Raw genomic sequence first — 56,551 nt, 5'->3', positions numbered from 1 at the left:
GGACTCGTCGTGATCGCCCTCGCCGGCCTCCTGGCCCGGCGGCGCGCGCGTGCTTAGGATCGACGCATGAGCAGCATCCAGGACGACCCCGAGAAGAAGTACTGGTACAACCTCCGGACGGGGCAGGTGGAGTTCGGCCTCGTCTCGCCCGCCGTCGACCGCGCCGGCCCCTTCGACACCGAGGCCGAGGCCGCGAAGGCGCCGGAGCTCATGGCCGAGCGCTCGCGCGCATGGGCCGACGACGACGCGAGCGACGACGACTGGTCGCAGACGCGTCAGGGCACCGCCGACCACTAGTCTGAGAGACAGCGCGCAGCCGGATGCGGCGAGGCGTGAGAGAGGATCCGATGGACAAGCAGAGGGACTTCGTGCTCCGCACGATCGAGGAGCGCGGCGTGAAGTTCGTGCGCCTGTGGTTCACCGACGTGCTCGGCACGCTCAAGTCGGTCGCGATCGCCCCGGCGGAGGTGGAGGGCGCGTTCGGCGAGGGCATCGGGTTCGACGGGTCCGCCATCGAGGGGCTCACGCGTTCGTACGAGTCCGACCTGCTCGCGTTCCCCGACCCCTCGACGTTCCAGATCCTGCCGTGGCGCGGTGAGGTCGACCCGACGGCCCGGATGTTCTGCGACATCACGACGCCCGACGGGCAGCCCGCGTCCGCCGAGCCGCGCAACGTCCTCAAGCGCACCCTCGCGAAGGCCGCCGACGCCGGCTTCACGTTCTACACGCACCCCGAGATCGAGTTCTACCTGCTGAAGTCGAGCCGTTTCGGCGCGGAGGGCCCCGAGCCCGTCGACCGTGCCGGCTACTTCGACAACGTCCCCGGGGGCACGGCGCACGACTTCCGGCGCCGCGCCGTGCGCATGCTCGAGGACCTCGGCATCTCCGTGGAGTACAGCCACCACGAGGTCGGCCCCGGTCAGAACGAGATCGACCTGCGCTATGCGGACGCGCTCACGATGGCCGACAACATCATGACCTTCCGCACGGTCGTGAAGGAGGTCGCGATCGAGCAGGGCGTGCACGCGACGTTCATGCCGAAGCCGCTCGCAGGCGAGCCCGGCAGCGGCATGCACACGCACATGTCGCTCTTCGAAGGCGACGTGAACGCGTTCTACGAGGAGGGCGCGCAGTACCAGCTGTCGCGCACGGGCCGCCAGTTCATCGCGGGCCTGCTCAGGCACGCGAACGAGATCGCGCTCGTCACGAACCAGTTCGTGAACTCCTACAAGCGACTGTGGGGCGGCGACGAGGCGCCCAGCTACATCACGTGGGGGCACAACAACCGCTCGGCGCTCATCCGCGTCCCGCTCTACAAGCCCGGCAAGGGCGGCTCGGCGCGGGTGGAGTACCGCGCCATCGACTCGGCCGCGAACCCGTACCTGGCGTATTCGCTCATGCTCGCCGCGGGCCTCAAGGGCATCGAGGAGGAGTACGAGCTCGCGCCGGAGGCCGAGGACAACGTCTGGGCGCTCTCGAGCGCCGAGCGCCGCGCGCTCGGCTACCAGTCGCTGCCGTCGAGCATGTACGACGCCATCAAGCTCATGGAGGACAGCGAGCTCGTGGCGGAGACGCTCGGCGAGCAGATCTTCAGCTACGTGCTGGCGAACAAGCGCCGCGAGTACGATGCGTACCGCTCCCAGGTGACGCAGTACGAGCTGAAGTCGACGCTCGACGTCATCTGATCGCGGCGGCGCGTCGATGGTGAGGGAGCGCCGCGCGTCGGGCCTCACGGTTCTCGCGCGGATCGGGTTCAGCGACCTCGGCGCCGCCGACGCGGCGATCGGAGAGCTCGCCGAGCTGGTCGCGGTCGACCGGGAGCTGCTGCTCGCCGACGCCGTGCGCGCGGCCGACCCCGACGAGGCGCTCGGCGGCCTGCTGCGGATCGCGCGTCGTGCGCCGGAGCACGCAGCCGGAGTGCTGTCGGATGCGCGTGGCAGGCTCGTCGCATGGCGCCTGCTCGGGGCGTCCCGCGGCTTGGGGGACTTCTACCTGCGCCGTCCTGCCTCGTTCGCGGCGGTGCCTGCGCTCGGCGACCGTCTGCCATCGGCCGAGGACCTCCGGCGTGAGCTCCTCGACGCCGTGGGGGCGGACGACGGGTTCGCCTCCGAAGCCGACGAGACGGCGTGGGTCGCGCTGCGCGTCGCCTACCGCGAGCAGCTGGCGCGGATCGCGGCCTACGACCTGCTGTCGCCCGACCCGGTGTCGGCCGTGAAGGATGTCGCGGCCGCGCTCGCGGACGCCGCCGGTGCGGCGCTCGAGGCGTCGCTCGCGGTCGCGAGGGCGCGCGTCGTCCGCGGTGTGCCCGGCGCCGGCCTGTTCCCGCGTGCAGAGGTCGAGCAGACGCTCCTCGCCGTCATCGGGATGGGCAAGGCCGGCGCGAGGGAGCTGAACTACGTCTCCGACGTCGACGTCATCTTCGTCGGCGGAGTCGCCGACGGCGCAGGCGTCGAGGAGTCGCGGGCACTCGAGATCGCGCACCGTCTCGCCGTGCAGACGATGCGCGGCATCTCCGAGACGGAGATCGAGCCGCCGCTGTGGGAGGTCGATCCCAACCTGCGCCCGGAGGGGAAGCAGGGCGCTCTCGTCCGCAGCCTCGCATCGCACCTCGCGTACTACGACCGGTGGGCGCACACCTGGGAGTTCCAGGCGCTGATGAAGGCTCGGCCGCTCGCGGGCGACGCGGCGCTCGGAGAGGCGTACGTGTCCGGCACCCAGCCCAAGGTCTGGGAGAGCGCGGGCCGGGAGAACTTCGTGGACAGCGTGCAGCGCATGCGCGAGCGCGTCACCGACAACATCCCCGCCGCTGACGTGCCGTTCCAGCTGAAGCTGGGGCCGGGTGGCATCCGCGACGTCGAGTTCACGGTGCAGCTGATCCAGCTCGTCCACGGAGTATCCGACGCGTCGATCCGCGTGCGGGGAACGCTCGACGCGATCGACGCGCTCGTCGCCGAGGGGTACATCGGCCGACAGGATGCGGCGGCGTTCGCGCGCGACTACCGGGTGCTGCGCCTGCTCGAGCACCGGCTGCAGCTCGCCGGCCTGTCTCGCACGCACCTGATGCCGCGCGACGAGGACGGGGTCCGCGTGCTGGCCAGGGCGAGCGGGCTCGCCGACACCGCGTCGGGGCTCGTCGAGCAGTGGGAGGCCGTCAAGCGCGAGGTGCGCGACATCCACGTGCGGCTCTTCTACCGTCCACTGCTCTCCGCCGTCGCCGCGCTCCCCGAGGAGCAGCGCAGCCTCACGGCCGACGAGGCGCACGCGCGGCTCGCAGCCACGGGGTTCCGCGACCCCGGCGGCGCGCTCCGGCACATCCGCGCCCTCACGACGGGACTCAGCCGCAAGGCGACCATCCAGCGCCACCTCATGCCCGTCATGCTCCGATGGTTCGCCGACGGCGTCGACCCGGACCAGGGCCTCCTCTCGTATCGGCGCATCAGCGAGCGGCTCGGCGAGTCGCCGTGGTTCCTCCGCATGCTGCGCGACTCGTCGGGCGCCGCGGAGGGGCTCACGAAGCTCCTGTCCGGGTCGCGGTACATCGGCGATCTCATGGAGTGGATCCCGGAGTCGGTCGCGTGGCTCGACTCCGTCGAGCAGCAGCGCCCTCGAACGGGGGCGGTCCTGCAGGCGGAGGCGAGGGCCATCCAGGACCGCCATGGCGATCTCGAGGAGGCGATGGCGGCGGTCCGGGCGCTGCGGCGCCGCGAGATGCTCCGCACCGCGATGGGCGCCGTGCTCGGGGCGATCACGATCGAGGAGCTCGGCTCGGCGCTCACGACGATCACCGAGGTGACCATCCAGGCGACGTTGCGCGCCGTGCGGCGCGAGGTCGTGCCGCCCGAGGACGACTCGCTCGACTTCGCGATCATCGGGATGGGCCGGTTCGGCGGAGCGGAGCTGGGCTTCGGGTCCGACGCGGATGTCCTGTACGTGTACCGCCCCGAGCAGGTCGAGCCGGCCCGCGCGCACGAGCTGGCGAGCCGCATCGTCGCGGAGGTGCGGCGTGTCTCGGAGGACATGCGGCTGCCGCTCGAGCTCGACGCCGAGCTGCGGCCGGAGGGACGCAGCGGTCCGCTCGTGCGCTCCCTCGACGCGTACGCCGAGTACTACCGGCGCTGGTCGCTGTCGTGGGAGGCGCAGGCACTGCTGCGTGCGCGCGGCATCGCGGGCTCGTCGAAGCTCATCGCCGACTTCATGGCGCTCGCCGACGAGATCCGGTACCCCGAGACTCTCGACCTCGCGGCGACCCGCGAGATCAAGCGCATCAAGGCGCGGGTGGAGAACGAGCGGATGCCGCAGCGCATCGACCGCACGCGCCACCTGAAGCTCGGCCCCGGAGGGCTCAGCGACGTCGAGTGGCTCGTGCAGCTGCTGCAGCTCGAGCACGGCCGCGGGGATGCGGCGCTGCGGACGACCTCGACGCTCGACGGGCTGGAGGCCGCGCGTGCCGCGGGCCTCGTGGCAGACGGCGATGCGCAGCTGCTCGCGGAGTCGTGGCGGCTGGCCGCGCGGCTGCGTTCGGCGAACACGCTCGCCTCGGGCAAGACGAGCGACCTCCTGCCGACGGAGCGACGCGCGCTCGACGGCATCGGACGCATCCTCGAGTATCCCGCGCACTCCGCCACGGAGGTCGAGGAAGACTGGCTGCGTGCCGCGCGTCGTGCCCGCCGCGTCTTCGACCGGCTGTTCTACGGCGAGGCGTAGCCGGGGTCGAGGGTCACACCGCAGGAGTTCCGGGCAACCGCGGCCGGTTCTGCCGCGGATCCGCGTCGATCCGAGCTCGTAGCCGCTCGGATCTCCTGCGTTGTGCACGGCCCGATGAGACGTGCACGGTCGGTCAGGGCCGGAACTCCCCGCCACGGCGCCGCGAAGGGGCATGCTGCGCGCGCCCGACGGATCCTGCTCGTCGGCGCTGTCGGCGGCGTCCGAACTCTGAACGTTTTCGGCGCTCGAGTAGTGAACGGTTGCGGGCAGTCTCGCTAGGGGTTTCGTCGGTGGTGGTGCGGATGCTGGGGAGGGTGTCGATGCCCCTGCCGCGGAGCCGATAGCTGGCGCCCTTGAGGGTGAGGACGTCGGCGTGGTGAACGATTCGGTCGATCATCGCGGCGGCGAGGGGCTGGTCCCCGAAGACCCCGCCCCAGCCGGAGAACGGCAGGTTCGAGGTCAGAATCAGCGAGGCGTGCTCGTAGCGGGACGACACGAGCTGGAAGAACAGGTTCGCGGCGTCTTGCTCGAATGGGAGATAGCCGACTTCGTCGACGATGATGAGCCCGTAGCGGCGCAGCCTCGCGAGCTCTTTCGGGAGCAGGCCTTGCCGGTGAGCGTCGGTTAGCCGAGTGACCCAGTCCGTCGCGGTCGCGAACAGCACCCGGTGCCCGTGCCTGGCGGCGACGATCCCCAGCGCGGTCGCGAGATGCGTCTTTCCGGTTCCCGGCGGGCCGAGCAGCACCACGTTCTGCGCTTCGAGCAGGAACCCGCCGGAGGCGAGCGCGGCGACTTGCTGGCGGGCAGTGGGCTGCGCGTCCCAGTCGAAATCCTCCAGCGTCTTCCGCGCCGGGAACCCGGCCGCCTTGATCCGCAGCTCCGCGCCCGACGCGTTGCGGGCGCTCACTTCGCGTCCCAGCACGGCGGCGAGGTAGTCCTCGAACGACCAGCCCGCGTCGCGGGCTTGGTCGGCCATCCGGGCGGCGGCCTCGGTGATCCGTGGTGCTTTGAGCGCACCGGCGAGGTAGGTGATCTGCTTGATCGACTCGGTGCTCTTGGTGGGCATCAGCTGAGACCGCCGTCGATGATCCCGAACGCCCGGTCGTAGTCGGCGAGGTCGCGGGTGAGGTCGTCGCTGGCCGTCGCGGCGGCGCGGGGTTGCTGGAACTGGCGGCGCAGTCCGGCGGCAGCGTCGACATGGGCGGGATCGGTGATGACCCGCCCGCGCGCCCAGAGCCGTGGATGGTCGGCGATGACCCGGCCTTCCAATCGCACCCGGACTCGGGTCAGATCGGCGGTGACGTCCACGACGCGGCCGATCGCGCGCGGATCGACGGAGTAGTCGTTGGTGTCGATGCGGACGTTGTAGTCCCGACCCAACCGGATCCGGTTGCGCCATCCCAGATGCAACGGGATCGGCGGCAACGGCAGCATCGCCGCCAGATCCGCCGCCAGCCGGTCGACCGGCGAGGCGCCGAGAGTGCGCACGATGCGCCGGTTGGCGAGAGCCAGCCAGTCGGTGAACTGCTCGTTGAAGTCCGCCGCCGAGGTGAACGAGCGGCCAGGCATGAACGAAGTCTCGAACCAGCCATTGCGCCGCTCCACCACTCCCTTCGATTCCGGATCCCGAGGCGGCAGCAGCACCAGCTTCGTGGCGAGGGTCCCCATGAACGCGTCGACCCCATCGGCGTGACGCTTGCCGCGACCGATGCCCGGCTCGTTGTCCCAGAGCAGCCGGCGCGGCACTCGCCCGAGCTGCTCGATCAGCTCCCACGTCCCCAGCAGCAGGTCCTCAGTCTTGCGAGTCGGGAGCATTCGCCCGGTCGCGAACCTCGAGTGCGCCGGCGTGATCACCAGCACCGGCAGCAGCTTCGCGGACCCGTCCTCGAGCGGGATCTTCCGCGGCGGGAACCACAGATCGCATTGCGCCGCGTCACCAGCCGCCCACACCGGCCGCCCACACCAGCCGGTCCGCCGGATCGATGCGCTGCTGCTCCGGCCGCAGCCGGCTCACGTTGTCCCGGAACCAGCGGATCGACCCCGGCCACCCCACCCGCTCCGCCAGCACCGTCGCCGGCATATCCGGCCTTTCCGCCAGCAGCGCGCGCACGCGCGGCTCGAACGGGGCGCCCAGCATGTGAGTGTCGATCTGCTGGACCAGGGGGCGGTGCGTGAAGCCTTCGCTGGGCTGAGCGAGGTCACCCACGTCGTCTATGCGGCGTACGCCGACCGGCCGACCATGGCCGAGGCGGTCGCCCCGAACCTCGCGATGCTCACCCAAGTCCTGGGCGGCCTCGAAGCAACAGGACGGGTTCCCCAGCGGGTGGTTCTGATCGGCGGCGGCAAGTCGTATGGCGAACATCTCGGCCCGTACAAGACGCCCGCGAAGGAGAGTGATCCTCACCATCTCGGCCCGATCCTCTACAACGATCTGTGACGGCCGGCCCGTCATCGACACACCAAACGAGGACGTCCTCCGCCGCCATGCGCAGCTTGCCGTTGGAAACGGGATCGTGGGCTGTTCATGACGCCGCACGGTAGCGAACGCTCACACGCATAGTACGGGGGAAGGAATTCCTACTGAAGGAGACGATGATGAGCTCGATTGAAACCCCGTGGATCGAGGGCTCCGGCCTGGCCGCACAACTGCAGATCCTGGTCGGTGGAGTGGGAGAACGCGACGAGTGGGGAGTGCTCGTCGAAGTCCAGGAGGACGCGCAGAGCGCCGTGGTGACGCTCGACGTACCCGCTGGACTGCCGCAGGCAAGCAAGAACCAGCTCGGCCCTTTCCGGACACGGGTGGTGGCCTACACCGAGCAGGACCGGAGGCTCGACGAGTACCGCGCCGAGCCCGCGGATAGTTGGAACGCCGCCAGCGGGTTCGTGAAGACCGTCTCCGAGGTTCGCAGCGCCGCACGCGCTGCAGTGACGAGTGCGTGCTTTGCCCACGCGCGAGGTGAGGCGTGGGCGTGCGACGTGGAGCCTGTGCGGCGGCTGCCACAAACCAATAGCGACGCCTTCGCGTGCAGCGCCCACTCCCGGAACATGCACGACCGGTTCTTCACCCGGGAGAGGCGAAGACCGATGCGAGAGACGCCGCGATCATCGCTGAGACGGCGCGGACGATGCCCCACACGCTCCGCTCCATCCAGGTCGCTGACGAGCAGGTTGCAGAGCTGTCGATGCTCTGCGGGTTCGACGACGACCTCACCGGACAGATCACCCAAGTCTCCAACCGCATCCGCGGTCTGCTGACGCAGATCCCCCCTGCGCTTGAGCGCGTCATCGGACCGCGGCTGGACCATCCCGCGCTCCTCGACCTCTTGCAGCGCTACCCGTCGCCGGCGGCGATGAAGGCTGCGGGCGAGAAGCGGCTCGGGAACCGACTGCTGAAGAACGCGCCGCGGAAGGGTCCTGTCTGGGCGGGCGAGATCGCGAGAGCCCTCGGCGAGCAGACCGTCGTGGTCACCGGCACCGATGCCGCCGCTCTTGTGCTGCCGCGTCTGGCGGAGCAACTCGCCGCGCTGCGCAGGCAGCGGGACGAGATCGCCGTCGAGGTCGAGAAGATCGTCGATCAGTACCCGCTTCAGCCGGTCCTGACGAGCATGCCCGGAGTCGGCGTCAGGACCGCGGCACGGCTCCTCACCGAAGTCACCACGAAGACCTTCCCGACCGCCGGGCACCTCGCCGCCTACGCCGGCCTCGCACCCGTCACCAGGCGTTCCGGAACCTCTATCCGTGGCGAACACCCCTCCCGCCGCGGCAACAAGATTCTGAAACGGACCATGTTCCTCTCTGCCTTCGCCGCGCTCCGCGACCCCGAATCCCGCGCCTACTACGACCGGAAGATCGCTCAAGGCAAGCGCCACAACCAAGCCCTCATCGCCCTCGCCAGACGACGCTCCGACGTCCTGTTCGCCATGCTCCGCGACGGCACCCTCTACCAGCCGCCCACTCAGCAGATCGCGGCTTAGGAGCCCGTCTTCTCAGGTTTCCAGACCAGCCATTTGCGAGCGACTTCCTCTTCCAGGTCGATATCGAACCGGCGCGCGATCAACAACACCTGCGAGAGAACATCGGATAGCTCCGCGCGGAAGTCCTCTTCCAGCTGCACCTCGCTGCGACCCTTATCGCGCGCTTGCCCGGACCTCGCGAGATACGCCTGCGTCAGCTCGCCGACCTCCTCGCCGAGTTTGAGGATGAACCAATCGTCGGTGCGGGTGATGTCGTGATGCTCGGCATAGAACGCCGACACCGCCTCAACCTCATCACCCAGGGCAGCGATATCCATGGATCAGATCCTGACAGCTACCTCAGACTCCACCGGCCCGGACACTTGACAAACGACATAGGGGCACCCCCGCATGCGCGACGTCGGATGCTGACGGGCGCCTTCGGCGTGGTTAACAAAGTCATCTGATTAACCGCTTGACCATGTCTTCGGCGCCGGGCTACGATCTGCGTAACCGATTAACCAAAGACGATTGGACGGGCAGTGAGCCAGCGAGGGTTCTACCAGCCGCGGGACGGATGGGTGGGGGATGTCATCCCCTGGCAGGAGGACGGCGTACTCCAACTGTTCTATCTGCACGAGACGCGACAGGAACCGAAAGAAGGCATGCCGTGGCATCGCGTCTCGACCGAGAACCTCGTCGATTTCACCGAACACGGCGAGGCGATCGCCTCCGGAGGCTCAGACGCCGACGACTTCAACGTCTACACCGGCAGCATCGTCCGCGACGACGAGGGCGTTCACCACGCCTTCTACACCGGGCAGAACCCCGAGCGCCGCGGATCCGACGGGCGCGCCCTGCAGCTGGTTCTTCACGCGACGAGCGACGACGGGATGTCCTCCTGGCAGCGGCATCCGGGGCACACCTTCGGCGCGACCCCCGGGTACGAGACCGGCGACTGGCGCGACCCATTCGTCTTCCGTGACGAGAGCACTGGCCTCTGGCGCATGCTGATCACCGCTCGGCACGACAACGGTCCTGATCGGCGTCGGGGTGTCGTGGCGCAGTGCACGTCGCGCGACCTCATCCACTGGGAACCAGTCGCGCCGTTCTGGGATCCGCGGCGCTGCGTCGCCCACGAGTGCCCCGAGGTTTTCCAATGGGGGGACTGGTGGTATCTGGTCTCCTCCGAGTTCAGCGATGCCTTCACGACGCGCTACCGCATGGCGCGCAGTCTCGACGGTCCGTGGATCGTCCCGGAGCACGACACCCTCGACTCCCGAGCCTTCTACGCGGCGAAGTCCGCAGCGCGTGGCGATCGACGATTCTTCTTCGGATGGATCGCCACACGAGAGGGCGGCACCGATGACGGAGCCTGGCAGTGGGCGGGCACGATGTCGGTCGTCGAAGCCGAGCAGCGCCCCGACGGCACACTCGCATTCCACCCGACGCGCGAACTGCGAGACACGTTCGGCGCTCCGATCGCCGCACTCCCGGCGCGCACCACACTGAGCGCTCCCGACGGCTACGCCCAGCTGCTGAGCGACGGCGAGGCAGGGGAGTCTTTCCGTCTGATCGCGCGGTTCGACGTCGAAGAGCGCACCCGCGAGTGCGGCATTCTCATACGCGTGGGCGCGGACGAAGAGTCTGGCTACAGCTTGCGTCTTGAGCCGCACCGCGGCCGCCTCGTCTTCGACCGCTGGCCCCGACGCTCCACCGGCACGGAACAGTGGCAGATCTCGGGTGACGTCCCCTACCTGATCGAGCTGGAGCGTCCTGTCGACCTCGCTCCCGGCGAGCACGAACTCGAAGTGATCGTCGACGGCGAGCTCTGCGTGGCGACAGTCGATGACACGACCGTGCTGAGCACGCGACTCTACGACCATCCGACCGGCCGCATAGGCGCCTTCGTCGGCGAGGGGGACGCGACTCTCGTCGAGTTCACCCTCCGCACGCGCGACAACGCTTGCTCCGACACTTTCGAGCCCGACCTTCTCGCGGCAGACGCATGACTTTCCACCTCCAACCCGATGGACATCAAAGGAGATCGACCATGAACCGACCCTCACGCAAGCTCGTACCGCTCACCGCAGTAGCGACGGCTGCGATCCTGCTCGCCGGCTGCGGGGGGACATCGACCGCCGCCGATCCCACTGTCGTCGACCCCGCGGGAGAGGTCGTTCCGCGCGAGATCTCGTGGCTCCTCTCGCGGCCCGCCGACGGAGGGGTCATCACGACGATGCAGCAGATCGCCGAGGAGTACGCCGAGGACCACCCCGGCTTCGCGCTCAACCTGATCACCACACCCGACCGTCCGTCCTACATCCAGAAGTACGAGACGCTCGCCGCGGCGAACAAACTCCCCGAGCTCTTCGACACGGACGCGACACCCTTCGCCCAGAAGCTCGCGGAGCAGGGGCGCATGGTCGACGTCGACCTCCTCCTCGAGGACCTCGGTCTCGCGGACGACTACCGCCCGGCTGCGCTGAACTACCAGCGGTTCGACGACGGCTCCCTCTACATGGTGCCGTTCGAGTTCCAGTTGGAGTTCTTCTGGTACAACAAGGCGCTGTTCGAGGAAGCCGGCGCGACCGTCCCGGCGACGCTGGACGACTTCCCGCGGATGTGTGAGGAGCTCCGTGCAGCAGGGATCACCCCCATCGCTCTCGACGGGCAGGATCAGTGGCCGCTCGAGCGGTACATGGCTTACTACCCGTTCCGGATGGTGGGACCGGAGTACGTACAGGACCTCAAGAACGGGGAAGCCTCATTCTCCGATCCGGCCGGTCGCGCGGCGGCAGAGTGGCTGTACTCGCTCGGTGAGGCCGGATGCTTCTCGGACGGCTTCTCCGCGACCGGATACGCCGATGCCCAGGCGCAGTTCACGTCAGGGGCCGCTGCGGTCTACAACATCGGCACCTGGGAGCTGGCGAACCTCGCGACCGAGTCGCTGGATCCCGCGGTCCGAGACTCCGTGGACTACTTCACGCTGCCGACGATCGACGACGCGGTGACGGCCGACAACGAGTACGTCACCCCCTCCGGCATCGGTATGGCGGTGAACACCAAGACCTACGACCCGCTCGTCAGGGACTTTCTCGCGTTCGCGCTGGAGCGCTACCCGGAGCTCTACGCCTCCACCGGTGCGCTGTCCCCGACGTCGTCGGCCGCCACGACTGTCCCAGACGATGCGACTCCGCTCTACGGCCGGGCGGTCGAGCAGACGAACGACGTCGGAGAGGCTATCGCCATGCCGTGGGATACCCAGCTGGATCCGGCTACGAACACCCGACTCCAGCAGGAGCTCACCCTGCTCGTGCAGGGTGAGATCACGCCCGACGAGTTCATCGAGACGATGGACAAGGCGCTCGTGGAGAACAGTGATGGCTGACACCGCTCGCCTCGTAGTGGGCGCGCCGCCGGCGCGCCCACCCCGTCGGCTACGACACCGCGCGATGTCGACGTCGATGCTTCCGCGCCGCTCTGGGCTCTCGGTCCTCGTGTTCCTGGTGCCGCCCCTCCTGCTGTACGGAGTCGCGGTTCTGCTGCCGATCGTGCAGTCACTCGTCCTCAGCTTCTTCCGCTGGGACGGCATCACCGACATGGCGTTCGTCGGCATCGACAACTACGTGAAGATGCTCACGCGCGACGACGTGTTCTGGACGGCCTTCGGAAACGCGGTCGGCTACCTCGCGATCTGCCTCGTCCTGCAGCTCGGTGGTGCCCTCGTTGTCGCCAGCCTGCTGACCGCGCTCCCGAAGGCGCGCGAGCTGGTCAAGACGATCTATTTGCTGCCCGCCGTCATCTCCACCGTCGCGATCGCGATCCTGTTCCAGCGGATCTACTCTCTCGAGCCCGTGGGCCTCATCAATCAGGCGCTGGCCTGGATCGGTCTCGAGGGCCTGCAGACTGCGTGGTTGTCGAACGTGCAGACCGTGCTCGCCGCGGTGTCCATCCCGGAGGGGTGGCGCTTCACCGGCCTCTACATGCTGATCATCTATGCCGCGCTCATCGCGGTCCCCCGCGAGCTGGAGGAAGCGGCTCGGCTCGACGGAGCCTCGTGGTGGCAGGTGTTCTGGCGGATCCGGTTCCCCTACATCCGTCCGGTGTGGATCACGACGACCATCATGGCGACCACCTTCGCTCTGCGGGGATTCGACATCCCCTATCTGCTCACGGGCGGTGGACCCGGGCAGGCGTCCGAGCTGCTGACCACGTACATGTACAAGACGGCCTTCGTGCACACCGACTACGGCTATGCCAGTGCGATCTCGGTGTTCATCGTCATCGAGTGCCTCGTTGCCGTCGGCATCATCCTGCTTCTGCTTCGCCGGAAGGACGAATCATGACTGCTCCCACCGCTCTGGCGCTGGCGCCCGTCGCTCCGGAACCGCTGCGTCCAACCGTGCGTCGACACCGATCAACCAGGCTGCGCGCCCAGCGCACCCTGCTCACGATCACGATCGTCCTGATCGTGATCGTGCAGATCTACCCGCTGGCATGGCTCTTCATGACGAGTTTCCGCACCGCTGCCGACTTCGCCGGAGGCAACCCGTTCGCGCTGCCGTCGGAGTTCACGCTCGAGAACTACGGTCGCGCGTTCGCCACCGGCAACCTCGGCCTGAATATCGTGAACAGCCTCATTGTGACGCTCGGGTCGAGCGCGCTCATCGTCGTCGCCGGCATGATGGCCGCGTTCGCGCTGCAGGTGCTCGGCTTCCGGTTGAGCGCGGCCGTCCGGGCGCTGTTCCTCCTCGGGATCATCGTGCCCGTGCAGATCGCGCTCGTCCCGCTGTTCATCGACTACTCGCAGGTGGGGTTGCTCGACACTCACCTCTCGATGATCATCCCGCTCGCCGCTTTCGCCCTGCCGATGGCCGTGTACCTCTTCTCGTCCTTCTATGAGTACATCCCTCGGGAGACGTATGAGGCCGCATCGCTGGATGGAGCGGGGCCGTACCGGATCTTCCTCACGATCACCTCGCCGCTGTCGCTGAACACGATCATCACGGTCGTGCTCGTGAACAGCATCTTCATCTGGAACGACTTCATCTTCGCGAACACCTTCGTGTTGTCGGACGGTCTGAAGACCATCCCCCTCGGCCTGCAGAACTACATTGGGGCCATGGGCAACACCGACTGGACGGCGACGTTCGCCGCCGTCTGCGTCTCGGTGACGCCGCTGCTGCTCGTCTTCCTCGTCCTCAACAAGGCGATGATCCAGGGACTCGAGAGCGGAGCGACAAAAGGATGAGCACCGCAGGACAGGGCGCGCACGTGCCGAACGTCACGATGCGGGATGTCGCGAAAGCTGCACGCGTCTCGGTCGCCACGGTCTCGCACGTCATCAACGACAAGCCGGGAGCGCGCATCGGAGAAGACGCGCGTCAACGTGTGCACGATGCCGTCGCTGCTCTTGGCTATCGCCCCAACGCCCTCGCGAAGACGCTCTCACAGGGGACATCGCGTTTCATCGGACTCGTCGCCGACCAGATCGCCACCACACCGTTCGCAGGACAGATCATCCACGGCGCCCAGGACGAAGCCTGGAAGCACGGCTTCGTGCTGCTCGTCGCCAACACCGACGGCAACGCCGAGGTCGAGAACGACGCGATCGCGATGATGCTGGAGCACCAGGTTCGCGGCATCCTCTACTCCACCTGGTACCACCGGGAGATCACGGTGCCCGCGGCTCTTCAACAAACGGACTCGGTGCTCGTGGACTGCTTCGCGCCCGGCAGCGGGCTCCCCGCGGTCGTCCCCGACGAAGTACAGGGCGGGCGCACCGCCACGGAAGAGCTGATCGCCGCCGGGCACCGGCGCATCGCCATCGTCAACACCACGACGCCGTCGCCCGCGCAGACCGGACGGCTCGACGGCTATCGTCTTGCGCTCGAGGCTGCCGGGATCCCGTTCGACGAGACTCTCGTGCTCCCGGCCGCTCCGGACCAGGAGGGCGGATATCGCGCCGTCCCGGAGATCATCGCGTCCGGCGCCACCGGGGTGTTCTGTCACAACGATCGAGTCGCGATGGGACTCTATGACGGACTGCGTGAGCACGGGATGCGCATCCCCGAGGACATCGCTGTGATCGGGTTCGACAACCAGGATGTGATCGCGGCGCACCTCCGGCCGACTCTTTCGACCGTCGCCCTGCCGCACTACGAACTCGGCGCGGTGGGGGTGCGCGTGCTGCTCGGGTTGGAGAAGCCCGACGCGGAGCGACCGACTCTCGTCGCCTGCCCGCCGGTCCGCCGTCGATCGGTCCGAGTCGGATGAGCGCAGAAACAGCAGCACGTGAGCTCGTGCAAGCCGTGCCCCGTCCGATGCTCCACTTCACCCCGCGGGACAACTGGATGAACGATCCCAACGGACTCGTGTACGCCGAGGGCCGGTGGCACCTCTACTTCCAGTACAACCCCGAAGGGGCGGATTGGGGGAACATGAGCTGGGGACACGCCACCAGCCGTGACCTGCAGCACTGGACCGAGCACGAGGTCGCGTTGCTCCATCGCCCCGGCGAGCAGATCTTCTCCGGATCGGCCGTCGTCGACCCGGACGGAGGGCTGGTCGCGTATTACACCAGCGCCTACGACGACGGCCGTCAAGCGCAGTCGACCGCGAGAAGCGCAGACGGCCGCCACTGGGTCGTGGACGCCGGGAACCCCGTGCTGGACCGCGGAACGTCGTCGTTCCGAGACCCGAAGATCATCCGCCATGTCGCTGACGACGGAGCGCTCACCTGGGTGATGCTGGCTGTCGAAGCCGACGACCGCCAGGTGCTGTTCCACACGTCGCGAGATCTGCGCACGTGGGAGTACACCGGGTCCTACGGTCCGCTCGGCGCCGAGGGAGTCGTGTGGGAGTGCCCGGACCTCGTCCGCCTTCCCGTGGATGGAGACGAGGGCGATCAGCGCTGGGTGCTGCTGCTGAGCACCAATCCTGTGGGCGCCGACCCCGATCCGGACGGATCGTCGATGAGCTGGGTGATCGGCGGCTTCGACGGCCGGGTCTTCATTTCGGACGCCGCGGAGCTGACGCGAGTCGATCACGGGCGGGATTTCTATGCGGGGGTCACGTTCGACAGCGCTCCAGGCGGTGCCGCGGTGATGCTCGGCTGGATGAGCAACTGGCGCTATGCCGCCGATGTGCCGGCCGCTCCGTGGCGCGGTGCCATGTCGCTGCCGAGACGGCTGTCGCTGCGGACGATCGAGCGAACGCCCGTGCTCGTTCAGCAGCCACCGGAGTTCATCGATTCGCTCCTCGCTGAGGAACCCGAGGTGGACATCACGACACCCTGGTGTGCAGGACATGACGCCCATGCCGTCATCGAGGCGCGCTGGGATCCGCAGCAGACGGGTATGGTGCGCTACGAGGTGCGCGGCGAAGCGGATGCCGTGCTCACCGTCGAACACGTGCCGGACAGCGGCGAAGTCACAATCACCCGGTCCGGGGCGGACGCCGCGGCGCTGCACCCGGACTTCCCGTCATCGACCACGTTCCCGCTCCGCTCCTCCGGCGAGGTGCGGATGCTGGTGGTCGTCGACGGACCGCTGGTGGAGATCTTCTTCCACGGCGGCGAGGCGACCGCATCTCACCTGCTGTTCATGGGCTCCGAGACGGTCACCTCACGGCTGTCGTCGACTCTTGACGGCCCGATCGCCGTCACCATGGCCGGACCTGTCATCGCACAGCGATCGGATCGAGGTTCCTGACCACCGATCGCCGTCCGCTTCCTCCGCTTCTCGTCACACTCTCACCGCTGTTCCGACATCGGGCGCATCGCCGCGCCCGGAACTCTCGAAAGGACATGACATGAACGATTCCTTCTCCCGTCGGGGAGTCCTGAACGCGGCCGGCGTCGGCGCCCTCGCAGTGCTGTTCGGCGGCGCATCGTCAGCGGCAGCGCATGCACAAGCCGGGGTCCGGCCCATGCTCGCCCCGTCCGCTGGGTCGCTGCGCGCGATCTACCACATGACCCCGCCGACCGGCTGGCTCTGCGATCCGCAGCGCCCCGTGACGACGAACGGGGCATATCAGCTGTACTACCTGCACTCGGGGCAGAACAACGGTCCCGGAGGATGGGATCACGCCACAACCGCCGATGGCGTCTCGTTCACCCACCACGGCACGGTGATGCCGCTCCAGCCCGACTTCCCGGTGTGGTCGGGGTCGGCGGTCGTCGACACCGCGAACACCGCGGGATTCGGCGCAGGTGCCGTCGTCGCACTGGCCACACAGCCGACCGACGGCATCCGCAAGTACCAGGAGCAGTATCTCTACTGGTCGACGGATGGCGGGTTCACATTCACCGCTCTGCCAGATCCCGTCATCGTGAACACCGACGGTCGCGCCGCCACGACGCCTGCCGAGATCGAGAACGCCGAGTGGTTCCGCGACCCGAAGATCCACTGGGATGCGCTGCGCGGCGAGTGGGTGTGCGTGATCGGCCGAGCGCGCTACGCGTCGTTCTACACGTCGCCCAACCTGCGTGACTGGGAGTGGACATCCAACTTCGACTACCCGAATCACGCGCTGGGCGGCATCGAGTGCCCGGATCTGTTCGAGATGACGGCGGATGACGGCTCCACGCACTGGATCTTCGCGGCGAGCATGGACGCCTACGGCATCGGCCTCCCCATGACGTACGCATACTGGACGGGAGGCTGGAACGGAACGCATTTCCTCGCGGACAGCCTCACGCCGCAATGGCTGGATTGGGGATGGGACTGGTACGCCGCCGTCACCTGGCCGAAGGCGGAGGCCCCGCAGACCCGCCGACTGGCGATTGCCTGGATGAACAACTGGAAGTACGCGGCGCGCGATGTGCCCACCGACGTAAGCGACGGTTACAACGGACAGAACTCGATTGTGCGCGAGCTCCGCCTGGAACGTCAGGGAGGTGGCTGGTACAGCCTGCTCAGCGCTCCGGTCCCGGCCCTCGCCGGCTACGTCACCTCGACGACGACGCTCCCCACGCAGACGGTGAACGGCAGCTCCGTCCTGCCGTTCACCGGGCGGGCATACGAGATCGAGCTTGACATCAACTGGGATCAGGCAGCGAACGTCGGTCTGTCCGTCGGACGGTCGTCCGATGGCACACGGCACACCAACATCGGCAAGTACGGGGCTGAGGTCTACGTGGACCGTGGCCCTTCGGATCTGGCGGGCTACGCCCTCGCTCCGTATACCCGCGCGGCGGCTCCTATCGACGCGAATGCGCGGTCCGTGCACTTGCGCATCTTCGTCGACACGCAGAGCGTCGAGGTCTTCGTCAACGCCGGGCACACCGTGCTGTCGCAGCAGGTCCATTTCGCTGACGGCGACACCGGGATCTCGCTCTACTCCGACGGTGGCCCCGCGACCTTCTCGGGGATCACAATCCGCGAGTTCGGGACGCCGATCTGATGGCGGCGTTAGAGCGCGCGCCACGCATCCTGGTGGTGGGCGAGGCGCTCGTCGACATCGTACGGCGGGCGGACGGAGCAGTCACGGAGACACCGGGCGGCAGTCCGGCGAATGTGGCGCTCACTCTCGGGCGGCTGGGCCGCACGCCCCAGCTGCTCAGCGCTGTGGGCGCGGACCGGCGTGGGGAGAAGATTCGGAACTGGCTCGCCGCCTCGGGCGTTGACCTCGTCGGCACCCGGCTGGAGCGCACCTCGACGGCGCAAGCGACCCTCGATGCGCGTGGTGCCGCGACATATGAGTTCGCGATCGACTGGCGGGTGGACGTGACGGATGCTGTGCCCGCCGATGTCCTCCACGTGGGATCCATCGGTGCCGCACTCGACCCGGGAGCGCGATCGGTCTCGGAGATCGTCGACCGTCACCGGGGTCTCGCCCTGATCGGGTGCGACCCGAACGTGCGCCCGTCGCTCATCGAGGACAGCGCCGACTCTCGGGAGCGGATGCGGGGGCTGCTGGCGCGTGCCGATGTGGTGAAGGCGAGCGACGAGGACCTCGCCTGGCTGTATCCGAACGTCGACGCGATGACTGCCGCGCGAGGACTGCTGCGAGCCGGCCCGCTCCTCGTGGTGATGACTCAGGGGCCGGACGGAGTCGTCGCACTGCGGGACGACGACGAGGTGCGAGTGCCGGCCGTACCCGTTGACGTGGTCGACACCGTCGGCGCCGGTGACACGTTCATGGGTGCACTGCTGGATGGCCTGCTGTTGCAAGGGGTCTCCGGGCGCGAGAGCCGTGCTCGCCTCGTGGAGCTCACTCCCTCTGCGCTGGCCGAGATCCTTCACCGCAGCGCGCTGGCCGCTTCGATCACGGTCGGACGCTTCGGCGCCGATCCGCCTACGCCCGCCGACCTCGACGCTGTCGCAGCTTCCAGCCGATCGCTCTTGCGCTGAAGCGTGCGGCGACCGAACGCGCGCAGCCGAGCGCGTCGCAGAGCGCGCAGTCCGACGGTCGTCACGCGCCCCATCCCGCCATCCTGCGCGTGAACTGCTGCTCAGTGCGGGGGAATGGGGGTGACTGAGACGACGCGGGTCGGAGCGGCCGCCTACGTCGATTAATCGGACACTTTCTGGACACCCGTGCCCGGATTTTCGGACTTCCCAGATACAGCAAACGGCCCAGCTCCCGTGATCTCTCGCGGGAGCTGGGCCGTTCGAGGGCCTAGCGGCAGGTCAGACGCCGAAGTACAGCTCGTACTCTCGCTAGGTGCGCAGCTACCGCGATTTCATACAGGTCGTGCGCACTCACACGCACTCGAACGCATCCGTACACGCCATTTTATGGACACTAAGTGGACACCTCCAGCGAATAAGTGGACACCTGCGTCAGAGCTTCGCGTCGGCCTCGACGAACACGCTATCGTCCCACAGTCCGACCTGACGACCACCCTCCACGGCTTCGCCCACGTTCGCGTACCTGAGGCTCGCCGACTCGAACTGCCGGAACTGGTAGATCGCCGCGTTCATGCGCTCGGCGTTGAACACGCCGATGTCAGCGAGCAGCTCGAAGTCGGGGATGGTCAGGCCGGTGACCCGTTCGAATAGCGCTGGGTCGAGCGACCTGATGACGTGGACCAGGGCCTCCTCGCGGAAGTCGGTGAGATACATGAACACCGGCACCTTAGCGAGGAACTTCTGCAACTTCTCCCGAATCTCGGCTCGGAGCTTGCGCGTCTTGTCCTGCTCTTTGCGCTCGGCGTCGGTGAGCTTGGGCTTGTCGCGCTTGACAGCCTTGAGCTTCTTCGTCGACGTGACGACCTTCTGAACGTCCTGGGCGAGGCCGCGGAACGCTTCCATCTGCTCGAGAGTCTTCAGCAGGTCCGGCTGGCCGAGTAGCCGGTCGAGGGCCGCGTCGGTGACGTCGACGAGCAAGGGGGAGTTCCATCGCTGAGCGAGAGCAGTCGAGCCGATGCCAGCCGTAGCCCAATCCATCAGTGCATCTGCACTCAGCGCCTCCATGCTCGCTCCGTCGAAGGCGTAGATCGGGAGGTAGTTCAGAAGCTCTCCGAGCACGTCACGGCCGGACTCGTCCGTGTTCGTTGCGAGGCGGGTGCCGTACTGGGCGACCAGCGAGAGAGCACGGTTCGGGTCGAACTCGAAAACGTAGCAAGGCTCCTTCAGCACGACACGAGGCTCACCCGGCTCTTTGCGCGACCACGGTGACTGGACCCGGAAGGCCGCCTGGAAGTAGGACTCCGGTGACTTCAGCGATCGCAGCATGAAGATGGAGGACCACTGCTTGATTGTCACCCCGGTCATGAGCTTGCCGCACGACAGGGTGATCGTTCCGGAGCGCCCAGCGGCGTCAGCTTTGTGGATGAGCTCGTCGACCGGGCCCTTCGCCTTCGCGCCCATCTTCGCTCGCGCGCCTGCGGCCACGTACACGTCGAATCCCGAGAAGTATGGGTGCTCGTCAAGCATGGCCTTCATCGCATAGCAAGACGCCACGTCGCTCATGTACCAGACGGAGTGGCGCACGCCGGCCGCGAAAGCCGCGTCCTCATACGGGAACGGCGGCTTCTTGCCGGTCTCGAGTCCCGCCTTTACCTGAGCCGAGAGCTTCCCCCGAAGCATCTCCAGGAACTCGTGCACCTGCGTCGGTTCAGCGAAGACGTATTCGCTTCCTTCCTTCGACGCCCGGAAATACTCGTTGAGATTGAAGCCGTCGAACTCGCCCTCATCAGCGGTCGCGGCGGCCGACTCTGAGATGCGGTACATGTACATCTCGATGCGCGGGAGATCGATGTACGGATTTTCGCGAGCGTCGTCAGTCGGCCATGCTGCCTTCTCACGCTGCTCATCGATATAGGTCCAGTCGTACTTCGCATCCTCATTGAACTCGCCGTTCGTGATCGCGCGGAAAGGGGTGCCGGACAGCATCAGGTAGTTGTGCGACGTTACGGCGAGATCTTCAACAAGGACTTCCTCGGTCGGCTCCTCGGCGATAGCCAACGAGCGTTCAGACGGGTCGTACATCTCGCGGGCAGAGTCCCGCCATGCTCCGAAGTGATACTCGTCGATGACGATGACATCCCAGTCCAGCAGGTATAGCGGTTCGTTCCGCTCTTTGACCTCGCCATCCTGCTTCCCACTGAGGTCCTGCAGCGACGCGAACCATACGAATGGCTCGGTCCCGTCAGCAATCGCGGCAGCCTTGTCGGGAGGTGTCTCGGCGTCCACGAAGTGCCAGCCTTCGAAGTCCGCGTGGCTCTCGAGGTCTTCGCGCCACGCGGTCTGAACGGCAGGCTTGTAGGTCAGGACGAGGACCTTCGTCCACTCCATCTCGCGGGCCAATTGGTACGTCGTGAATGTCTTGCCGAACCGCATCTTCGCGTTCCAGAGGAACCGTGCAGGCCGTGAGTCAGCCGCGTGCTCGCGGAAGTAGGCGGCAGTCTCCGCGACAGCGTCCTCTTGCTCGGGGCGCATCCCGAAGTCCGCGGTGCGAGTCGAGTCGAACGTGCGTCCTGACCGGACAACACCCACCGCCGCCTTGACTTCATCGAGCGTGGCCTCGAACCACTCGCCGCCAACTCGGCGGACGCCTGCCGCGACGAGCGCTCGGTGCACATCGTGGTCGCGGAAGAACGAGCCGTCCGTTCGCTCCGCCGATTCGTCAAGAAGGATGTCCACACCGACCAGCCCGGGAAAGGCTGTCCCGAGCTGCTGCTTGATGCGCTCCCGCGCGTTCGATCGCGTCGTCTCGCCTACCTTCAGCAGACCGACACCCGAAACGACTTGGTTTCCGGCATCTCGTGTCCAGCTGACATCGTTGCGGCCCGGCATCGTGTAGGTGTAGATGCGGCGCGCGATAGGGGTTGACCCTACGGTCTCCGCCGAGGTCTCCGCAGACCCGTCAATGACTGTCGCGGGCGTTTCCGACGTCACTCCTCGACTCCATCAAGGGTGGCAGGCATCTCGCGAACTTGTGATTCGATGAACTCGATCTCGGCGGGTGCCAGTGCGTACCTCTCGTAGAGGTCCTTGTCTGTCCACTCGCGATCGAGCGGGATGTCCGGAACGAACGCGTACACGTCGCGAGTCGCGTGCTGTGTGGACTTGCGCAGCGACACGAGGAATCTCACGAAGCGGGTGCGGAGGTACGCGGCGTAGCGGGTCGCATCGACGTTGTTGTCGAACCGCCCCGTGACCAGGTAGGTCTCGGTGCATGCAGTATCTGCCCCGGCCACGATAGGGCGGCCCAGGAACTGAGTCTCGACGGCTGCGCTGGTTCCCTGCACCGCTGTGACGAGGACCTTCCATTCTCCAATCCAGGCGGTGTTCTGTGGAACAGTCGCGCGTTCGACGAAGGAGACCCGTTGCGAGCCGTAGAGCGTAACCGGCTCCGAGATGCCGGCCGGGGACTTCGAGCCGTGGAAGTTCGTGGGGTATCCGAACGGCTTACGGCTTGACACGCGCTGGTCCAGCGTCGGTTCGTTCTTCGCACGGACCTTCTCCAGAATCGGAACAGCTTCGTTGCGACGGACCAAGACATCGTAGACGTTCAGCTTGCGTTCAACGGCGGGGCCAACGGGCTTTCCGTCCCAGACGGTCTGAACCTTGCACGGGCCGTCGTGCTCACGGTCCCAGAGGAAGTACGACACGCCACCGCGAATCTTCACGCCGGGGAACGCGTCGTAGAGCTTCGGGTAGTCAACCAGCACCTTGAGGTGACGGTCGTTCAGCATTCGGTCGCGATACTTGTCCAGACCTTTGCCGCCTGCGAACCACCTGGAGGGCGTGATCATCACGACATAGCGAGGGTTCATCTCGATGGCTCGCTGAACGAAGTGATGATAGATCGGTGTCGCACTCGCGCTATGGCCGTTGTCTTCCAGCTGGAACGGCGGATTCGACACGATGACGTCAAACTTCATGTCTTCCATCTCCTTGGGAGGGAACTTGCCGTGATTGAAGGCATACGCATGGGCTTCGCGCTTCTCGCCGCGTTCGAGTTTGGTCGTCGCTCCACACCTGCAGCGGCCCTTACCGTTGAACGAGTGCTGACCCTGGATGAATGGCAGGTTGCCTTCGGGGGTGTCGAACTTCACAACTGACAAGTCGCTTGACGCATCGCGTGTGTAATACAAGCTGCGTCTGCCCACGAGTGCAGTGACCTCGGTGATGGGGAGTCCGAACAGCATGTTCCGGAAGATGTGCTCGCGCCGTTTCTCGAAGTCTGGCTCCCACGCGGCGAGCCCGATGAGGAGTCTCTGCGCAGCTTCCCGCAGAAGGACGCCCGACTTGAGGCCCGGGTCGAGCCAACGCAGCGTCGGGTCAGTCCACACTTCGGCTGGCAGGAGGTCGAGCATCGCTCGCGCGACCTTCGGCCGGACCGGCACTTCGTCATTCGAGAGCTGCGCGAGCGTGTCGAGGATGTCTGGGATGTGACGGCGCCTCTGAAGGAGAGCCATTACGAGCCCCTGGGATGGTGCATCATTGCATGCCTCCAGTCGGTTCGGGGTTCCGAGCGAGCTCCGTGTAATGCACGGGGGTCGTGTCCTGCCACGTGTTGAAAACCGCCAAGAGGCCCTGCTCCTCTGCAGGCTGCATCGGCGACCACTCCCGAACGAAGGTGTGGCCCCTGCTGGGGCGGTAGTCAACGAACATGATGCTGGCCGTATCGGCGAGTGAATCAGCCCGAATGATGTTCGTCTCGAGAACAACATCCACTGCGTCAGCGAAGCCCGACGATGCGGGTTTCGTGTTCATCTCCATGTCGATATGTGAAGCGACCGCGGCGCGTAATCGGTCCCGCGACTCTTCAACGTTCTCTGAGTTGATGTCAATGCCGTAGATGCTGGCCAAAGCGCGGAGGGTGCGGAACTCGAATTGTGCGCCTATCCCGTAACGGGCAGTGGTGACGAACTCGAGTTTCCGAGTCAGAATCTCCTCGAGAAAGTTGCCGCTACCGCACGCTGGTTCGAGGAACTTCTTATCGGTGTCACCCGGGCGCTCCTCAGACGGGAACATGCCCGGGACGAGGTTGAGCATGGCGTCCACTTCACGCTTGTGCGTGTACACCTCCGCGAGGTCGCGCACTCGTTCGCGAGACTTGATCTGTCCGCGAGTCGGGACGTCGCGTGAGGTGGGTATCGCCATGTGGTCCTCGGGGTCGTGCTGCCGCAGAGCAGAAAGGGTGCAGGATAAGTCGCCCCTGGTAGCCACTCTAGGGGCCGCCACCCGCAATCCGGGGCGGGCTCGCTCAACTGAAGAGTTGAATGCTTGAGCGGTCGATATCGTGGAACTGTGAGCGACTGGGTGGCAGACAGCGAGGTGGCGGACCGCTGTCCTGAGTGCTCGACCGTGGCGCGCGTTCGCGACGGCCGCCAAATCTGCGCATGTGGCTGGTCGCAGCCACTGCCGAAGGTTCGCATGCCGATCGATGACCCCACCATCGCCGACTTCGGGCCGCGCCGATGACAGGTGTGCACGGGACGGGGAGAAGCGCCGCGGAACTGGAGAAGCGGTTCCGCGCGAACGTCCTCGCGATCGCAGCCTTCGAGGACGAGAACGGACGCTGGCCGACGAAGGCCTCGAGCGACAAGCTGGAGCGCAGCCTCGGCCACACCCTGCACGAGTTGCGTCAGGCCGCTCGCGGCAACGGCACAATGCGATGGACGCGGGAGCGTGAGCAGTTCCTGGACGAGCACGCACCCGGATGGCGCGGTGCCCGTGAGTCGCCGAATGCACGCTTCGCACGCAGAGTCGACGACGTCGCGCACTTCCACAGCAGGCGAGGTCGGTTCCCATCCACCTCCGCGAGCGACAGTTGGGAGACGATGCTCGGGCGGTGGCTGACGAGCGTGCGCAATGCGCAGAAGGGTCGGGGGAGTTTCGAGTGGACCCCGGAGCGGGCGTCGATGGCCGCGAAGCTCCCGGACGGCTGGGAGGGCGTTGACCATGATGCGCGGTTTGAGGAGCGCGCGATCGCTCTGCGCGACTTCCTTCGATCGGAGGGACGCACGCCGAGAAGCACCGCTGAGGAAGCGGGTGAGAGGCGCCTGGCCGTGTGGCTCGCCAAGGTGCGATTCGCGGCTCGCGGTGGCGAAACCTCGCTGGTGATGAATGATCGGCGCCGGGCAGCCCTCGACGAACATGTGCCTGGCTGGAACGCACCCGACGGGCCACAGTCGACATGACAAGGGCGGGGCTCGTGTGAACCCCGCCCTTGTCGTTGTTCACTGACAGTCAGTCGTACCAGCCAGCGCCCCACACGCAGGTCGCGTGGCCGTCGTCGTCGAGCTGGACGGTCACCCAGAGACTGCGCGCGCGCCCATCCGTGTCGGTGGCATCGAAGTCGAAGATGCGCTCGTCGCCGCCCTCGTTCGTCCGCGTCTCGACGAGCTCGCGCTCGGTCGTCTGAGCCCAGAGCCCGCCCGTGCCCGTCTCGCCGTCGCACTGCGTGTGCGCCTCCTCGCTGGCGTTCGGGTCGAGATAGGCCTCGGCCATCGCCTGCGCGGGGTCGCCTGCCGATGCACACCCCGCGAGCACCATCACCGCAGCCGCCACCCCGACCGCCGCCGCCACCACGCTCTTCCCCATCACATGCCTCTCCGAGCCGGCGCGATCTGCGCGACTCAGAGAGGCTTATGCGCGGCGAAGGGGCTTACCAGATGAACGCCTGCGGCTTCTCGGTTGGCGCCGGGTCGAGGTCGACGTCGGCCCACTCGTCGGGCTCGGCCGACGAGTCCTCCCCGAGGTCGAGGTTCAGGTCGAACTCACCGAGGTCGAGGCTCACATCTTCGATGGCGTCATCCGCCTCAGTACCGGGGATGATCTCTCCGAAGGTCGGCCTGTTCGGTGCCTCAGATGCGAAGTTCCAGCGCGCGCCTTCGGCAACTCGGGCGACGCCCAGACTCGTGAGCAGTTCGGCCACCTGTGCCTGAGGCGCATACGCCACGCGGACCGCTGTCACGCCGCCGTCCTCAGCGGCAATGACGGCCAGGCCGCGGGACTTCCCGTCGTCGAACCGCTGCTGCTCGCTGTACACGTCGGCAGCCATGTCGGCAGGGAAGAGCATCGCGAGAGCTGTCTGCGAAACAGGCTTCCCGGGTGGGACGAGCTGGACGCGGTGCGTGAGGTTGTCGCGCATCTCGCCGCCCGTCGCTCCGAAGATCGTGACGTCGGGCCTCTGCAGTGCGAGCACGAGGTGAATGCCGACGAACCGCAGTTCCCGCGCGATGACTGCGAGTAGCGCCCGCAAGATCTCCTTCTGCGTCGCGAGTTCTGTCGCAGTGACCACAAGCGGGTCATTCTTCGGCAGCCCCTTCGGGATTGCCACCGGGCCAAGGAGGGCCGCGACCTCATCGATCACCACGGTCAGCGGACGCATTCCCTCGCGCTCTCGGACCTCTAGGGGGACGTCCTCAAGCTTGGACATCCCGAGCCGACCGAGGACGGCGGACCTCCGCTCACCTTCGTCATTCACCCGGTTCAGCGCCACGACCGCTTCAGGAACGCGGCGCGCGAATCCGCGGGCGAACGGCTCAAGCAGCTTGTAGTCGACGCCTCGCTTACGTGAGACGTCGATGATGATCAGGTCGTGCCCGCAGGCGAGCCGCCTGGCCGCATCGCTGACGAGGGCGACTGTCTTGCCGCTGTTCGTCGGGCCCACCACGAGCGAGTGAGGGCTCAGCGTTAGGTCCTGGCCGGCGGCGATGCCTTCAGGTGTCAGTCCTAGAGGAATGTCAGCCCAGAGCGAAGGGTCGAGCTCAGAGGGCAGCGTCGAGTTCAGAGGGACGAGGGATGGAAGAACACGTCGCGGGTGGCGGGTGAGCGTAACCTGCCCAGTCGTCGCGTTTTCGTGGATGGCCCAGTCCTCATGACCGCCCGGTGTGCTCATCACCAGCTGCCGCCAAGAAGCCATCCGGCGCGCGGGGTCGATGCTGACGGTCGGCGCAGAGAGAATCTCGACCCGTGCGATGCCTTCGTCGTCCCGGGTTAGGTCGATGCCCACCTCGTGCGGCCGCGCCCCGAGAAGCTGTGCGTACCGCGCGCGAAGGCTGCGCTCGTCGTCGTCCAGCACGGCCGCGATCGCACGATGCTGGACCGGCAGCCACTCGATCATGCTCGCGCTCAGAGCAGCATCACACCACGCTGCCACTGCTTCCGCCTGCGTCGGGCCGACACCGTCCGCGAGCGTCAGCCCGCGCCGGCCGTCCGGCTGGAGCTCTTCGATGGCGACCACGAGACCGCCACTCGAATCGGCAAGCCTGCGACGCTCGATCGTGCTCGCGCTTGCCACCTGCACCACGAGAGCATCCCCTCGGCGCACGACCTCCACGTCACCGAGCTCGCGCGCGACGGCTGTGTCCACCTTCGAGAGGTCACTCTGCAGCGCCTTGTGCGCATCATGGATGACCACGGCTGACCGGCCTTCGGCATCCCGACCGCGCGAGACGCGCAGCCGATCGACGGGTGTCCCGATGGCGGCCGACGCCGCCTCCGCGACACTCATCAGACGACCAGTCGCGCGGCCCACAGCCTTGCGCGCAACCCCGCAGAGCGCAGTGAACACGCCCGCGGCCACGACGAGCACAAGCACCCACGGGACGAAGCCGAACTGATGTGCGATCACAGCAGTTGCAACCACACCGGCGAGGAGCACTCCGGGCACCGTCACGAGCGCACACGGAAGAGCGATGAGCACGCGATCGCCACGCCACACGCGCTCGGGGTGCACGGTGCGCGCCCAGCGACGCGCGAGCACGAAGCCGGCGAGAGCGGCGAGGAGCAGCGAGATCGCGGTGCCCACGACGCCAGGGAGCAGCGAGGCTGGCAGGAGAGCGGCCCAGACAATGAGCACCCCGAGCCAACGACGGCCGGCGTGAGCGCCGCCCTGTCCATCGACGAGCGCAGCACCTGTGGCGCGGCCAGTCGTGCGCAGAGTGCGGCCGGCGAGGCGGAGTGCGGTGCGGGTGACGCGAGGCATCAGCGGTCCTCGCCCTCGTGCGCGGGCGCGGCCTCGATGCTCCACGAGCCGGCGGTCACGATGAGCAGCACCGCAATGACCCCGATTCCGATGAGCAGCCACGTCTTCGCCACGAGAATCGGGACGAGCCAGAGGATGGCGAGCCTGATGCCCACCGTGACGGCAGTGCGTCCGACTGCGGCCACGGTTGCCTGCTCGATGCTGCTCGCGGGAGCGAGGGAGAAGCCCAGGTCGGCGAGGACGGCCTTCGCGGCGTCCCCGGCGAGGTTCCTGCGGGGTCCGGCCAGCAAGTTAAGCACCGTCCAGAGCCCGAGCGTGATGACTGCCAGGCTGACGGATGCGCGCCACGTGGCATCAAGGATGACGCTGCTGAGGAGCAGTGAGAGCCCGGCCTCGAGAACTGCGACGAGCACACCGATGGCCAGCGCAGCCACCAGGCTGCCTGCGCCGCGGGTCACGAGACTGGCCGTGCGCTCGTTTTCGCTGAGCACTCGCGCCAGGTTCGCGAAGCGCGCCGCGCCACGCTGGGCGCGCAGGAGCACGCCGCTCGTCGCGATAGAGATCGTCGTCGCGGCGATCGTCGCGAGGAAGGCGAGGAATCCCGCGTCCAGCTCCCGCGAGATCGCGTAGAGCGCGAAAACCACGCCGCCGGCAAGAAGGATGCGGACGACCACGTCGGAGACGGACGGCTGAGAGAAGCGAATGCGCATCACAGCACCCCCTCATCCTTCGGGGCCCTCCGCAAGCGCAGGGCGAGCAGACCGAGCACGAGCACGCCGAGGCCCACTCCACCGATCGTGAACGCCTGCGCTGCGTTGAACTCGGCGTCAGCCGTGGGGGCCCCGGTTGCTGCAGGGGTTGCGGTCTCGGCAGGCTCCTCGGGCGCCGTCTCGGTCTCGGTCGGCTCGGGGTCGTCGACGCTACGCTCGGCGAGGTCTTCGCTTGGGAGCCATCCCTCGTCACCGGTCTCAACTGCCTGGGCGGGCACCCATGCGGTGCCGTCAAGATCGATCTCGAAATCCTCATGAACGAGGACGTCCGCCCCGGCTTCGAGCGTGCGCACCAGCGCACCGCCCGGGGTTGCCAGAAGGTCCACCGAGGAGCCACCCAGCCACCCGCCGGTGCTGACCTCGCGCTCGAGCGAGTAGTCCATCCGGTCGGGGATGGGGCCGTCCAGGGCACTCGCGTCGGAGGTGCGAAGCCAGAAACCCGCAGGGTCGACGAGCTCATAGGCCTCCTGGCCGGCGTAGAGCGAGCTGTCTACGCCGTCAGGCAAGTGCGCCGGGCCCGTCGCGCAGAGGAGATCTCCGGGACCCACGCTTTCGAGCGCCACGGTGCCGCCGCTGATGGGGTCCGAGGTCGGGGTCGCGGAGCGCGTGACGATGATCGGGAACTCGCACCCTGCGATGGTGTCTGCCGCGGTCGCTGGCGCGATGAGAGTGCTGGCCGCGAGGGCCGCCGCGATGAGTGCGCTCATGCTGACACCTCCACCTTCGGGAGGTCGAGCCGTGCATCGATGAGGTCCGGGCGGTAGCCGCTGGACACCTGGCCCTCAGGCCAGACCACGACCGGGAGCTGCCCGAGGCCTTTCTGGCGCAGCGTCTCGATGGCCTCCTGCGGGAGCTCGGTCGCGTCCCGCACGACGTAGGCGACGCCGCGGGCGTCCAAGTGTCGGTGCGTGGCACGGCACTGCTGGCATCCCGGCCCTGAGAGCACGATCACGGCACTCGGGTCGGGTGTGAGGGCGGGGTCGATGTCGACGGCGAACGTCGATGTGGTGGCGGTCATTGTGTTCCTCCTTCACCTAGGGGTCGCCACGGGGCGGGCCTTCTCGCATCTGTGCGCCAAGAAGGCCCGGTGCGATCGCACCGGGCCTTCTCTCAGGAGCCTCCCGCGCCGTGACCACCACAGAGCGACACGGGAGGAGCTTGGTCAGCCGCGCACTCGGCGGCGGGTCAGGAGGAGCGCCGCCCCGGCGAGCAGGGCGAGGACGCCACCACCCGCCACTGTCGCTGCGACGCTGCCATCGACACCCGTGCGAGCCAGGCTCGGTGCCGAGGTCTCGGGCGACCCGCCGTCAGTCGGGTCGGCCGGCGATGCGGGCACCGAGCTCGTGGTGCTCGGGTCCCGGTCGTCAGCGCCGGGGTCGGTGCCGCCATCCGAGCCATCGCTGCCGTCAGACCCGTCCGTGCCGTCGGCACCATCGGTCCCGTCTGTGCCGTCGCTGCCGTCAGACCCGTCCGTGCCGCCATCCGTGCCGGGGTCGACCGGGTCCGTGCTGTCGTCGGTGCCGTCACTGCCGCTATCCGTGCTGGGGTCGGTGCCGTCCGTGCCATCGGTCCCATCGCTGCCGTCATCGGTGCCGCCATCGGTGCTGCCGTCGTCGGTGCCGCCGTCCGAACCGTCCGTGCCGGGGTCGGTGCTGCCGTCCGTGCCATCCGAACCGTCGCCTGTGCCGGGGTCGACCGGGTCCGAATCACCGTCCGAGCCGCCATTCGTGCCGCCGTCCGAACCGTCGTCGGAACCATCCGAGCCGCCGTCGCTGCCGTTATCCGAGCCCTCCGTGCCGGGGTCAACCGGGTCGGTGCCGCCATCCGAACCGCCATCCGTGCCCGGGTCGACCGGCACCTGTTCATCCGTCGGCACGGCGGTGTCGTCACGGCCCTCGCCGGATTCGCCGCGGCCCACGACCTCGATCTCCGCACCCGGGGTGACTGTGGTCGGGATGATGATCTCAGCCTCGCCAGAGCCCCCCTCGTCGGTCGTCGTCTCGACCGGTTCGAAGCTAGTGACAGGCTCGCCATCCTCTTCGAGGGTCAGCGTGACGATCTCGACCGGGGCCCAGCCTTCGAGCTCGACCGTGACCGTTTCGCCCGGCTGCACCTGCTCCGGGATTCGAACAGTCGGGGTAAGGCCCGCGGGCGTCTCGCTCGCGGTGATCGTCACCGAGTCGCGCGCCTCGGTCTGCGAGATCGCGCCGATCGCGCTGACAGGGACGTCGCCAGGCGAGGCGTCCTCAGGGACGTGCCAGACGAAAGGGATGAGAGCGCCGTCCTCGTCGGCGGTCGTCGTACCGGTGTCGGTGCCGTCGACCGTGACCGTGACCTCCTCGAAGGGAGAGAAACCCTCACCCGTGACTGTCACGACGTCGCCGCGCTCGACAGTGTCGGGGTCGGCGCTGATCGTCGTCGTCCAGCTCTCGTCCGCGGCCACGGAGGCCGAGCCGAGGCCGAGACTGATGCCGGCGACCTCGACGAGTGCGGCCTCGACGGTGAACGAGGAGTCACCTTCGAGGAAGAGCTCCTCTGGCTGGTGATTGAGCGTTACGGCGAGATGCTCGTCGATGCCGTCGAACAGCGCGTCCGTCGCTCCGAGGAGCTGGCTCAGGATGGGGTCGAGCGCCAGGCCGAGCTGGTCGCCCAGAGCCTCCTGCACCGCGCCCGTGGCCGGGGCCACGGTCCATGCGAGCGCGGTCGCCGCCGCAGGCCCGAACACGCCCGTGACTGCCTCCGCGATGCCATCGACGTCGGCGCCGGCCTGGAGCGCGGTGACCTGGACGTCGATGGCAGGGGTCGTGTTGCCCGCGAGCAGGCTGCCCAGAGGCACAACGGCGTCAGCCGACCCCGTGGCCACGTCCGCACCGAGCAGCGCGTCGACAATCGGCGCCTGGACAAGGTCGAGCACCCCAGCGAGATCGCCGACGGTCTCGCCGAGCAGCTCCTCGTGAGGGATGAGCCCACCTAGCGAGAGCGTGTCGAGGTAGCCTTCCACGAGAACGACTACATCGGCGAGGCCGAGGCTCTCCAGCTGCGCGAGAGTCTCTTCGACGGTCTGACCCGCGATGGCGGCGATGATGGCGGTCTCATCGGTCGAGCTCGTCACGGCCAGGTCCGCGCCGATGCGCACTTCGACCGGTGAGATCGCAGCCACGACCTTCTCGGTCAGCCCATCGGTGATGGACGCGAGGACCTGCGTCAGGTCCTCGTTGACGGTGGCGAGGACCTCGCCACTCAGGAGCGCCGTGTTGGCCGGCAGGCCGCTCAGTGAGCCACCATGGGGCTGCGCGAGATCGACAGCGATCGTGCCGTCGGCACGCACGGTGACTGCACCGCGCGTCAGACCCTCTGCGGGGATGAGCGTGTCGACGAGACCCGCGAGGGCCGCGTCGATGCCGCGCGCCTCAGCCACGACATCGGTCGGGACGATCACGTGCGCGGGCAGATCGACAGCGGTGAGGCCGTTAGCGACCTCGTCCTTGACGGCCTGCGAGGTCACGATCTCGGTCAGGGACGTGCCGACCGCGTCGAGCTGGCCATCGATGGCCACGAGCAGATCTCCGATCGCTGCGGAGTGGAGTTCGATGCTGCTCCCAGCGATCGCGTAATCGCCGGGCGAGCCGTCACCCTCGCCATCGATGATCGCGCCGTCCTTCACCGTGGCTGTCGCACCGAGTGCGCCGAGGGCCAGGGTCGCCTCGTCGAGGATGGCATCCGTCAGGCCCTCCGCCCCGATGCTCGCGAAGAAGTGTGTGAGGTCGAGCTCGGCCGCGTCGCCCGTAGTGCCACGCACGGCGTCGAGGTCCGAGCCGGCTGTGACAGCGGTGGCGGTTGCGTCACCGTCCGCGGTCGCAGTGGACGTTGCACTCGCGACGCCGAGATCGCCGAGGCTCACGAGCTCGCCGAGCGGGATGTTGAGACCGCCCAGGTCGAAGCCGAGCAGCCGGTTGAGGGCGGCGACGTCGAGCGCGCCTGCGCTCGTGCCGGGGTTGGCTGTGCCGCGGGTCGCGCCGAGCACGGTCGCGAGGTCAGCGCCTGCGATTGTGCCTCGAAGGACGGAGGCCTGGGCGGCTTCGTCTGTGGGGGCGGCGTGCGCGGGTGCGGCGAGCAGACCGCACGATGCGACGGTCGCCGCCAGGGTGAGGGCGCCGGCTGCGGCGCGGGTTCGAGTGCGTGTGCGTGGGGTCATGGTTCCTCCTGGTGATCGTGCGAGTGTCCTCGCTTCTACCTAGAGGTCGCTCGGACCGTCGTTCTGTCGCATCCTGGCGCGAGCAGGCTTCACCCAGCGCGCGTTAGCGCTCACGAGCGCATAAGAGCAGGGTCAAGGCGCTGCGGGTCGCCGTACCCGCGCTCCCCATCGCGCTCGCCTGCGGCGCTCGCTCCGCGCCCCATCACGCGCTCTTCAGTCCAGTGGCCTCACATGCTCGACCTGCGGCTCGGTGGCGCTCCTGGCTCGACGAGCGCACTCGATGTCCCTCTGAGCCGCAACGGCTTGGAGTGCCTGCGAGGCACTCGGTGCTGCGCCGCCGAGACCCTTGGAGCTGAGCGCATGCAGACGGGCAGCGTGGGTCAGAGCTGCGCGTACGCCTCGCGGAAGGCGCCGGTCACATCCTTACCGTTGCGTGCGGCGCGTGCGGTTGTGAGACGGGGCCCATCTGCATGCGGAGAGAGGAGTGGGTGGAGCTCCTCGACGTTGAACTCTCGCGCGTAGACGAGCTCCCAAGTCGCACGGTCGAACCGAATGGCGATGGCGAGATCGAAATCGAGGCCCTCGGCGAAGGCGAAGTGCCGCTGAACTCCGTGCGGCAGGTGACGCGCCTTCACCTGGATGCGTCGATTGTGTGCGTCGATGAGATCGACGGCGCGGTTGGTCGGCGGAGGGAGTTCACCGCCGTAGACGCGCTGAGCGAGGTGCTCAGCCAGCTCGCCGGCCAGGCTCGTCGAGGTGCGGACCAGGCCCCGGCGTTGCAACTCGGTCGCGATGGCCGCCTGCGTGGAGAGAAGCTCGGCCAGCGTCATGGCGGTGGTGTCGGCGGGCTGCATGGCTCGAATCTAGCGTGAGGCGTGGGTGCGGAGGTGATGACAGCGAGGGAGCAGCGCGGCTGGCGGCTACTGCGTGGAGCGTGGCCGGCGAGGTTGAGGGAGCCTGGCGTGGGGGCCTCTGAAAACAGGGGGCGGCGCCTGGACCGTTTCGGACGCCACATGGGCAGAAATCGGGCCGTTCTTCGCGGTTTTAGCATCGAAGAACGGCCCGATTTCAATCGGCACTCAGGCCGCCTCGGCGGTGGTCAACTCGGCCACCAATGCGGTCATCCGATGGCGGCTGACACCGGCGGCCAGAGCCGCAGCTCGACCGGACATCCGACCCACGACCACTTCACGGGCGGCGGCCTCGATCGTCATCGTCACCTCGGCCGGGGCGGCCGCGACCACTGGTCGGGGTCGTGCGGCCGGTCGGTCGACCGCCTTGGCCGGTGTCACCGGTGCAGGTGTGGCCGACTTCGTGGTCGTGGTGGCTGCGGACACGGTGGCGGCGCGCTTCGAAGCCCTGGTTGGTCGGCGCACGGCCGGGGCGAGGGTGGCGTGGACGACCGCATGGGTGCCTGCGAGGACCGAGAGCGGCATCGCGGCCGCGAGGGCTGCGGCCATGACGGTGTGTGCCAGCGGCTGGCCGGTGTCCGCAACTGCCGTCACATGGAGCACCTGCGCGGCACTGGACAGGATGACCAACGCCGTCAGGGTGAGGCCCTCCCACCTGCTGTTGCGACCCGATGAGCGCGCGACCGCGGTCGCCAGTGCCATGACGACCTGACCGAGATCAACGACCGCCGGCACGGCGAAAGCGAGCACTCCGAGACCCGCCACCTCGCCCAGCCAGATGAGCCCCGGCAGGGCGCACAGGAACGCGGCCGCACTCAGAGCGAGCAGGAGCCCGACCACGAGACGCTGAGCGCGGAGGCTATCGGCGCGGAGATGGACCGCGGGGCGGTCGTCGGGCGTGGTGGTCCGGTCGCTCATGCTGCCTCCTCAGTGGCCTTGTCGTTGTTATGCGCGGTCGGTCCGGAAGCGTTGCCTTTCGGCACGATGCGCTCGGCGATCGCCGCCGCGGTCTCGGCGTTGCGCAGCCCTGTCTCCAGCACCTGGCGGAGAGCGGACCGGAGCGGTGGAGCGGAAGCCTCAGGTACTCCTGCGAACGCGACGGTCGCGGCTATGGCCCAGGTGTTGACCGTTTCCGGCGTTGGTCGACCGCTCGACCTCATGAACGACTTCACGTTCTCCCACACTCGCCCCGCGCGTGCTCGGTGCTCCTCGAGCTGCGCCATCCGCTGGTCGGCGGCCTGCTGACGTGCTGCCTCGGCGGTCTCGAGACGATCGATCGGGGTGAACCCGTCGCCATCGACCTGGGCCGCGAGGGGCGGGAGCGCCGTAAGCAGGTCGTCCTCGGTCGCGATGCCCGCTGCGCGGAGACGCTCACGCGAGGTGCGGGCGACCTCCAGGCCACCAAGAGCGCGCAGGAGCCCGTGAACGTCGCGAGGGCGAACGGCCTCCCCGTAGGCCACGGCCGGGTCGAACATGGCGGAGAGGAGAGTGGGCTCGCCAGCAACGGCACGGTCGATGAGCTCCTGCGCCGCCGGGAGCTGCGCGCGCTCGCGTGCGGCCCGGTCGCGCGCGTGGAGAATGCGCATCACCAACGGGGTTCCCTCGCGCTGTGCGGCCGTGCTGATCACGCCCAGATCGCGCAAAGCGCGCACCGTGGAGCGCACGGTCCGGTCGGTCACTCCGAGGGCGACCGCGAGCGTGGGCTGCGAGGCCATGACCCTGACCCCGGTTGACGCTGCTCGTGCGGCGCCCTGGACCGCGAGGTACGCGACGAGCGGGGCGTGCGTGCTGGCGAGGCCGTCGCGCAAGAGGTGCGTGACGGCACGCCCAACGTGGGCACGAGCGTCAGCATTCAGGGTCGCGAGACGGTCTACGCGACGGGTCACGGCGCGCCACGCGTAAAGGTTCTCCGCGATCTCGCGGACGTGCGGCGGCACGTCGCGGGTGACCGTGAGGAAATGTCGGACCGCGGCGCGCGGGATGTTGTCGGCGTCGCTGCGCAGAAGGACGGCAGCGATCGTGCTGACGGGGTCTGGGGACGCGGCATGCCGGCGGACGAGTGGGAGCAGGCTCGGACGGAGCTCGGTGGGGCGGATGAGGCCGCTGGCGCTCATCGTGTGGTTTCCTTCCGCTCATCCAGCCCCCCGCATCCGCGGAGCGGTGCGGGTGATAGACCTGGCAGCCAGCCCGTAGGGAGAGCCCGAGCCGGTCGACGACGAAACGTCGTCGAAGGAATCTGTGTGGGAAGCAGCCGAACGGTCGTCGGCCGAAGTCGAACTGGTCTCACGGGTCGGTTCGTCATCCGCAGCATCGAAGAGGCCGTCGGAGAAGCCTGGGCGGCTGCGGCGGCTGCGGTCGCCGGGGCGGCGCTGGGCGTGGTTGAGGCGCCGCCGTTCGTGCGCGCGCGAGGCTCGCTTTCGCCGCCGCCGTCTTCGTCGTCGTTCTCGCCGAAGTCGTTCTCTCCGTGCTCCTCTTCCTCACTCGCATCGACCCAGCTCACGTCCGCCACATAGGACCTCATTCCCCACCTCTTCACCCACGCGCGGGCCTTCACTGCGATGCCAGCGACCGCGACCGACAGCAGGTCGTCGCGCAGGTCCACGCCGTGCGCGCGCAGCAGCTCCTCGAGCGTCGTGAGCTCGCCGTCGTCTGCGAGCGCCTGAGCGCGCTGCGAAAGCTGCCATGCTTCGCGCACGGGCACGCCGCACTTCGTCAGGATGACGATCAGCAGTGGGCCGCACAGCAGGGCGACGAGCTCGCTGTCCGGGTGGGCGTGCTGCGCGCGGGTCCATGCGGCGAGGCGCCCGCCCTGGTGTGCTGCGACGGCGGCTGCGATGCGGCGCTCGTGCGCGTGGGCGAGATTTCGGAGCTGTGAAGTCATCGTGCCGCCCCCTCATCCTCGACGTCGACGACCCGCGCGTGCGCGTGTGCCAGCAGGGTCTGGGCGATAGCGAGCAGGGCCTCCGGCCAGCTCTCCCCGGCTACCTCGTACGCCTCCCGCATCTCGTGCGGGTAGCGTGCGAGATCTGCCGCGAGGTGAGCCTCGGCAGGCGCGTCGGGAGCGATCGCCAGGAGGCGGAGTCGAGCGAGGGGCACGATGCCGTCAGGCTGATGGAGGGCGACGTAGCCGACGAAGGCGTCATCCCTCCCGTAGGCGGCATACATCTCGGCATCGGCGAGGAGGCCGCGCGTCTCCGGTGGGATGTGGCTGAGCTGCGGGGTATCTGGGGTCATGCTCCTCTCTGCGCGTAGGGCTGCGGAGATCGGCAACAGTGTGGTGCCCGGCGGCGGTGCTACCGCATGGTGCGGTACGCATGTGGTAACCGCTGGGGCCGCGAGAACCCCGGAATTACGCGGCAAAACGCGGTATGGACGACGAGTTACCGCAATACCGCATTACCACACGCTCGCGAGGGTCCTTAGGTACGCACACACAAATCTGACGTCTGAGAGGGGGTTGAGGTGTGCGTCCCTAGGACGGGTGGGAAAAGTTGTGGGGTATTGGGGTAACTCTCTATCTATCTATCTATCTCCATCCCTTGAAAATAAAGGGAAGTAGAGGGTTCGAGAGCTACCACATCGCTACCACATCCGTACCACATTGCGGTAGATCGATGCGGTAACCACCACCACATCCGCTACCGCATCGTTGCCGATCTCCGGAGCGGTACGCGCAGACGAAAGCATGACCCCAGACATGCCCCTCGCCCTCGCTCCCGCCCCTCTCCTCATCCAGGCCGGGGACACGACCCTGCTCGCCGTCGCAGGCGAGGACGCGGCTCGCGCAATCGCGACCGCTGGCACCTCCCACGCGGTGCTCGCGTTCGCGGACGCCGCCCAGCTCCGTCAGGCACTCTCGGTCATCCCGACCGGCCTCGATGCGATCTTCCTCCTGACGACGTCGGAGGAGGACCCCCGCACCCACCGGGCGTCGTGGGACGCCGCCGCAGCAGAGGCAGCGCCACTCAAGGCCCTCGCACCGGCAGTGACCGTCGTCCCGGCACCGCCGCTCGGGTGGGCCCGGTACCTGGAGGTTCGGGGCGGCGCGGGAGAGGTCGAGGCGCAGCTGCAGCGGGCAGTGAAGCTCCCGACCCGCGCACCGGCGCGGGGTCAGGGAACCGGGCCCGGGCATGACGCCACCTTCGTGCCGGAAGTCGATGAGGACCGAGGGCTCCTCGTCATGCCGCCCGCGCCAGGCCTCCCGCCACAGGCGATCATGACCGCCGCCCCGGTCGTCGAGCGCGTCGTACACATCGTTGACGGCATCCATGGGGAGGTCGATGCCCGCCGCACGCTCGTCGACCTGCGGGTCCTCGTGGGCCCCACGCACGACCGCGAGACCGTGCGCATCCCTGGCATCGACCTCCGCGACGTCCATCAGATGAACTGGGTCGGTGCCGGCGCTCTCGCCTCGGTGACATGGGCGCGCGACGCCCGCACAACGGGCCTGATCGAGAACGCGATCCGCGCGCAGATCGCGACCGCCCCTGCTCACCGCGTGCTGAACCGCACCGGTTGGGTCCAGCACGAAGGGCGCGCCGCCTGGCTGCACGCGGGCGGCTACGTAGACCGCACTGGCTCACACCGAGTGGAGACAGACCCCGAGGTGATGACCGCAGCGCACCTCGATGGCGCCGCCGCGCGGCTCGATCTGCCGGAGGTCCCCGACCCCGCGGAGGCTCTGCGGCACGCTCACACCATGTGGCTGAACGTGCAGGACCCCGCCCTCCGAGGGCTCCTGCTCGGGCTGACGCGCGCCTCCCTCGCTGGCCTCGGCCACGCGGGCGACGGTACCGGGCTCGGCGTAGTCGGCTGGCTGGCGGGCCCGCGTGGCGGAGGTAAGACCCATACGCTCGCCTGCCTCAACTCGGGCCTCGCGGAAGTATGGCGCACCATCCCTATGGGCAAGATCGACGGCTCGGCCGCGTCCAAGAGGGAGCTCGGCATCGAGCTCGAGGACTGCTGGCAGACCATCGACGACTACCGCCCGCGGAAGTCGCCGCGGGCGAAGGAGGCGCAGGAGGAGATCTTCGACGACGTCACCCGCCGCGGCTTCGAGCGCGGCGCAGCACGCACCGTCAAGGTCCAGGACGCCAGGGGCGCATGGCGGCTCCCGGACCCCGTGCAGACCTCCCCGGCCGTGTTGTTCGCCGGTGAGCAGGTCCCGGAGGCCACCGACCAGGCGAGCACGGTCGACCGCCTGGTGATCGTCGAGTACCGCAAGGAGCGCATCCAGTGGGAGGCCCTCGGTCAGGCCGCCTCGAGTCCGCTGTGGCGCGAGGCGACGACCGCCTTCCTCGCGCATGTCGCGCGCCGAATCGACGCCGACGGCTGGGAGGCGTGGTGCAGGACCGAGGGCGAGGCGATCGCTAAGCTCGCCGCCAGCATGGACCGTTTCGGGAGCCACCGCGCGTCGCGGGGCCTCGCGGTCATCACCCGCGGGTACCGCCTCTGGCTCAACGCGATGGTCGAGGCGGGCGTCGTGACCGCAGACGAAGCGGCCGCCGAGGTCGCGGAGGTACAGGCCGCACTCGTCGCCGAGACGCGCACCCAGCGTGCCCGCACGGCCGAGGCGGATACGAGCATGATCGGGCGCATCCGCGAGCTCGTCGCAGCGGGGCGCCTGGCGGCGGTGGGCTGGCCGCTGAGCGATGCCGATCACGGTGAGGCGAGCTGCGAGGTCGTCGTGACGTCGGTCGGCAAGCCGAGCGCCCCTGCCGAGCACATCTTCCTCGCGCACGGCATCGCTGCACGCGCTCTCGGGGTGACACCCGCCGCAGTGCTCGACGGCCTGCGCGAGCACATCATCCCCGTCCCGACGTCGGACGGTGGCTCGCGCCTCACCGACAGCCGCAAGTGGTCGGCGATCTCGCGCGGTCGCCGGGTGACGACAGGCGGCACATCCGTGGTCCGCATCCCGCTCGCTGCGTGGGTGGGAGACGTCGAGGCCGCCGAGGACGACATCGTCGAGTTCGGCACACCGATGTCGGTCGAGGCGCTGAAGGGGGCAGCATGAGCGGCCAGGCCACCGTGGTGCTCGGCGTGCAGCGCGGCTACCGCGTACTTGCCACCACCGAGCGGGTGCTCGCTATCGACCCCCAGCAGGTACCTGCCGGGGCATATACGCTCCGTGAGCATGCCCCGGCAGGCACGCCGTTCCGAGACCTGATGACCTGGTGGCGTGCGGTTCAGCCAGGCCGGACGGCCCCGTGGGAGGAGCGGGAGATGAGCCCGCAGGAGATCGCGGGCATCATCGACCGCGCCTACGCAGCAGCAGCAGCGGGGACACCGCGAGCCGCGCAGACGATGACGGCGGCCGACGCCGTACTCCGTGACGACGCGCTCTGGGAGCACCGCCGCGAGGTCGGCTACCGCGTGGATGCCTCACCGGCGCGATCGCTCCTCCAGCGCCGCGAGCAGGAGCGCGCGGAGTGGACCTCGCACCTCGGCATCGACCTCACACGCCGCACGCACGCGACCGTTGACTGGCTGATCGCGCGCGGCGTACCGGCAGAGCTCGAAGAGAAGAAGGGGTACAGCCGCATCGTGGTGCCGAAGGGTCTCGACCTCACCCCGCTTGTCGCGGCGCACCCCGAGCTCGCTCATTGGCCGACCGCGAAGAGCATCGGTGATGACCTGTCGACGCTCGGTCCTCTGGCGAGGGCGATCACGCGGGCCGGGCGGGTCTACCCGACCATCGATGTGAACGGCGCAGCCAGCGGCCGCATGCGCTCAATGGCACCGAACCTGCAGGGCACCCGCCGCGATCTGCGCCGCCTGCTGCTCGCCGACCCCGGCATGGCGCTCGTGACCGCTGATCACTCCTCGGCAGAGCTCTTCATCGCGGCCGCGATCATCGGGGACCCCGCGCTCACACGTCTCGTCGAGGACGGCAAGGTCTATGGCCTCGTCGCCCAGCGAGCCGGAGTAGAGCGGAAGGTCGCCAAGATCAGCACCCTCGCCTGGCTGTACGGGCAGGGCGCGAAGGGGCTGACGAGGACGGTGGGAGACCCCGCCGTCGCGGCGCGTATCACAACTGCGGTGCAGCAGTTGCCATCGCTGCACGAGTGGGCGACGGCGCAGCGAGAGGCTGCGGCGCGGGGCGAGCGTCAGCGCACGCTCTACGGGCGCCCGCTGCCCGCGTTGCCGCGCGAGGAGGCGTACAAAGCGGCCAACCGCATCATCCAGGGCTCGGCGCGCGACGCCTACGGCCGCGCAGTCGAGGCCGTGGCGGGCGAACTCGGCGCGGGAGCACTCTGGCTTCCGCTGCACGATGAGATCGTCGTGCAGGCACCGCAGGGGTCCGAACGCGACGCCCTTGCGACCCTCCGCGAGCAGTTCAGCATCGAGCTGCCGGGAGGCCTCCGCATCCGTACCGAGCCCGAGGTCCTGGGTCGCAGCTGGGCACCCGCATCAACGAAGTGAGGGCTCGGGGACAACACCCGGGCCCTCACTCAGGCCGCTACCGCGGCCTGCAGCTTCTCCATCATCGCCTTCCGGCGGTTGAAGCACGTCTTCGTCGTCCAGCCGAAAGCGGCCGCGATCTCGCTCTTCTCGAACGCCTGCTTACGCTCCCCGTCGTGTGAGGCCTCCGTGGTGTGGAGCATCATGACCACCAGGTGGGCATCACCGAGCTCGACGTCCTCACCGGCGACGGCACGGTGGCACTCCTCGACGAGCTCGTCGACGTCGGCTCGCGCGATCGGGAGCCGGTCCCAGAGGGCTGCGAGGTGCTCCGCGTGCTCGGTCTCCTCCTCGGCCCGCTCGAGACGGTCGATGTCGCGCGTCGCGGGCTCGTGCAGAACCTGCCCATCCTCGTCGGTTGCGTCGAGGCTCACGAGCGAGGAGAGGGCCCGCTCGACGGTGGCCAGCTGGACACCGGTGCCCAGGGAGATCTCCCGTGCGGTCGCGAGGGGGTTCGCCTCGCGGAACGCTCGGATGGCCGCCCTCGTCTTATCACTCACGGTGTCGACCCTGCGAGTCGCCGTGACGACGGCGCGAGCCACGTGCTGGCGGTAGAAGCTCGCCGGCATCGTGTGCCATGCCTCGCTCTCCTGCCAGGCGGCCTCGATGGCCAGGCTGGCCACGTGGGCCGGGTCGATGGCATCACGACGAGTGCGCCCGTTGTGCTCGTGAGCTGCGCGGCGAGCGAGGCCGTCGACGAGGCGGATGGCCTCGGCGGGTGTGCGCTCGACAGCGGTGAAGGTCGTGGTTGCGGTGGTCTGCGTGGCGGCATGTGCTCTCATGCCAGGGATGTACGCGGCTCGCTCGCAGAACCCGCGAGAAATCCAGAACTTTTTTGAAGTTATTTCTGATCAGGTGTTTTCGCCCCGGCGTTGCCGATCTCCGGGCGGGTACGCGCAGTGCATTGCATGAGCACACTGACGACCACCGTCCTCGCGGACGACGACTTCGACGAGCCGTTCTCCCGGCCCTTCATCCCACGAGCCACCCCAGGCCTCGCGGGCCACCGCACAGACGACCTAGCCACGTACTGCCGCGACGCTGCGGCCGGGCACGTCGTCGGCGTCACCTCTGGCACCGAGCGCACCGATCAGCGCGCTCGGGAGGGCTCGCGGCGCCCGCTACGGACTGCCGTCGAGCGCGACGACGTCGATGAGCTGACGCTCGCACGCGCGCGCCGCGCTTTGGCGCTGGCGGTACTTGAGGCGGAGAGCCTCGCTGAGGAGGTTTACGCGCGGCAGCCATGGGTCAGCGTGAGTTCGACGGAGCCGGAGGCCTTTGCCCTCTGGGTGGCGGTACAGCTCCCCGCGCTCGTCGTCCGAGCGGGCGCCAACGACGTCGCCGACGTCGAGGCATTCCTCCGCGCCGCCCTGCGTCGGCGCGCCATCGACTACGTGCGCGCGGAGGCGAAGCGAACCTCGATCGCTGCCCTCGAAGACTGGGACGAGGCGCCGGCGGTACCCGTTCCGGAGCGTCCGGTTCACAGCGCAGTCGACGCGGCGGTCGAGCGCCTCCGCGCGCTCCCAGGCATCCCGTTCGGACGCCGTGAGCGGCTCGTGGATCTCCTCCGGGGTCTTGCGGGCGGTCGAACTGCGGCAGACGTGGTCGCCGCCGCGGAGCGCTCGGTCGCGACCGCGCACCGCGATCTGGCAACGGTGCGCAGCGTGATGATCGAGGCCGGCCTTCTCCCGACAGGCCCGACGGCCAGGCTCCCGCGCGCCAAGGCGGCGGCATGAAGCACCGCATCACCGTCATCGCGGCCGGCATCCTGATCGCGCTCGGCGCGAGTGCCATCACGGTCAGCGCCGCCGCTCCCGAGCTCACGGAGCAGGCCGCAGGCGAGGTGAAGATCGCGGTCCAAGAGGCTGTCGAGACTGCGCGTCAGCAGGCCGCTGAGGCCGTCACCGGTGAGGAGCAGCCAGTCGTCACCCTACGGCTCGAGGGCTCGGCGAGCTCGCAGGTGGAGCTCGACACCGCGCCACCCGGCGCGTTCGTGTGGATGGAGAGCTACGGCGAGAGCGTCATTGAGACGTGGGCCGCACATAACCTCTTCGGCGGCGACCGCGCACTCGGGCTGGCGGTGGGCGATCTGGTCGAGCTTGAGGGCGAGCGGGCCGGACTCTACCGCGTCGTCGAAGTGCGCGATGTGCGGAAGGTCAGCGATGTGAGCGAGCTCGATGGGATGAGGGGTGAGCTCGCCCTTCAGACGTGCCCCTACGACGACCCGTCGCGCATGCGGGTCGTCGGGCTCGAACAGGTCGAGGGGTGAGGGTCAGCCCTATGTGCGACGCATCTCGGCGAGCTGTGACGTCGTCCAGAGCGGCCCGCCGGGCCGGTGCAGGACGGGCGGGAGAACCCCACGGCCACGCTCGACGCGGCGCAGGAGCGCCGGCACCTGGACGCCGAGTGCCTCGGCCACGACGTGGCGATCGACGAGCTCGGCAGCCTCGATGGCAGCGCGCAGCTGATCGGTGGTGAGTTGCATGTCCATCAGCATGTAGTTCGAACCTGAACATTCGCCATGCGCAACCTGGAATCGCGTCCAGGAACCCCATTTCCGCGAGATCTCAAGAGACACTTGAGTCAGTTGTTCAGATGTGAACAAACCCCAGATGAGGAGATAGAAAATGATCACCGCAATTACCCCCACTCAGACCCGCATCGAACGCGAGACGGAACTCGCCTGGGCCGAGCGCGAACTGGAGCTGCAGCGCCAGTTCGAGGCCGCCATCGACGTCGCGCAGGACCAGATCGAGGCTGACGGCCTGATCTGGACCGAGGAGACCGACATCGTCGCCTGCCAGGCGTATCTGCTCAACGGGCTCCGCGGCGCTGCACTCATCGAGCACGTCCGCGAGTTCGCCGAATTCCCGCGCTCGCACGAGCACGGGCTCGCTGCCTGACCAGTACGCACGACAGGAGAATCGCCGTGACCACCGCACTTACCCGCCGAGACATCGTCTCGCGCATCGACCACTTCCTCGACCACGCCGAGGTGCCACGCGACCCCCAGGGCGAGCGCGACCGTCTCACCCTCGAGGCTGTGCCGCTCGCGCGCACGCTCCTCGAGCGCGGCTGGGAGCCCGATCACGCAGCCCGCGAAGGCGCGCTTGCCGTCATCCGCGCGCTCGAACTCCCAAGCGCGGTCACGAGGCTCAATCACCTCCGCAGCGAGATCGCTCACGCTCGGAGCGCATCGTGAACGCCGTGCTCGGCGCGATCGACGCTCTACTCACGTGGGCCTACGGCCTATGGGTCTGGGCCGTCGCGGAAGTCCCCGGCATGGCGGTGGCTTTGCTCGGGCACGTGCACCGCACTTTCATCGAGCGCGATCTCGGCACATTCGGGGAGGAGCGCGTCATGAGCACACTCCTGCTTGTTTTCGCCATCCTGCTTGTCGCTGCCATCCTGCGCGCGGTCATCCGCGCCGGCATCACGCGAGTGGTGCTCCCGTGAGCGCCCTCGAGGTCATCGGCACCCTGCCAGCCGAGGTCTGGGGAGGGCTGACCTCAAGCGCTGGGGTCATCCTCGCCCTCGCCTGCGCATCCATTCATCTACGCCGCGTGACCCGTGGCTACTGACCCTCGCCGCGGGCGGTCGACCCCTCGCCGGTCCTGCCCGCGGCGATGAGCCCTTCAACCGACAGGAACACTAATGACATCCGAGCCATTCACTCCGCACTCCGCCATCGACATCGAGTCCGCCGGCGCCTGGCTCAACGTGCACTTCAAGTTCAGCCGAACCATTAACGAGGAGCTCAAGCGCCTCGGAGGGTTCTTCGCTTCGCGGGCCAAAGTCTGGAAAGTCCCCGCCGAGCAGCGCCGGGCCCTCGGCGAGCTCGCCGAGCGCTACCGCGAGATCATGCACCAGGGCGGCGAGGAGCGATTCAAGACGCTCCCGTCACGTCGAGCACTCCGCACCGACGATGGTGCCATCTGGATGATCGTCGAGCACGACGAGGGGCACACGGAGGTTTGGGGCTACTACGAGCGTTGGCTCGTTAGGAAGGCCACCATCAATGAGGAGCACGAGGAGATCGAGACGTGGCGCGACTGGCTCGCGGAGGGCAAGCGTCGCGCGGCGCGGCAGGCTGCCAAGCGCGAGCTGCTCGACGCGCCGACCAAGGGACGCGCGCCGTTCCCTGGTCCGACTCCCGAATGGTGGCCGGCGGGCGACTACGAGCACATCAAGCTTGACCCGCAGAGCCACTATGGCCACACGTACAGCGTGAACGACACGGCGTTCCTGTTCCCCGGCGGTGAAGTCGTGATCTTTCACTACAACGCGGACTGGGATGGCGGGAGCGACTATCGCCTCGTCGACCTCCCCAACGCGGCAGACCTCGCTCGTCGCGCGGCGCCAACGGAGGGTGAGATCACCGCTGACCGACACCGGCAGATCGCCCACCTCGCGTCGAGCAGGACCCCGGAGATCGACCAGATTGCAGGCTGACGAGCGAAGGGGCGATGCACCCGCCCCCTTGGCTCACGCGTAGAGGGACGCCAGCACCAATGCGAGTGCCGTCGTCGCGGTGACGATCACGACGCTCACCGCGCTCACGGCGATGCGGAACCGCCGCCGGTGGGTAGTGCGTGACTACTTCTTGTCGTTCTTCTTCTTGAGCTTCGCCAGCTTTTCCATGTAGCTGGCCTTCTCGTTGAGGCGCTTCGCCTCAGCCCGCAGCTCCCTAGGGGTTCGGTTCTTCGCTCCGGGCGTGCGTGCCATGGATGCCTCCTAAGGTCTGGTTGGTAATGATACTTCTATCATTCATCGGGTCCCGCGGTCCGTCCGATTTCGGACACGATGCTGTCCATCCCGCGGATTCCGCATTCGCAACCCGCCTGGCCATACGATGCTGGGATGAGCAAGCGACGCGGCGGTTGGGTCTGGCCTGTCGTCTCGGCGGCCGTCCCAGTCATCGGAAGCTTCGCGGGTGCACAGCTGATCGCGTGGGCCACCCGGGACACCACGGGCATCCAGGGTTGGCTGTTCGCCGGCGGTATTGCTTGCGTACTCGCCGCGGTCGGGGTGACGGTAGCTGCCAAGGCCATCGAGCACCGGCGTGGGACGTCAATCGACAAGGCAAAGCGCAATCAGCTGGTGAAGCTCCGGGACGAGCTCATGCCTTTCGCCTCGACGACGGCGGATATGGCCAGACAGCCGCACGATGTCCGGCAGGCCTACCTCAAGTCGGCGGCACAGACAGCGGCGACGGCCCTGAGGACGGTCGTGAGTGACCACGTCTCGCGCCCGCGAGCGGTCGTCTATCTCCTGAATGCTGACAACAACCCGGTGAGCATGGACTCGATTGCGCACGGTGGTCGTGGGGAGCGACCCCGGCCATTCGTCGCGGGGACGGCCCGTGGGGATGCAGCGCTTGCCTTCATCGACAGAAAAGCCGTTGGGTTCTACCCTGATCTCGGCAAGAAGCGCCCTCCTGGTTACGACGGGACGATGTCGGGGTACGAGACGTACATAGCCGTTCCCATCTGGACCGAGTCAGGCTCGTACGGCATGGTCACGCTCGACGCGCCGAAGGCGGATTCGTTCGATGATGGAGATGTGGCTCTCGTCGAACTGACCGCGGAGATGATGTCAATCGCGTTCGAGATTGGTCAGGATGACGACGTGAAGGTGGCGGAGTGATGAAATACAGCCCTGATGTCGGGACTCACGCGTACACTGGCGCCATGGCGAAGCAGGGATGGCGAGTCGTCAAGACATCAGGCGGGTACGGCGTGCTCAAGAGCAGCGCGGGGACGAAGGTTACGAAGACGACCGTCGTGCGCCCTACATCCGTCACTGGCGCAAAGGTGCAGGGCGCGACCAAGATCGGCCGCTAAAAGCTGCGCGCACAGGTGGGCTGTCCTACACACACAGACCCTTCGTGCGGCTCACTCTTCGCGTGGGCTGATCTGTTGGGTGGGCATCTGACCTGAGCTGCTTGAGAGACCACGCTCAAACGTTCTGCCAGCTGCGATGTGCCGCAGCAGCGGCTCCTTGTCACGAGACAACGTCGCGAGTACGTCGTCCGGCACATCGGGATTGAGTGCGACCATGATCGCCAGGTCGATGCTCCGCCCAGCGAGGTCGGAGAGCACCTCAGAAGGCGTCGAGCCGTTGAACGCCACCGCCTGACGAACCTGCTCGTCGGCATCGCCAGTGAGCACTCGCAGCAAGCGAGCGGGTGCATGCGGGTTGGCTGCGACGGCGCGGCGAACCTGCCGACTGCGCCGTTCCCCTCCGAGGAGTTCCAAGATGTCAACGGGGGTCCGCGGGTCGTATGCAGCCTTCATTCGCTGCTCAGCGCGCGACGAGCCCGCAAGTGCCTCGAAGACCTCCCGGTCGACGGGTTCAGCGCCCGCCTGTGGTGCGAGATCGTTGCCCGTTACGTCGGCGGTCAGTCCGTACCGCCGCGAAGCCTCTGCTGCGGCAGGGTGACGCCGCGCCGCGCGTCGCACGACAGCTTCTTCGTCGTCCAGCAGACGCGCGAGAACTTCGAGGTCGAGCTCATGACGAGAGGCGATGGCTGCACGCACCTGGGGGTCGCCGTCGTGCGAGAGGTCGGTCACTAGTGCGTCGGACGTGGCGACGTTGCGCGCTACCGCCGAACGGACTCCCGCGGCGTCATCGTCAGCGAGCTTCGCAAGGGCTCTTCCTGGCGCGCCCGGGTTCCCGGCGACATCCTCGCGAAGGTCCGCGTCCGTTGAACCGGCCAGACGTTCGAGTGCGTCTGCAGGGGTCAGGGCGTGGCGCGCGGCCCCGCTGCGAAGGTCGGGAGAGCGGACGCGACTCTTAGCGAGTCGGACCAGGGACGCGGAGATCGCGTCGTCGAGCTCGCCTGATTCCGGCAGTTCTTCGACTACCCGCAGCACGTCGGAAACGGAGATCTCCGGGGCTTCTCGCAAGACATCGATGGCAAGACTCGAAGGTGCGCGCTCGGTGGCCGTTGGATTCTGAAGGAGGGCGAAGCGGACGTCCCAATCGCGGTCCAGTGCGAGGACCGCGACAAGCTCATCTGACAGGTCACCGCGGTTCGCGACGACCAGGCGCACATCACTGTGCTGGTCGGCAGCCAGCCGCTCGACAACATCGAGCGGCAGTGGCTCGATACGCGCGAGCCCCTCGCGCTCGATGGCCCGGCTCGACATGAGCGCTTCGATGACGGCGCGTCGATCAGCGTCCGGAAGCGCGGGGTTTGCAATGAGTGCGAGGCGGATGCTGGCCGAAGCCGTGGCCGCGAGCTCCGTCAGCAAGTCCGGAGGCGCTGAACGGTGCGCTGCGAGAACCTCGAGAACCTCGGCGTCATACTCGCGGGGCGGCCGCACCTCGAATAATCGGTCGAGGCCCTCCTTGCGGAAGGCGACGCGCGCTGCCTTGGAGCCGCCGAGTTCGATGAGCTTCGCCGTCAGATCGCTGGCCTCGATGTTGACGGCCCGCTTCAACGCCCACCATCGCACGTCCGGGTCGGAGTCGGCGAGCAGCTCCGCCCTCACGTCTGGGTCACCGATTGGGAGTTCCAGCGACGCTCGACGCCGTAGCCAGGCCGGGCGATCGGCTCGGAGGAGGTTCTCTGCGACCGCGCGCGGGATTCCTGACTGAAGCCACTCAGGGACGCGAACGTTGCGGCCATCGATGTTCGCCCAGAGGCTAGAGGCTTCTGGGACGGGCAGTCGCCGGCTGCCCCACGGCGTCGCGTTACCCATCACATCCAGCAGACCCTCGACCAGCTTCGTATCCCATGCCGTCTCATCGCGATCAGTCGAGGAGGCTACGGTCGTGCCCGCCGCGCTCGGCTCGGGGACGGCGACGACCCCACGTATGGTGCCGTCAACCTCGCCGTCGTTCGTCCGTGCACTCCATCGCACGGACGAGTCCGCATCGGCGGTTAGCGCACTCAGCGCGGCGCGGGGAGCTGCGGGATTCGCCGCAACGGCGAGTCGCACCGCCTTGCTTACGTCGGTAGACAGCACCTGCAGCACGTCGTCCGGTGCCGCTTCGTTGCTCGCGACACCTTCACGGACTCTCGCCATGCGGTCTTCTGCGAGAAGTCGAACTGTGGCCTCCGGCGTGACCACGTTCCGGCCCACTCGCCGCCGAATGTCAGCGTCTTCACTCCGGCCAAGCTCGTCGAGCATCTCGTACGGTGTATGCCGATTGTCTGCCAACATCTGATGCCGGCGGCGCTCGGGCACTGGCACGGGGCGCGCGAGCTGGCGTCGCCCCGTGGCCTTCACGAAGCCCTCCCTCAAAGTCGGGAGAAGGTCCTCCGGGTCACCGCCGAGCAGCCGTGACAGCGTCCAGGTCGCGAGCTGTTGCTGTCGGGGCAACCAGATTGCAACCCGACGGATGCCGAGCAAGTCGTCGAGGTCGAGCATCACGTAGCCGAGCAGTTGCAGCAGGTGACCGCGCAGCGTTGAGACGTTGAGGTGCGCGTAGACCTTGGAGTCGACCAGCAGGTCACCGACCAGCCAATCGCCGTCAGCGCCGCCCACCAATGGGGCACCGATGAAGCTCGGGTTCGGCTCGAATCCGATGCCCTCGTCGATCTCTCGCTGCCAGGCTTCCAGTTGCGTACGGCTCGCGCCGACGAGCGCCCCGAGATCATCGAGCAGCCGGCGATCAAGCCTGGCGGATAGGTCGGCACCGTCTGCCGCAGCGTCGAGGAGGTCGCCCGTGGTGCCGCTGAGTGCCTTTGAACCTCCCGCGCGCACCACGCGCTCGCAGTGGGAGAGGAGGACCGAAGCCCGGTCGGCGTCGAGCTCGTCACCTGAACCGAGCATCTCCGCGGCAACCTCGAATGCGCCCTGAAGGACCGTCACTCTGTGCTCGCCGTTCTCGACGAGCAGGCGATACTCGTCTGCGCGCACGGCGCCGGTTGCAGCAGCGGATGTCAGCGGGTCGAAGGTGCCCAGCGCGATGCGTGCGCGATAGTCGAAGGCCATCCCTGCCAACGTGCCATCGACGCCATCGGGGCGTGGAATGACAAGGCGGGATGTAGCCAGGTCGGCGAGTCCGAGCGCATCCGCGGCCTCTCGACCGCCGGCTGACTTCGACGCCGAAGCGACCAAGCGTGGGGAAAGGCCCTCAAGGAACGCCCGGACCGGAGAACCGGGGTCGCGCAGGTGGTCAGACAGACTCATCGCACCGCACCCTCAACGACGGACAACTCGTGTCGGCGGGCTTGCGCAGAATCGGTCATGCTCCCATCCTGGCGGCAGGAAGTCTTCCGCGCTCGGCCGAGGTGTCCGTGTCCCCGCTCCGTGCCATCATCAGCTCATGACCGACGCCCTCCCGCATCCTTCCGACTCACGCGCGCAGCGTGACGGCGAACGGGGGCCGCGTCGAGATCGACGCGGCATCGGCGGACCTCTCCGTGTTGGTCGAGATTTTCGCGCACCACGGCAAAGTGTTGAGCGGGCAGGGTCGCAAGCTCGCGCAGGATGTGTTGAAACTCACGTGGATTCGGCAACAGACAGGCGCGACGCGCATCGTGCTCGCGATCGCAGACCCGATGGTGGAGCTCTATCTCACGCGCCCGAAGGCCTGGTTGGCTCAGGCAATCGCTGACCTCGGCGTGGAGATCATTCGCGTCGAGCTCGACGCCGAGATGACCGCCGCACTTGAGGCTGCTCAGCTCACGCAGTACCGCTGACCGACGCGGCCGCGCATAGCCATCGGGTGACGGACTTCGTGAACTGGGTGACCCCGAAGTGCTTGCACTGCGGCACCGCGTCGCTCCGCCGCGTTACACCGACCCAGGCAGCGACGCTCTGCGGGCGTGGGCGAACACGCGCTCTTGTGCAGACAACCTTCCCGAACCTCGACGCCGACGAACGCCAGGTCTTCGTCACCGGCATCCACCCCCGCTGCTGGACGGTGCTGTTCGGTTAGCCCTAGGGTCTGGTTCGCGCGACGACCTCGTCGACGATCTCCTGCCGCCGCTCCTGCGTGATCACCCCCGAGGAAGACCGTGGCTTGCCGAGCCTCCGCGGCCTTCTCTTCCTCGCCTACCAGCAGCGCGCGCACGGCCACCCAGTTGCGGGCTTCGAGCAGAGCCCGCCACCGAAGCACACCCTCGCGAGCAGCGCCGCGGACGTGCGGAAGCACAATCTCGACGCCGGCGAGGCCGCGGGTGCGCACGAGCTCGGGGTCTCGGTCGAGGGTGCGAGCGATCTCGCGATGGAGGGCCAGCGACAGTGCGTAGCTGCGATCTCATCGAGGCTCAGTCATCAGACCGCGCCTCCTCGAACCTCGCCCGCGCCACCCGGAACGCATGCAACGCCTCGGCGAGGTGCTGCGCACGGAGTGCGGTTGCCCGCCCTGTCCGGTCTGCCACGTAGCCCGGGTCGGCTGCGATGCGGGCGTCGACGTTGACCATCGTCGCGAGGACGATGACAGCCTGGAGGAAGGCGTCGTGCGGGTCATTGTTCATGATGCCGGCCCTTGCGTCGCTCGGACGACCGTGCTCTTCGACGTCCCAATCTGGCGTGCGACCTCGGCACAGGAATCACCGGCATCGCGCAGACGCTGAGCAAGCTGCACCTGTGCTGGCGTGAGCGACTTCGGCCTTCCGAGAGGCAAGCCCTTCGCCCGTCGAGCCTCGACACCCGCCTGAACGCGCTCCCGGATGCTCGCCCGGTCCCACTCGGCAACAACTCCGAGAATCACCAGAAGGAGGCGCCCAGCCTGGCCGGCGGTTGTCACGCCGTCGCGGAGCGTGCGGAGGACGATGCCTCGCTGGTCGAGCTCCTCGACCAGTTCGAGAAGGCCGCGCACCGAGCGTGCCACGCGATCGAGGCGCCACGCGACGACCTCGTCACCGGGGCGCGCGAAGCGGAGCAACTCCGAGAAGCCGGGGCGTGTGAGCGGCGGCACCGAGCCGCTACAGACGTCTTCGAAGTGCCGCTCGGCACCGACCGCGTCGAGGTCGGGCAACTGAGAATCGGTGCTCTGGTCGCTCGTGCTGACGCGAGCGTAGGAGATCGTGGCCATGCAGTGCTTATGCGCGGTGCGAAAGGCGGTGCGGAACACCGTGGTCCAGAAGTCCCATTCTGCACCGACACCTGCTCGGAACTCCGCGGTGTAAAAGGCGGGGTTCTGCACCGGTGCGGAAGCTATACCTTCTGCACCGGAGCTGAGGCCACGAGCGCTAGGGCAGGACGACCCACACGTGGTCGAGATTGATGGGCTTCCCCGATGTACGGACGTGAGACGAACGCAGCTTCTCACTGTGGACGTTGGTTGACTGGGGGACGAGTTCGTGGCCAGTGCCCATCAGCGAGTGCGCCTTCACGAACCCGTTGACGCGAGGCTCGATCCCAGCGGTGGTCGGCTGTTGCACATAGCCCACCATCACGCCCCAGCCCTCGGCGGCCCCGTATGCTGAGCTCACGAACCGTGCCATCCCGTCGTCGACGTACGCGCGACAGTGCTGCGCGGTGTCGGTGAGGCGCTTGGCTTCGAGGAGAACGCCACTATCGCCCACATGAATTCGTAGGTCAGGTCGGGAGGCGCCGACGATCGATTCGGTTCCGGCGAGCATCCCAGGCGTGAACTCGATGTTCTCGATGTTCACCCCGAGGGGGAAGAACCGCTTGTCAGCACGCTTCGCCTCTCTGAGCCAGCGGTAGAGTTGCGCGCTGCAGTTGCTCTCCAAGTGATTGAACGTGTGCCAACTGTTGCCAGCCCACAGGGCGAGCGCATCGTCCATCAGGTCGCGAACCAGCTCAGGGAGTTGTTGAGCGGCCCGGCTGTGAATGAACTCGCTGGCGTGTCCCAGCACCCGGCCGAGCCCCTTACTGAGCACGTCCGTCTCGCACGTGCTCGCTTCTCAGGAGCGCATCGAACACGTCAGCGGCATCGTCCACGGCAGCGCTTGCCATCCAGCTGGTGCGGCGGCTCGGCTTCACGATGTGGACCCTGTTCTCATCGAGAATCACTGCTTGCGGCTCAATGATCGTCGCCGACGACAGGGCTTCGTCGAGGACCGCAGCATCGTCCTTCAGCAGGTTGTCTACCGCGAAGCGAGTGTCGGCGGCGGCGGGGGAGTCGAAGGCTTCAACGTGCTCGCACGTCACTCGGGAGAAGCCGTTGGACGTCTCGCTCAGGCGGACACTCCATTCTCCTAGTTCGAGACCGTCCATGCTCCGTTTCAGAGCGTCGACATAGGAGGAGAAGGCGGCGGCGTCAGGCTCTTCGTAGGCATCCGCTTTCGGCCCGTCCTGCAACTCAGAGAGCCTGACCGTCAGGGCATCCGTGATGAGTTGACGTTCGTCGTCTGTGAGCTTGTAGACCTTCTCTTCGACGAATCGATCGAGGGCAAGGCGCCACTGCGTTCCGGACGCGCGGTCGACCATGTCGCCGAGTTCGGACTCTGCCTCGGGAGTGAGAGCTGGTAGCGGCAGGCTCAGCCACTCTCGTTGATGCAGCTGCTCTCGTTCGACGCCCCAGGAGCTCGAGGTCATCAGGTACCAGTAGGTCGCCACTGATGAGCTGAGCACTGCCGAGACAGCGCGCAGCGCGGGCGCATCCTCGTCGGGTCCGGCCAACGCGAAAAGACCGTCCGTGAAGACGACGTCGTATGGGACGAACGCGGCCATCGGCGTCTTGCTAAAGCCTTTTCGCATCAGGATGTGCGGTGCAAGGTAGATCGCCCGTTCGCGAGGGCGGTGCATCACAGGCGTGGTGATCGGAGCGCCGAGTGTCCGTTCATCCGGTGCGGCCATCGCGACAAGCGATTTGGTGGCGAGGGTCGGCAAGTCGTGCAGATGAGACGCGTCGTTCTCGTCTCGGTTCTTCGCCAGTTGGTAGCCAGCACCCGAATGCCAGCCGCGGAGCTCCGCCTGGGTATCGAGCGTCTGGAACGTCTCTCTGAGGTGCGACACCAGGTCGACGTCCTGTGGTCCTCCCCAAAGGAGCGTCTTCCAGATCGACGGGTCCACCTGCGCGCGTGCGCGGGAGATACGCCGGATGTTCTGCTGTGGAATCGCGATGCCGTCGATGATCTCGGAGATCGGCGTTCGGCGCGGCGATACATGCAGCAGCTCCTCACCGGCGGACTCGGCGTTGGCGCCGATCACGACCACTACGGCAGGGCTCGCCGCGCCGAAGAGCTCCTTGCGAAGAGGCGACAGGTCGATGACAGTCTGCACATCCAGTTCGCGGAAGAACGTCAGCCGGAACTTGTCTGCGGGGTTGGCGCGATTGTGAAGGACCGTCTTGGACGGGAGAACGAGACCAGCGACCCCGCCTGGACGAAGCATCTCCGACGTCTTCCAGATGAATGGCACCGCGATCTGCTGGTCGGGCACCACGCGCTGGGAGTCCTTCAGATACCGGCGTGCTGCCGGCGTGAGTGCGCTCTTCCACGGCGGGTTGCCAGCGATTACATCGAACGTGTGACCGCTGAGCGCGTTCGCCTCGAAGAAATCGGACACGATCAGATTCGTGCCGACGAGGTTCGGCAACTTCACCGTCCGCCAGATTGTGCGTGGGTCGACGTGCTCCAGGAGAGCGAGGTACAGGCCAAACGCAGTGACGCCGATGGCGTCGGCGTTGAGGTCGATGCCGAAGATGGACTCCGTGAGCATCGTGCTGAGTTCGCCGTAGTCCGGGGTGCTCAGCGTCAGCGCTCTGCGCTGGTGGACGAGCCTGCGGAAAGTCTCGGTCAGGAAGATTCCGCTGCCGCATGCAGGGTCGAGCACTACGGGTGTCGACGGACCCGTGAACGAGGGGAGTAGCTCGTCGAGTACGAGGTCGACCACCCGTCGTGGCGTGTAGTAGGCCGCATCAGCCTTCTGCTGGGGTGCGAGCAGCTGCTCATAAATCGAACTGATGAGTTCCGGTGGGATGATTGCGAAGTCAAAGCCCCACAACGGAACTTGGCCCGTCGCCGGGTCCGCGCCACTGAAAAAGTCTGCGAGGACTTTCATCGCTGCGTTGGGGAGCGGTCGTGTGAGGACACCTCGTCGGAACACGTCGCCGTTGAAATGGTCTGACATGGCAATGAACAGCGAAGAAAGGGCATCCCAGCCGCTGGAGAGTGCTGCCTCGAGCGACTCGGGTTGGCCGAGCTCACGCAAGTCGTCGGGTGCGAGGATGTGTCGGTCTTCGAGATACCGAACAAAAATGGAGCGCCCGAGCAGCGGCTCGATCTCGTGTTGCTCAACCCCCGCAGCTAGTAGCTGAGAGCGCACGGCGCGGAGGTTCCGCAGGAGGAGATGGTCAACGCGGTTCTGCGTATCCAACTGCTTCCCGCGTTGCTGCGCGAGTCTTCCCGACTCCACACTGAATCGAGTGAAGTCCGCGAAGACGGTGGCAATCGACTGGCTGTAGCTTGACTCTGCCAGCAGTGCTGCGTCGGGCCGCCCCGGAGTCTGTGCCATGTTGCAGCTCAGTGCGAGGACCTGGTCTGGCGTCGTCACGATGAGGACCGGCACACGGCCGTAATTCCACAAGCGGCGATGAGCCTGCATAGCTTCGTCACGGGTATCGGCGGCGACGAAGGCCACTACGGGAACGGCGCCCTTGAAGAAGGCAGCATCGACGCCGCACTTCTGTTGAAGGTCGTTCCAGACCATGCCCCGCACACCGGGTTCCACAGACGCGTCGACATACCCTCGCGAGTCACGGTAGCCGAGGGTGCCTACGAGGTCGTCGAGCATCGCTTGTGCTGTCACGACCACCTCCTGCAGGACCGCTCTCAGCTTAGGGTTGGCCACCGACGAAGCTCGGTAGCCCGCTGGGAGTGGCGAATCGCTCTCGCCGAGCCGTCACCGGACGACAGAGAGCGAGTCAAGGGCACGCACCGCGTCATCGATCGCGAAGTTGGGCTCCCATGGGCTCGCAACCAAGGTGAGCGCGGGATACGGCAGGCGAAGCAGCGGCGAATCGTCCGTTTGGGTACATGTCACCACTGCAACGGCCGCGATGTGCTCCTTGTCGTGGCGGTCCAGGAGCCAGTGGACTACGGCCTCGACCGGGGCAGTCAGATCGTCAAGGTAGACCGTTCGCGCGGGCGGGATGATGCGCTCCCACGGCAGCTCCAGAGGACCGTGCTCATCTCGCCAGAGCGAGCGTGGCGCCAGCGCAAGGATGGGGGTGGCTGACCGGTTGCGCTTCAAGCTGCGGACAGCGAGGGGGTGGGAGAGGAGCGAA

Annotated in this window: 52 protein-coding genes and 1 pseudogene (2 of these 53 only partly in view); 26 read left to right on the top strand and 27 right to left on the bottom strand. The window is 67.6% G+C overall.

Translation table 11 applies throughout. The annotated features are described in order from the left end of the window. The 4 genes in view from lnt to ACWGPF_RS01540 are tightly spaced (at most 50 nt apart) and all read left to right on the top strand, a layout consistent with a single transcriptional unit that may run on beyond the window. Positions 1-57, top strand: the end of a protein-coding gene (gene lnt / locus ACWGPF_RS01555; protein WP_452331140.1) for an apolipoprotein N-acyltransferase. Its footprint begins 1,506 nt before the window's first position; 57 of the gene's 1,563 nt are visible here — the last part of the coding sequence; its start codon lies beyond the left edge, outside the window; it ends in the stop codon at positions 55-57. 9 nt (positions 58-66) lie between these two features. After that, positions 67-297, top strand: coding sequence for an SPOR domain-containing protein (locus ACWGPF_RS01550; RefSeq protein WP_452331139.1), 231 nt, complete (start codon positions 67-69; stop codon positions 295-297). 50 nt (positions 298-347) lie between these two features. After that, positions 348-1,685, top strand: a complete 1,338-nt coding sequence (glnA, locus tag ACWGPF_RS01545; protein ID WP_452331138.1) for a type I glutamate--ammonia ligase — start codon at positions 348-350, stop codon at positions 1,683-1,685. A gap of 16 nt (positions 1,686-1,701) precedes the next feature. After that, positions 1,702-4,704, top strand: coding sequence for a bifunctional [glutamine synthetase] adenylyltransferase/[glutamine synthetase]-adenylyl-L-tyrosine phosphorylase (locus ACWGPF_RS01540; protein ID WP_452331137.1), 3,003 nt, complete (start codon positions 1,702-1,704; stop codon positions 4,702-4,704). A gap of 298 nt (positions 4,705-5,002) precedes the next feature. Here the strand turns inward: ACWGPF_RS01540 and istB are convergent. From istB to ACWGPF_RS01525, 3 genes and pseudogenes are all read right to left on the bottom strand, one after another. Beyond that, positions 5,003-5,770: pseudogene (istB, locus tag ACWGPF_RS01535) on the bottom strand (IS21-like element helper ATPase IstB); the annotation flags it as partial. After that, complete coding sequence (locus ACWGPF_RS01530; RefSeq protein WP_452331136.1) at positions 5,770-6,564, bottom strand: Mu transposase domain-containing protein; 795 nt, start codon at positions 6,562-6,564, stop codon at positions 5,770-5,772. The pseudogene istB and the gene ACWGPF_RS01530, both read right to left, overlap by 1 nt. A 73-nt stretch (positions 6,565-6,637) precedes the next feature. Further along, complete coding sequence (locus tag ACWGPF_RS01525) at positions 6,638-6,841, bottom strand: hypothetical protein (RefSeq protein WP_452331135.1); 204 nt, start codon at positions 6,839-6,841, stop codon at positions 6,638-6,640. On the opposite strand from ACWGPF_RS01525, the gene ACWGPF_RS01520 reads away from it, so the two are divergent. Both ACWGPF_RS01520 and ACWGPF_RS01515 read left to right on the top strand, forming a co-directional pair. Beyond that, positions 6,842-7,141 (top strand): hypothetical protein, encoded by a 300-nt coding sequence (locus ACWGPF_RS01520; protein WP_452331134.1) that lies wholly within the window; start codon positions 6,842-6,844, stop codon positions 7,139-7,141. Positions 7,142-7,727: 586 nt separating this feature from the next. Beyond that, complete coding sequence (locus ACWGPF_RS01515; RefSeq protein ID WP_452331133.1) at positions 7,728-8,678, top strand: IS110 family transposase; 951 nt, start codon at positions 7,728-7,730, stop codon at positions 8,676-8,678. On the opposite strand, the gene ACWGPF_RS01510 is transcribed toward ACWGPF_RS01515, so the two are convergent. Continuing rightward, the gene (locus ACWGPF_RS01510; RefSeq protein WP_452331132.1) at positions 8,675-8,995 is read right to left on the bottom strand and encodes a pyrophosphatase; all 321 of its coding nucleotides are present in this window, start codon (positions 8,993-8,995) and stop codon (positions 8,675-8,677) included. The two genes, ACWGPF_RS01515 and ACWGPF_RS01510, sit on opposite strands and share 4 nt — an antisense overlap. Positions 8,996-9,199: 204 nt before the next feature. Here ACWGPF_RS01510 and ACWGPF_RS01505 point away from each other — a divergent pair, with 204 nt between their 5' ends. From ACWGPF_RS01505 to ACWGPF_RS01470, 8 genes are all read left to right on the top strand, one after another. Beyond that, positions 9,200-10,669: a glycoside hydrolase gene (locus ACWGPF_RS01505; RefSeq protein WP_452331131.1), complete on the top strand. Its 1,470-nt coding sequence runs from the start codon at positions 9,200-9,202 to the stop codon at positions 10,667-10,669. A 41-nt stretch (positions 10,670-10,710) separates the two neighbouring features. After that, positions 10,711-12,048 (top strand): ABC transporter substrate-binding protein, encoded by a 1,338-nt coding sequence (locus tag ACWGPF_RS01500; protein WP_452331216.1) that lies wholly within the window; start codon positions 10,711-10,713, stop codon positions 12,046-12,048. A 76-nt stretch (positions 12,049-12,124) separates the two neighbouring features. Next, positions 12,125-13,006, top strand: coding sequence for a carbohydrate ABC transporter permease (locus tag ACWGPF_RS01495; RefSeq protein ID WP_452331215.1), 882 nt, complete (start codon positions 12,125-12,127; stop codon positions 13,004-13,006). Further along, positions 13,003-13,911 carry a carbohydrate ABC transporter permease gene (locus tag ACWGPF_RS01490; protein WP_452331130.1) on the top strand — a complete coding sequence of 303 codons (909 nt, stop codon included), beginning with the start codon at positions 13,003-13,005 and terminating at the stop codon, positions 13,909-13,911. Before ACWGPF_RS01495 ends, ACWGPF_RS01490 begins: the two co-directional genes overlap by 4 nt. After that, on the top strand, positions 13,908-14,936 hold the full coding sequence (locus ACWGPF_RS01485) for a LacI family DNA-binding transcriptional regulator (protein ID WP_452331129.1): 1,029 nt from the start codon (positions 13,908-13,910) through the stop codon (positions 14,934-14,936). Before ACWGPF_RS01490 ends, ACWGPF_RS01485 begins: the two co-directional genes overlap by 4 nt. Then, positions 14,933-16,372, top strand: a complete 1,440-nt coding sequence (locus ACWGPF_RS01480; RefSeq protein WP_452331128.1) for a glycoside hydrolase family 32 protein — start codon at positions 14,933-14,935, stop codon at positions 16,370-16,372. The genes ACWGPF_RS01485 and ACWGPF_RS01480 overlap by 4 nt, the downstream gene beginning before the upstream one ends. Before the next feature lie 100 nt (positions 16,373-16,472). After that, positions 16,473-18,065 (top strand): glycoside hydrolase family 32 protein, encoded by a 1,593-nt coding sequence (locus ACWGPF_RS01475; protein ID WP_452331214.1) that lies wholly within the window; start codon positions 16,473-16,475, stop codon positions 18,063-18,065. Further along, a complete protein-coding gene (locus ACWGPF_RS01470) occupies positions 18,065-19,015 on the top strand; it encodes a carbohydrate kinase family protein (RefSeq protein ID WP_452331127.1) in 951 nt (316 codons plus the stop codon). Before ACWGPF_RS01475 ends, ACWGPF_RS01470 begins: the two co-directional genes overlap by 1 nt. A 432-nt stretch (positions 19,016-19,447) precedes the next feature. Here ACWGPF_RS01470 and ACWGPF_RS01465 read toward each other — a convergent pair whose 3' ends face one another. From ACWGPF_RS01465 to ACWGPF_RS01455, 3 genes are all read right to left on the bottom strand, one after another. Continuing rightward, positions 19,448-21,904: a DEAD/DEAH box helicase gene (locus tag ACWGPF_RS01465; protein ID WP_452331126.1), complete on the bottom strand. Its 2,457-nt coding sequence runs from the start codon at positions 21,902-21,904 to the stop codon at positions 19,448-19,450. Between the two features lie 98 nt (positions 21,905-22,002). Further along, the gene (locus ACWGPF_RS01460) at positions 22,003-23,532 is read right to left on the bottom strand and encodes an Eco57I restriction-modification methylase domain-containing protein (RefSeq protein WP_452331125.1); all 1,530 of its coding nucleotides are present in this window, start codon (positions 23,530-23,532) and stop codon (positions 22,003-22,005) included. 22 nt (positions 23,533-23,554) lie between these two features. Then, the gene (locus ACWGPF_RS01455) at positions 23,555-24,160 is read right to left on the bottom strand and encodes a hypothetical protein (protein WP_452331124.1); all 606 of its coding nucleotides are present in this window, start codon (positions 24,158-24,160) and stop codon (positions 23,555-23,557) included. Positions 24,161-24,537: 377 nt separating this feature from the next. Here ACWGPF_RS01455 and ACWGPF_RS01450 point away from each other — a divergent pair, with 377 nt between their 5' ends. After that, complete coding sequence (locus ACWGPF_RS01450; RefSeq protein WP_452331123.1) at positions 24,538-25,260, top strand: hypothetical protein; 723 nt, start codon at positions 24,538-24,540, stop codon at positions 25,258-25,260. A gap of 49 nt (positions 25,261-25,309) precedes the next feature. On the opposite strand, the gene ACWGPF_RS01445 is transcribed toward ACWGPF_RS01450, so the two are convergent. From ACWGPF_RS01445 to ACWGPF_RS01395, 11 genes are all read right to left on the bottom strand, one after another. Then, positions 25,310-25,663: a hypothetical protein gene (locus ACWGPF_RS01445; protein WP_452331122.1), complete on the bottom strand. Its 354-nt coding sequence runs from the start codon at positions 25,661-25,663 to the stop codon at positions 25,310-25,312. A gap of 64 nt (positions 25,664-25,727) precedes the next feature. Beyond that, entirely contained in the window at positions 25,728-28,052 is a 2,325-nt protein-coding gene (locus ACWGPF_RS01440) for an FtsK/SpoIIIE domain-containing protein (RefSeq protein ID WP_452331121.1), read from the bottom strand. Continuing rightward, on the bottom strand, positions 28,052-28,765 hold the full coding sequence (locus tag ACWGPF_RS01435) for a hypothetical protein (RefSeq protein ID WP_452331120.1): 714 nt from the start codon (positions 28,763-28,765) through the stop codon (positions 28,052-28,054). Before ACWGPF_RS01435 ends, ACWGPF_RS01440 begins: the two co-directional genes overlap by 1 nt. Further along, positions 28,762-29,529 carry a hypothetical protein gene (locus ACWGPF_RS01430; protein WP_452331119.1) on the bottom strand — a complete coding sequence of 256 codons (768 nt, stop codon included), beginning with the start codon at positions 29,527-29,529 and terminating at the stop codon, positions 28,762-28,764. The genes ACWGPF_RS01435 and ACWGPF_RS01430 overlap by 4 nt, the downstream gene beginning before the upstream one ends. After that, positions 29,526-29,840 (bottom strand): glutaredoxin family protein, encoded by a 315-nt coding sequence (locus tag ACWGPF_RS01425; protein ID WP_452331118.1) that lies wholly within the window; start codon positions 29,838-29,840, stop codon positions 29,526-29,528. Before ACWGPF_RS01425 ends, ACWGPF_RS01430 begins: the two co-directional genes overlap by 4 nt. 144 nt (positions 29,841-29,984) lie before the next feature. Then, complete coding sequence (locus tag ACWGPF_RS01420; RefSeq protein WP_452331117.1) at positions 29,985-33,017, bottom strand: choice-of-anchor G family protein; 3,033 nt, start codon at positions 33,015-33,017, stop codon at positions 29,985-29,987. 380 nt (positions 33,018-33,397) lie between these two features. After that, a complete protein-coding gene (locus ACWGPF_RS01415; protein ID WP_452331116.1) occupies positions 33,398-33,871 on the bottom strand; it encodes a DUF6998 domain-containing protein in 474 nt (157 codons plus the stop codon). 225 nt (positions 33,872-34,096) lie between these two features. Further along, on the bottom strand, positions 34,097-34,846 hold the full coding sequence (locus tag ACWGPF_RS01410; RefSeq protein WP_452331115.1) for a hypothetical protein: 750 nt from the start codon (positions 34,844-34,846) through the stop codon (positions 34,097-34,099). Then, positions 34,843-36,042, bottom strand: a complete 1,200-nt coding sequence (locus tag ACWGPF_RS01405; RefSeq protein ID WP_452331114.1) for a hypothetical protein — start codon at positions 36,040-36,042, stop codon at positions 34,843-34,845. Before ACWGPF_RS01405 ends, ACWGPF_RS01410 begins: the two co-directional genes overlap by 4 nt. Beyond that, positions 36,039-36,809 (bottom strand): hypothetical protein, encoded by a 771-nt coding sequence (locus ACWGPF_RS01400; protein ID WP_452331113.1) that lies wholly within the window; start codon positions 36,807-36,809, stop codon positions 36,039-36,041. Before ACWGPF_RS01400 ends, ACWGPF_RS01405 begins: the two co-directional genes overlap by 4 nt. After that, a complete protein-coding gene (locus tag ACWGPF_RS01395; protein ID WP_452331112.1) occupies positions 36,806-37,162 on the bottom strand; it encodes a hypothetical protein in 357 nt (118 codons plus the stop codon). Before ACWGPF_RS01395 ends, ACWGPF_RS01400 begins: the two co-directional genes overlap by 4 nt. Before the next feature lie 451 nt (positions 37,163-37,613). Between ACWGPF_RS01395 and ACWGPF_RS01390 the strand changes: the two genes are divergently transcribed. Both ACWGPF_RS01390 and ACWGPF_RS01385 read left to right on the top strand, forming a co-directional pair. Further along, on the top strand, positions 37,614-39,944 hold the full coding sequence (locus ACWGPF_RS01390) for a hypothetical protein (protein WP_452331111.1): 2,331 nt from the start codon (positions 37,614-37,616) through the stop codon (positions 39,942-39,944). After that, positions 39,941-41,353 (top strand): DNA polymerase, encoded by a 1,413-nt coding sequence (locus ACWGPF_RS01385; protein WP_452331110.1) that lies wholly within the window; start codon positions 39,941-39,943, stop codon positions 41,351-41,353. The genes ACWGPF_RS01390 and ACWGPF_RS01385 overlap by 4 nt, the downstream gene beginning before the upstream one ends. Before the next feature lie 29 nt (positions 41,354-41,382). On the opposite strand, the gene ACWGPF_RS01380 is transcribed toward ACWGPF_RS01385, so the two are convergent. Further along, positions 41,383-42,174, bottom strand: a complete 792-nt coding sequence (locus ACWGPF_RS01380) for a hypothetical protein (RefSeq protein ID WP_452331109.1) — start codon at positions 42,172-42,174, stop codon at positions 41,383-41,385. Between the two features lie 126 nt (positions 42,175-42,300). Between ACWGPF_RS01380 and ACWGPF_RS01375 the strand changes: the two genes are divergently transcribed. Beyond that, complete coding sequence (locus tag ACWGPF_RS01375; RefSeq protein WP_452331108.1) at positions 42,301-43,128, top strand: hypothetical protein; 828 nt, start codon at positions 42,301-42,303, stop codon at positions 43,126-43,128. Beyond that, positions 43,125-43,661 (top strand): hypothetical protein, encoded by a 537-nt coding sequence (locus ACWGPF_RS01370; RefSeq protein ID WP_452331107.1) that lies wholly within the window; start codon positions 43,125-43,127, stop codon positions 43,659-43,661. The genes ACWGPF_RS01375 and ACWGPF_RS01370 overlap by 4 nt, the downstream gene beginning before the upstream one ends. A 9-nt stretch (positions 43,662-43,670) precedes the next feature. On the opposite strand, the gene ACWGPF_RS01365 is transcribed toward ACWGPF_RS01370, so the two are convergent. Beyond that, the gene (locus tag ACWGPF_RS01365) at positions 43,671-44,027 is read right to left on the bottom strand and encodes a hypothetical protein (protein ID WP_452331106.1); all 357 of its coding nucleotides are present in this window, start codon (positions 44,025-44,027) and stop codon (positions 43,671-43,673) included. On the opposite strand from ACWGPF_RS01365, the gene ACWGPF_RS01360 reads away from it, so the two are divergent. The 4 genes from ACWGPF_RS01360 to ACWGPF_RS01345 all read left to right on the top strand — a co-directional run bounded on the left by ACWGPF_RS01360 (position 44,020) and on the right by ACWGPF_RS01345 (position 45,844). Then, complete coding sequence (locus ACWGPF_RS01360; RefSeq protein ID WP_452331105.1) at positions 44,020-44,295, top strand: hypothetical protein; 276 nt, start codon at positions 44,020-44,022, stop codon at positions 44,293-44,295. The two genes, ACWGPF_RS01365 and ACWGPF_RS01360, sit on opposite strands and share 8 nt — an antisense overlap. A gap of 26 nt (positions 44,296-44,321) precedes the next feature. After that, complete coding sequence (locus ACWGPF_RS01355) at positions 44,322-44,594, top strand: hypothetical protein (RefSeq protein ID WP_452331104.1); 273 nt, start codon at positions 44,322-44,324, stop codon at positions 44,592-44,594. Then, on the top strand, positions 44,591-44,848 hold the full coding sequence (locus tag ACWGPF_RS01350) for a hypothetical protein (protein ID WP_452331103.1): 258 nt from the start codon (positions 44,591-44,593) through the stop codon (positions 44,846-44,848). The genes ACWGPF_RS01355 and ACWGPF_RS01350 overlap by 4 nt, the downstream gene beginning before the upstream one ends. A 198-nt stretch (positions 44,849-45,046) precedes the next feature. Then, a complete protein-coding gene (locus ACWGPF_RS01345; RefSeq protein ID WP_452331102.1) occupies positions 45,047-45,844 on the top strand; it encodes a hypothetical protein in 798 nt (265 codons plus the stop codon). A gap of 144 nt (positions 45,845-45,988) precedes the next feature. On the opposite strand, the gene ACWGPF_RS01340 is transcribed toward ACWGPF_RS01345, so the two are convergent. Next, a complete protein-coding gene (locus tag ACWGPF_RS01340; RefSeq protein WP_452331101.1) occupies positions 45,989-46,117 on the bottom strand; it encodes a hypothetical protein in 129 nt (42 codons plus the stop codon). A gap of 135 nt (positions 46,118-46,252) precedes the next feature. Here ACWGPF_RS01340 and ACWGPF_RS01335 point away from each other — a divergent pair, with 135 nt between their 5' ends. Both ACWGPF_RS01335 and ACWGPF_RS01330 read left to right on the top strand, forming a co-directional pair. After that, on the top strand, positions 46,253-47,038 hold the full coding sequence (locus ACWGPF_RS01335) for a GAF domain-containing protein (RefSeq protein WP_452331100.1): 786 nt from the start codon (positions 46,253-46,255) through the stop codon (positions 47,036-47,038). 44 nt (positions 47,039-47,082) lie between these two features. Beyond that, positions 47,083-47,235, top strand: coding sequence for a hypothetical protein (locus ACWGPF_RS01330; protein WP_452331099.1), 153 nt, complete (start codon positions 47,083-47,085; stop codon positions 47,233-47,235). A gap of 51 nt (positions 47,236-47,286) precedes the next feature. Here the strand turns inward: ACWGPF_RS01330 and ACWGPF_RS01325 are convergent, their stop codons facing one another. Further along, complete coding sequence (locus tag ACWGPF_RS01325) at positions 47,287-50,535, bottom strand: hypothetical protein (RefSeq protein WP_452331098.1); 3,249 nt, start codon at positions 50,533-50,535, stop codon at positions 47,287-47,289. 179 nt (positions 50,536-50,714) lie between these two features. Between ACWGPF_RS01325 and ACWGPF_RS01320 the strand changes: the two genes are divergently transcribed. Continuing rightward, positions 50,715-51,047, top strand: a complete 333-nt coding sequence (locus ACWGPF_RS01320) for a hypothetical protein (RefSeq protein WP_452331097.1) — start codon at positions 50,715-50,717, stop codon at positions 51,045-51,047. Between the two features lie 570 nt (positions 51,048-51,617). On the opposite strand, the gene ACWGPF_RS01315 is transcribed toward ACWGPF_RS01320, so the two are convergent. The 5 genes from ACWGPF_RS01315 to ACWGPF_RS01295 all read right to left on the bottom strand — a co-directional run. Continuing rightward, positions 51,618-51,827: a hypothetical protein gene (locus ACWGPF_RS01315; RefSeq protein ID WP_452331096.1), complete on the bottom strand. Its 210-nt coding sequence runs from the start codon at positions 51,825-51,827 to the stop codon at positions 51,618-51,620. After that, on the bottom strand, positions 51,824-52,498 hold the full coding sequence (locus ACWGPF_RS01310; protein WP_452331095.1) for a recombinase family protein: 675 nt from the start codon (positions 52,496-52,498) through the stop codon (positions 51,824-51,826). The genes ACWGPF_RS01315 and ACWGPF_RS01310 overlap by 4 nt, the downstream gene beginning before the upstream one ends. 46 nt (positions 52,499-52,544) lie before the next feature. Continuing rightward, positions 52,545-53,201 carry a hypothetical protein gene (locus ACWGPF_RS01305; RefSeq protein WP_452331094.1) on the bottom strand — a complete coding sequence of 219 codons (657 nt, stop codon included), beginning with the start codon at positions 53,199-53,201 and terminating at the stop codon, positions 52,545-52,547. Then, on the bottom strand, positions 53,191-56,073 hold the full coding sequence (locus tag ACWGPF_RS01300) for an HsdM family class I SAM-dependent methyltransferase (protein WP_452331093.1): 2,883 nt from the start codon (positions 56,071-56,073) through the stop codon (positions 53,191-53,193). Before ACWGPF_RS01300 ends, ACWGPF_RS01305 begins: the two co-directional genes overlap by 11 nt. A 93-nt stretch (positions 56,074-56,166) precedes the next feature. After that, on the bottom strand, positions 56,167-56,551 hold the 3' portion of the coding sequence (locus ACWGPF_RS01295; RefSeq protein ID WP_452331092.1) for a hypothetical protein. Its footprint extends 23 nt past the window's final position; the window shows 385 of its 408 coding nt (coding positions 24-408); its start codon lies off the right edge, out of view — the gene reads right to left on this strand; the stop codon is at positions 56,167-56,169.

It is taken from the genome of Microbacterium sp. NPDC055683, from assembly GCF_053617895.1.
Note: the sequence above shows the minus strand (reverse complement) of the source record. Positions and strands in the feature narration are given on the sequence as shown.

What these genes read in the sequence shown, in the direction of transcription:
- ACWGPF_RS01550 (WP_452331139.1), top strand. Translation starts at nt 67, where the DNA reads ATGAGCAGCATCCAGGACGACCCCGAGAAGAAGTACTGGTACAACCTC.
- glnA (WP_452331138.1), top strand. Translation starts at nt 348, where the DNA reads ATGGACAAGCAGAGGGACTTCGTGCTCCGCACGATCGAGGAGCGCGGC.
- ACWGPF_RS01540 (WP_452331137.1), top strand. Translation starts at nt 1,702, where the DNA reads ATGGTGAGGGAGCGCCGCGCGTCGGGCCTCACGGTTCTCGCGCGGATC.
- ACWGPF_RS01525 (WP_452331135.1), bottom strand. Translation starts at nt 6,841, where the DNA reads ATGCTGGGCGCCCCGTTCGAGCCGCGCGTGCGCGCGCTGCTGGCGGAA.
- ACWGPF_RS01510 (WP_452331132.1), bottom strand. Translation starts at nt 8,995, where the DNA reads ATGGATATCGCTGCCCTGGGTGATGAGGTTGAGGCGGTGTCGGCGTTC.
- ACWGPF_RS01500 (WP_452331216.1), top strand. Translation starts at nt 10,711, where the DNA reads ATGAACCGACCCTCACGCAAGCTCGTACCGCTCACCGCAGTAGCGACG.
- ACWGPF_RS01495 (WP_452331215.1), top strand. Translation starts at nt 12,125, where the DNA reads ATGCTTCCGCGCCGCTCTGGGCTCTCGGTCCTCGTGTTCCTGGTGCCG.
- ACWGPF_RS01490 (WP_452331130.1), top strand. Translation starts at nt 13,003, where the DNA reads ATGACTGCTCCCACCGCTCTGGCGCTGGCGCCCGTCGCTCCGGAACCG.
- ACWGPF_RS01485 (WP_452331129.1), top strand. Translation starts at nt 13,908, where the DNA reads ATGAGCACCGCAGGACAGGGCGCGCACGTGCCGAACGTCACGATGCGG.
- ACWGPF_RS01480 (WP_452331128.1), top strand. Translation starts at nt 14,933, where the DNA reads ATGAGCGCAGAAACAGCAGCACGTGAGCTCGTGCAAGCCGTGCCCCGT.
- ACWGPF_RS01475 (WP_452331214.1), top strand. Translation starts at nt 16,473, where the DNA reads ATGAACGATTCCTTCTCCCGTCGGGGAGTCCTGAACGCGGCCGGCGTC.
- ACWGPF_RS01470 (WP_452331127.1), top strand. Translation starts at nt 18,065, where the DNA reads ATGGCGGCGTTAGAGCGCGCGCCACGCATCCTGGTGGTGGGCGAGGCG.
- ACWGPF_RS01465 (WP_452331126.1), bottom strand. Translation starts at nt 21,904, where the DNA reads ATGCCGGGCCGCAACGATGTCAGCTGGACACGAGATGCCGGAAACCAA.
- ACWGPF_RS01460 (WP_452331125.1), bottom strand. Translation starts at nt 23,532, where the DNA reads ATGGCTCTCCTTCAGAGGCGCCGTCACATCCCAGACATCCTCGACACG.
- ACWGPF_RS01450 (WP_452331123.1), top strand. Translation starts at nt 24,538, where the DNA reads ATGACAGGTGTGCACGGGACGGGGAGAAGCGCCGCGGAACTGGAGAAG.
- ACWGPF_RS01445 (WP_452331122.1), bottom strand. Translation starts at nt 25,663, where the DNA reads ATGGGGAAGAGCGTGGTGGCGGCGGCGGTCGGGGTGGCGGCTGCGGTG.
- ACWGPF_RS01440 (WP_452331121.1), bottom strand. Translation starts at nt 28,052, where the DNA reads ATGCCTCGCGTCACCCGCACCGCACTCCGCCTCGCCGGCCGCACTCTG.
- ACWGPF_RS01430 (WP_452331119.1), bottom strand. Translation starts at nt 29,529, where the DNA reads ATGAGCGCACTCATCGCGGCGGCCCTCGCGGCCAGCACTCTCATCGCG.
- ACWGPF_RS01425 (WP_452331118.1), bottom strand. Translation starts at nt 29,840, where the DNA reads ATGACCGCCACCACATCGACGTTCGCCGTCGACATCGACCCCGCCCTC.
- ACWGPF_RS01420 (WP_452331117.1), bottom strand. Translation starts at nt 33,017, where the DNA reads ATGACCCCACGCACACGCACTCGAACCCGCGCCGCAGCCGGCGCCCTC.
- ACWGPF_RS01415 (WP_452331116.1), bottom strand. Translation starts at nt 33,871, where the DNA reads ATGCAGCCCGCCGACACCACCGCCATGACGCTGGCCGAGCTTCTCTCC.
- ACWGPF_RS01410 (WP_452331115.1), bottom strand. Translation starts at nt 34,846, where the DNA reads ATGAGCGACCGGACCACCACGCCCGACGACCGCCCCGCGGTCCATCTC.
- ACWGPF_RS01405 (WP_452331114.1), bottom strand. Translation starts at nt 36,042, where the DNA reads ATGAGCGCCAGCGGCCTCATCCGCCCCACCGAGCTCCGTCCGAGCCTG.
- ACWGPF_RS01400 (WP_452331113.1), bottom strand. Translation starts at nt 36,809, where the DNA reads ATGACTTCACAGCTCCGAAATCTCGCCCACGCGCACGAGCGCCGCATC.
- ACWGPF_RS01395 (WP_452331112.1), bottom strand. Translation starts at nt 37,162, where the DNA reads ATGACCCCAGATACCCCGCAGCTCAGCCACATCCCACCGGAGACGCGC.
- ACWGPF_RS01390 (WP_452331111.1), top strand. Translation starts at nt 37,614, where the DNA reads ATGACCCCAGACATGCCCCTCGCCCTCGCTCCCGCCCCTCTCCTCATC.
- ACWGPF_RS01385 (WP_452331110.1), top strand. Translation starts at nt 39,941, where the DNA reads ATGAGCGGCCAGGCCACCGTGGTGCTCGGCGTGCAGCGCGGCTACCGC.
- ACWGPF_RS01380 (WP_452331109.1), bottom strand. Translation starts at nt 42,174, where the DNA reads ATGAGAGCACATGCCGCCACGCAGACCACCGCAACCACGACCTTCACC.
- ACWGPF_RS01375 (WP_452331108.1), top strand. Translation starts at nt 42,301, where the DNA reads ATGAGCACACTGACGACCACCGTCCTCGCGGACGACGACTTCGACGAG.
- ACWGPF_RS01370 (WP_452331107.1), top strand. Translation starts at nt 43,125, where the DNA reads ATGAAGCACCGCATCACCGTCATCGCGGCCGGCATCCTGATCGCGCTC.
- ACWGPF_RS01360 (WP_452331105.1), top strand. Translation starts at nt 44,020, where the DNA reads ATGATCACCGCAATTACCCCCACTCAGACCCGCATCGAACGCGAGACG.
- ACWGPF_RS01345 (WP_452331102.1), top strand. Translation starts at nt 45,047, where the DNA reads ATGACATCCGAGCCATTCACTCCGCACTCCGCCATCGACATCGAGTCC.
- ACWGPF_RS01340 (WP_452331101.1), bottom strand. Translation starts at nt 46,117, where the DNA reads ATGGCACGCACGCCCGGAGCGAAGAACCGAACCCCTAGGGAGCTGCGG.
- ACWGPF_RS01335 (WP_452331100.1), top strand. Translation starts at nt 46,253, where the DNA reads ATGAGCAAGCGACGCGGCGGTTGGGTCTGGCCTGTCGTCTCGGCGGCC.
- ACWGPF_RS01330 (WP_452331099.1), top strand. Translation starts at nt 47,083, where the DNA reads ATGGCGAAGCAGGGATGGCGAGTCGTCAAGACATCAGGCGGGTACGGC.
- ACWGPF_RS01325 (WP_452331098.1), bottom strand. Translation starts at nt 50,535, where the DNA reads ATGAGTCTGTCTGACCACCTGCGCGACCCCGGTTCTCCGGTCCGGGCG.
- ACWGPF_RS01315 (WP_452331096.1), bottom strand. Translation starts at nt 51,827, where the DNA reads ATGAACAATGACCCGCACGACGCCTTCCTCCAGGCTGTCATCGTCCTC.